The organism is Nostoc sp. DedQUE07, assembly GCF_034530975.2.
Taxonomy (GTDB): domain Bacteria; phylum Cyanobacteriota; class Cyanobacteriia; order Cyanobacteriales; family Nostocaceae; genus Nostoc.
Map to the genome: position 1 here is coordinate 1 of NZ_JAVRCC020000022.1, position 57,671 is coordinate 57,671.

General features: G+C 42.7%; 14 protein-coding genes and 2 pseudogenes (1 of these 16 running past the window's edge). 9 read left to right on the top strand and 7 right to left on the bottom strand.

What is annotated here, in order from left to right:
* Positions 1–114: 114 nt before the first annotated feature.
* Positions 115–666 (top strand): annotated as a pseudogene (locus RMZ95_RS17870) (sensor histidine kinase); the annotation flags it as partial.
* Between the two features lie 254 nt (positions 667–920).
* Positions 921–1,016: pseudogene (locus RMZ95_RS17875) on the top strand (ATP-binding protein); the annotation flags it as partial.
* A 214-nt stretch (positions 1,017–1,230) separates the two neighbouring features.
* Here the strand turns inward: RMZ95_RS17875 and RMZ95_RS17880 are convergent.
* The 7 genes from RMZ95_RS17880 to RMZ95_RS17910 all read right to left on the bottom strand — a co-directional run bounded on the left by RMZ95_RS17880 (position 1,231) and on the right by RMZ95_RS17910 (position 45,175).
* Positions 1,231–3,267: an ABC transporter ATP-binding protein/permease gene (locus RMZ95_RS17880; RefSeq protein WP_322685011.1), complete on the bottom strand. Its 2,037-nt coding sequence runs from the start codon at positions 3,265–3,267 to the stop codon at positions 1,231–1,233.
* Positions 3,268–3,442: 175 nt separating this feature from the next.
* The gene (locus RMZ95_RS17885; protein WP_322685012.1) at positions 3,443–4,288 is read right to left on the bottom strand and encodes a phytanoyl-CoA dioxygenase family protein; all 846 of its coding nucleotides are present in this window, start codon (positions 4,286–4,288) and stop codon (positions 3,443–3,445) included.
* A 66-nt stretch (positions 4,289–4,354) separates the two neighbouring features.
* Positions 4,355–13,087, bottom strand: coding sequence for a non-ribosomal peptide synthetase (locus tag RMZ95_RS17890; RefSeq protein WP_322685013.1), 8,733 nt, complete (start codon positions 13,085–13,087; stop codon positions 4,355–4,357).
* Positions 13,084–23,100, bottom strand: a complete 10,017-nt coding sequence (locus RMZ95_RS17895) for a non-ribosomal peptide synthetase (protein ID WP_322685014.1) — start codon at positions 23,098–23,100, stop codon at positions 13,084–13,086. Before RMZ95_RS17895 ends, RMZ95_RS17890 begins: the two co-directional genes overlap by 4 nt.
* A gap of 54 nt (positions 23,101–23,154) precedes the next feature.
* The gene (locus RMZ95_RS17900) at positions 23,155–27,405 is read right to left on the bottom strand and encodes a beta-ketoacyl synthase N-terminal-like domain-containing protein (RefSeq protein ID WP_322685015.1); all 4,251 of its coding nucleotides are present in this window, start codon (positions 27,403–27,405) and stop codon (positions 23,155–23,157) included.
* Between the two features lie 2 nt (positions 27,406–27,407).
* Entirely contained in the window at positions 27,408–38,450 is an 11,043-nt protein-coding gene (locus RMZ95_RS17905) for a non-ribosomal peptide synthetase (protein ID WP_322685016.1), read from the bottom strand.
* Positions 38,447–45,175 carry a type I polyketide synthase gene (locus RMZ95_RS17910; RefSeq protein WP_322685017.1) on the bottom strand — a complete coding sequence of 2,243 codons (6,729 nt, stop codon included), beginning with the start codon at positions 45,173–45,175 and terminating at the stop codon, positions 38,447–38,449. The genes RMZ95_RS17905 and RMZ95_RS17910 overlap by 4 nt, the downstream gene beginning before the upstream one ends.
* An 890-nt stretch (positions 45,176–46,065) precedes the next feature.
* On the opposite strand from RMZ95_RS17910, the gene RMZ95_RS17915 reads away from it, so the two are divergent.
* The 7 genes from RMZ95_RS17915 to cheB form a co-directional block, all read left to right on the top strand.
* Positions 46,066–47,784 (top strand): CheR family methyltransferase, encoded by a 1,719-nt coding sequence (locus RMZ95_RS17915; protein ID WP_322685018.1) that lies wholly within the window; start codon positions 46,066–46,068, stop codon positions 47,782–47,784.
* Positions 47,774–48,859, top strand: coding sequence for a chemotaxis protein CheW (locus RMZ95_RS17920; RefSeq protein WP_322685019.1), 1,086 nt, complete (start codon positions 47,774–47,776; stop codon positions 48,857–48,859). The genes RMZ95_RS17915 and RMZ95_RS17920 overlap by 11 nt, the downstream gene beginning before the upstream one ends.
* A gap of 530 nt (positions 48,860–49,389) precedes the next feature.
* Positions 49,390–50,847, top strand: coding sequence for a methyl-accepting chemotaxis protein (locus RMZ95_RS17925; RefSeq protein WP_322685020.1), 1,458 nt, complete (start codon positions 49,390–49,392; stop codon positions 50,845–50,847).
* 259 nt (positions 50,848–51,106) lie between these two features.
* Positions 51,107–52,513 (top strand): methyl-accepting chemotaxis protein, encoded by a 1,407-nt coding sequence (locus tag RMZ95_RS17930; RefSeq protein WP_322685021.1) that lies wholly within the window; start codon positions 51,107–51,109, stop codon positions 52,511–52,513.
* A 21-nt stretch (positions 52,514–52,534) separates the two neighbouring features.
* Complete coding sequence (locus RMZ95_RS17935) at positions 52,535–54,115, top strand: methyl-accepting chemotaxis protein (RefSeq protein ID WP_322685022.1); 1,581 nt, start codon at positions 52,535–52,537, stop codon at positions 54,113–54,115.
* Positions 54,116–54,300: 185 nt separating this feature from the next.
* On the top strand, positions 54,301–56,658 hold the full coding sequence (locus RMZ95_RS17940; RefSeq protein WP_322685023.1) for a hybrid sensor histidine kinase/response regulator: 2,358 nt from the start codon (positions 54,301–54,303) through the stop codon (positions 56,656–56,658).
* A gap of 186 nt (positions 56,659–56,844) precedes the next feature.
* A protein-coding gene (cheB, locus tag RMZ95_RS17945; protein ID WP_322685024.1) for a chemotaxis-specific protein-glutamate methyltransferase CheB crosses the window boundary here: on the top strand, positions 56,845–57,671 show its 5' portion. 301 nt of this gene lie beyond the right edge of the window; only the first 827 of its 1,128 coding nucleotides appear in the window; the start codon lies at positions 56,845–56,847; the stop codon falls past the right edge of the window.

Sequence of the window (57,671 nt, forward strand, 5' to 3'; positions counted from 1 at the left end):
CCAGAAAAACTCTGGTGAAGAATAACGATAAAAACCTAATAGGTTTCGCCAGAGAATTCTAAGGATTTTAAAGGCAGGGATTAACATCGGAGCTTAATCGTAAGTGATTTACCGGACATGATATTACTGTCTCGATTGGAACAGCAAACGCAGGCGACACAACAAATACATTGCTGTTTGAATATTTTGATTAATGACCTCTTGGAAGAATTTTCAGCGTTAGCGGCTGCGGCTTCTTTGCAGCTAACATCTTTGGTGTTATGTCAAGAGCTTTTATACGTAATGGGAGATGAAGACCAACTGTTACGTGTACTTTCTAATCTAATTGCCAATGCTATTCAATACACCCCTGCTGGCGGTTATGTAACTGTCATCCTCAAACGCACCAACGGTCATGCTGTAATTGAAGTTCAAGATACAGGTATTGGCATTGCATCGCACGAGCAAAAGTGTATTTTTGACCGTTTTTATCGAGTGAACAGCGATCGCTCACGTCGTACTGGTGGATCTGGATTGGGATTAGCGATCGCGCAAGCAATTGTTCAGGCTCATGGAGGTAGTATACAGGTGCAAAGCCAAGTTGGTAAAGGTAGCTCCTTTATCGTTCACTTACCCTTGACAGAAAAACAGAAGCAACTGACCTGTCTATCAACAGATGAAAATTGAATACCCTCCTAAAAAAAGTTAAGTTTGACAACTTGTCTTTTGACGTAGGCTATAGCTTGTGTGAAAGTTCCAAATAAAATGCCATATCTATTAAAAATCTTTAATATTTAGATGTGTTCGCCCTGTAATGATAGCAGACACTAATTTTATCCTTAGTGATGCTAAATTTTCATCATCTTATTAATCCTTCAGACTTAAATTATTAGATTTCTCGTTACTTAAATCGCAGTTTTTTTCAGGCTTGGTTACTTAATGCTGTAATTAAAGTTCAAGATACAGGTATTGAAATTCCAGAACACGAACTTAAGCGAATTTTCGATCGTTTTTATCGGGTGAGTAGTGTCAGGAGCGATCGCCTCATACCAACCACAAGATTTTCTCTGGGCTGGGTGTTGGGGGTAGGGTGTCGGGTGTCGGGAAAAATCAAGAAAAGTAAATATGAGTGGGGATACAAATAAATTTCTGACTCACTACACCCACTCAGCCACACCCCACACCTAAAAGCCTGATATATAATGGGTTTGCCGTTAACAAGCGTGCCATTCGACTCTTATCCAGTCCGCTTTATAACTTTTTTGTCACCCCTTCAACCCATTTCCACACCTTTAAGTCTTTGTCATAGTGGCAGGTCAAGCCGTCCCTAGTAGTGATAGACTCACCTTTACTTGCCTTACTTCTAATCGTCTTAATGGAATAGAAGGTTAAGTCAGTCATTTCTTTATGAGAAAGTCCTATACTTTTAGCTTTTTGAGTCAATATTTCTGATTGATTTTGGGATTCATTGTTAGGCAAACTGTCTATAGTAATCCGAGTATTTTCAGTAGAGTTCTGGATAATTGTTTTTTGATTTTGATAATCTTGCACCGTCAAAAGTTGCCAACTGGAATCTTGTGAAAGTTCCAGAACCCAATGATGATAATTAAATAGACTTTCTCTATGCCCAACGCTAATAAACGTTGTTTTTGTTGCTTGTAATTGTTGATATAAACTTCCTTCATTTTTTAAATCCAAAGCACTTGTTGCTTCATCTAATATGGTGAACCTTGGATGAGTCACTAACAGGCGTGCGAAAGCGAGGCGTTGTTGCTCTCCCAGCGATAATATATTTTCCCAAGGAACTTCAGTATCAAAACCTTCAACTCGACTTAACAAGTTTTGCAGGTTTACTTGTTGCAAAACTTCTTTGAGTTCTGCGTCGGTCATTTGACGATTAGTTTTAGGATAGAGTAACTGTTGGCGCAAAGTTCCCAAAATGATATAAGGACGCTGGGGTAGGAATAAGACTTCTTTAAGGGAAGGACGCACTAGACGACCAGTTCCTGCGTTCCATAAACCTGCGATCGCTCTCAACAGAGAACTCTTTCCTCGACCACTCGGCCCTACAATTAATAAACCTTCTCCAGGCTGAACGTTTAATGACAAGTCTTCGACGATTACCTGCTCATAATTTGGTGTTTGTAAGGTGACATGCTCAAAAGCGAAATGATTCTCTTCTATTGTTTTAATAGTACTGACATTCTCTGGTTCTTTAGTTACTGCTTCTAAGGCATCTGAAAACTCAGATAAACGCTCAACATAACTAGAAAATCGCCCAGAAACGCCAAATTCAGCGATTAATTCTTCCACAGCACTAGCAAACATATAGCAAGCTGTAGTAGCTTGTCCAATTTCTCCAAAATCCATATCACCTCTAATAAATAAAGGTGCGAGTACTAAAAGCGTAAAAAATTCAATTCCAGCACGGTATCCTCTGTTAAAAATTGCTTGATTTCTCTCCCAATTAATTTTTTGTTTAGCATTTTTTATCAGATTAATAAATCGGCGTTGAATTATATTCAGTTCCTGTTCTTCTCCTTGAAAAAAAGCTATCGACTCAGCATGATTGCGCACATGAGTTAGACAATAATTATAATTAGCTTTAGATTCGATTTCTGCTTGATTAATATTAATCAATTCTTGATTTAAGTAAACAGCAATTAAATTGCCTATAACTGTATAGATAATTAAAACAACAGCTATTTGTTGAGAAATTGTCCAGACAATTATTATAAAAGTCATCATTTCCAGTATTTTTTCTAGAAAAATAGCTGAAAAACTGAGGGCACTACTGGTAATTGGTTCAATTTCTTGAGCTAAACGTTGATCTGGATTATCAATATCGACTTTAAAGTTAATTTTGTAATAAGCACGATTGTGCAAATATTTATTTAAAATATGCTTATTAAGCCATTGATACCAATCAATAGCAATTTGGTTTCTAATAAATTTAGAAAATCCTATTGAAAGCGTTATCAATACAAGTCCAACACCATATATTAAGAGAATATCAATAAATTTAGAATAGTCTTTTTCTTGAATAATAACATCAACTAAATAGCGGTGAACAAAACTATTAAAAGTATTTGCACCTACAACGGCAATTATTAGTAATATTAGGAGAATGAGCATTGCCCAGGCACGAATAACATCTGAAAAAGCTCTTTCTCCTGGCTTTGTTGGATACCAGTAAGGGCCAGCGATCGCTTTTACATCTTCCCAAAATTGAATAAAATCTGAGAAAGCATTTTTTGAGGGTTTAGCTTGAATAACTTGGGGTGCCATATTTTATAAATAAGCTGCAATCTTTAAGTTAACTTTAATGCTTTTTAGTGTTGAATAATCAGTAATCACTACCGTAGAAAATCTCCTTCATAAATATTTGAGTAGTTTCCCCCCTTTGGGGGCTAGAGGGGATCGTAACACTTTGAAAACATCCTCTAGCCTCTCGTCTTGTAGGTTAAATCAGAACTTTGTCGCATAGAAGCTTTAGTGGTGTGTGGTCGCGGCTTACTAAAAATTCTGGTCTGGGTTGCCCTTTGAAGGTTGGTATATTATTGATACTGTTATAAGTAATAATCAACAGCCTGCGATCGTAGGGAGAAATATTAGGTGCTGAACCGTGGACTAAATTACAGTGAAAGAAGAGGACAGAACCTGAAGGGCCTTTTGGTGCGATGATACCTTTTTCATCAGCTAGCTTGGCGATCGTTTCTTTATCGAGGGAATACTTGAGAGCCGCACTCACATTAGATTTCCAGTCTTTTTCTTGACCATTAACTCCAGATGATTTTATTTGTCCCAAGTGGAAAAGGCTCTCTTTATGAGAACCTGGAATGAAATAGATAGGGCCATTAAACTCATTACATTCATCTAAGAAAACTGCAACATTCAAGGCTTTTGGAGATGGCATTCCATCTTCTTCATCCCAAAATACAAAGTCTTGATGCCACGGCCATAAATCTCCGCCAAAAGCTGCTTTAAAGTTGATTTTAAATTGGTAAACATATACATCGTTATTGAGAATTTCACAAGCAGATTTTAAAAGGCTAGGGTGACGAGTTAAGGCATTAAAAGTCTCTGAATCGAGGTGACATCCATGAAGGGCACGCACTGTTGTGTTGTCTTTTTCTAACATCCGCCCTGGCGTATCTTTTACTATCAAATCTTCAACAGCAGCGTGCATTGCCTCAACTTGTTTTTGAGAGAAAAGCTCTGGGATAAATAGTAGCCCATTCTCTCTATAATCCTTTATTTGCTCTGCTGTTAATGTTACGGTTTTTTCGATTGGATTGGTGTATAACATAACTATTGTTTTGATGGTGTAAATTAACTAAGTAAATTGAATTAATATTGCCAAGCTTGGGCAGGCTTATACCTCATCATCTGTAGCTTTCTGTGCTTGTTCAATACAAGCTTGCAAACGTTCTGCTAATATCTGAACGTGGGGCTGATTTATCATCGTTACATGATTGCCTGGAACAAAATGGACATCTACTGGTTTGTCAGAAAAATTTCCCCAACCCCAAGTTAAATCCTGCAAAATTTCAGCAGGTACTTCACTATTAGACTCATCAACAGTAGCAGTTTCACTAGCACGTAAGAGGGTAATTCGGCTGGAATAAAACTGTTGTGGTACATAACTAACTAAGCAGTTATTTTTGAGAAATTGCACCTTATTATTAAGCTGCGTAATTTCATCATCGGGGGGCAGAAGATCGGCATCTTTTAGTCGTTCTAGAACGTATTTCAGCTGATCTTCCCAAACCAAAGATTCAAGAGTATCGGTAGAAATATTCAAGTTCTTGGCGTAAACAACTTCGATCGCACGCGCAAATTCAAACAACCATTTACCGTTATCCCAATCAAAACCCATTGGATTTTCCTGATAAAACGGTGCTTTGGTATCAAGAATAGCAACTAAAGCAACCTTATGACCTTTGTCAAGTAACTGCTGCGCTATTTCAAAAGCTAATTTACCGCCAAAAGAATGCCCTGCCAAAAAATACGGCCCCTGCGGTTGGATAGCCAAGAGTGCTTGAATATACTGGGTGGCTACATCCTCAACGGAGGTAATTGGTTCATCTCCTTTACAAAGAGCATCTGCTTGAAAACTGTAAAATGGTTGGTCTGAACCCAGACAACGGGCTAAGTTGTACAGGTAAAAGGGATCGCCAGCCGCCCCTGGAAGACAAAACAGAGGTGGTTTAGAACCGTGGGACTGAATTGCTACTAAGGGAGATTTAGTTAAGAAGTTGGAATCCGCTTGTATAACAGTCGCCAATTGTTCAACAGTGGGATTTTGGTATAAGCTAGCGATCGCAATATCCTTACCAAACTGCTGTTTAATTTGCGCCATTAAGTAAGGCGTTAAAAGCGAGTGACCACCAAGGTCAAAGAAGTTATCTTGTACTCCTACCCTGTCAACTTTTAAAATCCTTGACCAGATTTGTGTTAGTTGGAGTTCTACTTGGCTACGTGGCGCAACAAATTTGTCTGCGTCACTGCTGTCAGAAGGTGCTTGCAATGCACGCCGATCTACTTTACCGTTGGGTGTTAGGGGCAAGGAATCCAGAATAACTATTACTGGGATCGTGTAAGCTGGCAGTTTTGCTTTTAAGAACTGACGCAGTTGGCTAAGTGTCGGTACACATTGTTCATGGGGTACTACATAGGCGACTAAACGTTTACTTCGGCTTACCTCGGCTCCGCTCGGCACAAGTCGCTCAGTACAAGTATCACCTGGGGTATCTTCCCGGACAATGGCGACAGTTGTTTGAATTTCTGGATGTTGATTGAGTACAGTTTCAATTTCTCCGGGTTCAACCCGAAATCCCCGAATTTTCACCTGATGGTCAATACGACCCAAAAATTCAATATTGCCATCTGGTAAATAACGGGCTAAATCCCCAGTTTTATACAAGAATTCAGAATGAGACAATTGGCCTTTTCTATCTCCTCTGCTTCGACGAAAGGGATTGGGGATAAATTTTTGCTTCGTTAATTCAGGACGGTTAAAGTAACCGTTAGCCAACCCAACGCCGCCTATGTACAGTTCACCAGTAACACCAATGGGGACAGGTTGGAAATTACTATCGACAATGTACATTTGTGTATTGTCAATAGGTTTTCCTATAGGCGGATAAGCAGGCCAAGTATTTGGTGTACCTGAGAAAGTAAAAGCTGTTACCACATGGGTTTCCGAAGGGCCGTAATGGTTATGAAGCGAACAATTTTCTAAATTATTAAATAAATTAACAATTGGTCGATTTACTTGCAGTTGTTCGCCAGTAGTGATAATTTCTGTGAGATTTTTGAACAAATGTTTTTGCTGTCCGTATACCTCTGCCAATTGCTGAAGCACAACAACTGGAAGAATCACCTTCTGTATAGGTTTGCTTGCCAGGAAGTGAATTAAACTGTCCAAATCCAAACGCACAGCTTCGGAAACTATAAATAGCGTTCCACCAGAACACCAAGTGGCGAACATTTCGTGAATGCTGGCATCAAAACTTAATGATGCAAATTGAAGAACTCCTACTCCTGTTTGTAGAGAAGCTAAATGCCATTGAATCAAATTAGTGATTGCTCGATTGGGCAAAGCTACACCTTTTGGTTTACCTGTAGAACCAGAGGTAAATATTACGTAAACTAAGTTACTAGCTTCTACATCAGTAACGAGATTTTCTTGGCTCCATTGAGAAATTACTGCCCAGTCAGTATCTAAACAAACAAGCTCTCCTTGATGTTCAGGTAGTTTGCTAATAAGTTGCTTTTGGGTAAGCAGTACCTTTACCTGGGTATCTTCGAGCATAAAGTGCAAACGCTCAATCGGATAGTCTGGGTCAAGTGGCACATAAGCACCACCAGCCTTCAGAATCCCCAAAAGCCCCACGACCATTTCTAATGAGCGTTCAACACACAATCCAACTAGCACATCTGGTTTTACGCCCAAGGATTTCAGGTAGTGTGCTAACTGATTTGCCCGACAATTCAATTCGTAGTAGGTAAGTTGTTGATTCTCAAACTCTACCGCTACTGCATATGGGGTACGCTGTACTTGTTCCTCAAACAACTGATGGATACATTTATCAATTGGGTCATCCGTCTGAGTATCGTTCCATTCAGCTAATAACTGATGCTTTTCCTTTGGTGTTATCAGTGGCAATTGGGCGATTTGTTGCTGTGGGTTAGCTATAATTCCCTCAAGCAATGTTTGGAAATGACATAACAAACGAGCGATCGCACCATCATCAAATCGGCTCGTATCATAGTTAATCTTCACCAACAATTGCTTACCAGGAGCAGCAATTACAGTTAGAGGATAATTGGTTTGTTCAATGCTGTGAATACTTTCAATAGAGAAACTGTGATTGTGCGATTGTACTGCCTCATCCACAGGATAATTCTCGAAGACAACAATGCTCTCAAACAAAGGCGTTCCTCTAGAAACTTCGCTCCACCCTTGAATATCTACCAATGAATTATATGAGTATTGCTCAGACTCTACTTGTTGTGTTTGTAAATCCTTCAACAAAGTCAAGACTTGGGTATCATCTCCAACTTGAACTCGCACTGGCAAGGTGTTAATAAATATTCCTACCATTGACTCAATGCCGACAAGAGACGGCGGACGACCAGAAACAGTAGCACCAAAAACTACATCTTTTTCTTGGTTGTAGCGACTTAGTAGTAATGCCCAAGTCGCTTGCACTAAATTATTTATCGTTAGTTGATGCTGCCGTGCAAAAGTCTGTAGGGCAGCTGTCGCTTGTTCTGTCAGTTGGATTTGTTGTTCGCTGTAACTAGAATTTAACTGCTGTCGTTTTGACGATGGTTTATCAACTGTCAAAGAAGTAGGTGAGGTAAAACCTTGAAGTTTTTCTCTCCAGAATTGTTCAGCTTGGGTTAAATCTTGTTTCTGTAGCCAAGCAATATAGTTGCGGTAGTTTTGGGCTGGTTGAACGGCTACAGTTTCACCCTGAGAAATTGCTTGATAAAAATACAATAAGTCTTTGAAAACCAAAGGCATTGACCAGCCATCAAGCAATAAATGATGAGAACTCCAAACGAATTGATAACTATCTGCACTCAATTGAATCAGACCCAGGTACATCAGTGGTGCTTGATTCAGTTGGAAACCCTGTTGTCGCTGTGACTGTAAGAAAAGCTCTAATTGCTGTTGTTGCTCTTGGGTAGATAGCTGTTGCCAATCATGCCTGTTAAGGTTAATCTCCACCTGCCGATACACTACTTGAAGTGGCTGGGCTAATTGCTGCCAAACAAAAGCAGTCCGCAAGATGGAATGCCGTGCTACCACTTGCTGCCAAGCTTGCTCAAAAGCTGCTACGTTCAACTCACTTTTTAAAGTGAAACTTAACTGCTCAAAATATACTCCTGTATTTGGAGCATACAAACTTTCAAATAGCATCCCCTGTTGCATAGGAGAAAGCGGGTAAATATCTTCAATATTTTTGGAGTTAGTCTTGCCTAAACTTGCTAACAGTTGGTCAAGTTCTAGCTGTTTGAGCTTGGTTAACGGGAAATCTGAAGGTGTATAACCTCCACTCTCACTAGATGAACAATGAGCAATTAACCCTTGCAATGTCTCGACAAATTCTTGCGCCAGACTTGCGATCGTGGTTTGCTGGTGAACATTCGTACTATAAATCCACTCAATTTGCAACCGATCTCCAGTAATAATGCTGTTAATGTCTAATAAATGAGCGCGGTTGTTCTGCAAACTTTGGCTGTGTCCCGCAGCTTCGCTAGCTGGCTGTATCCAAGAAGATGTATTGAGAAGTTGATCGAATTGACCTAAATAATTGAAACTGATTTCTGCGTGCGGTAATGCCTGTAGTTGAGCAGCAATTTCTACATCTTGACTTAGATAGCGTAATAAGCCATAGCCAATTCCTTTGTTGAAAATAACCCGTAGTTGTTCTTTGACAGACTTTAAGGCATCGGCAAGATTTTCTGTAGCTCCCAGTTCTAAAACTACAGGGAAAATGGTTGTAAACCAGCCAATAGTGCGTGATAAATCTACACCATCAATAATATCTTCCCGCCCATGACCTTCTAAGTTGAACAGCACACAGTTAGAGTTAGTCCACCTGCTCAAAACCAGCACTAAGGCAGTTAATAACACATCGTTAATCTGAGTGTTGTAAGCCTTCGGTACATCTTGCAGTAAAGCACGAGTTTGTGCCTCACTTAACGAAACCGATACTGTACTGGCTCCTTCAACAGTGTTTGCTCTTTGTGTATAGTCTACTGGGATGGAAGGAACTGCGACACGAGATTCATTCAGCCAATAAGCCACTTCAGATTTGAGGACTTGTGACTGTGCATATTCGGTTAATTTATTAGACCAATCTTTGAAAGAAGTTGTTTTAGTAGGAAGTTTAATGGCTTTACCTTGAGCAAGTTGCTGGTAAGCTGTTTGCAAATCCTCTAACAAAATTCGCCAGGAAACGCCGTCAACTACCAAGTGGTGGATGACTATAAGTAATCGCGCTCTTTTGTCAATACCCAGATAGAAAAAGGCGACTTGCACTAGATTTTCTGACAGATTCAAACTCGCCTGGAAGGAAGCCGCTTTAGCTTCAATAGTCGTTTGTTGCTCGCTCTCTGGGAGTGCCGATAAGTCTATTTGAGAGAAAGCAACGCTATCAGTCACAGCAGAGTGAATTTGCTGCCAAGTAGAGTCAGACTGTATAAAACGTAAGCGCAAAGCATCATGATGTACTAGCAATTGCTGTAATACTTGCTTTAATAACTCTGGCTTGAGGTCAGATGGTACTGAAAGCAGAAATGCTTGATTAAAGTGGTGCGGCTGTGAGAGATTTTGCTCAAAGAAATAGTGTTGAATTGGCGTTAGAGGTAATGTCCCCGTGACTAATCCTTGTTCTATTTGAATAACACTCTCTACGTTTGCCACTGTTGCTAACTGGGCAATTGTTTGATGTGCAAATAATTGCTTGAGACTCAGTTGCAATCCTGCTTGCTTTGCTCTACTGATGATTTGAATACTAAGAATAGAATCTCCGCCAAGTTCAAAGAAGTTATCATGAATGCCTACTCGTTCTACTCTCAGGACTTCTGCCCAAATCTGCGCTAGTATTTCTTCAATTTGATTGCGTGGGGCTACAAAACTGACTTCCAGTTCTCCACGAGAGTCTGGTGCAGGTAAAGCACGGCGGTTTACCTTACCATTTGGCAAAAGCGGTAGGGACTCCAGCATCACAAAAGCATGAGGAACCATGTAAGCAGGTAATTGCCCAGAGAGGAAGGAGCGCAACTGGTTAACTGTAGGTATCTGTTCTTGATGCGGTACTACATAAGCGATTAGGCGTTTATCACCTGGGGTATCTTCACGGGCAATGACACAACAAGCCTGTACATCATCATATTGGCTCAACCGTGCTTCGATTTCTCCTAACTCAATGCGGAAACCACGTACTTTTACTTGATTGTCAATTCGTCCTAAGTATTCGATATTACCGTTTGGTAAATAACGTCCTAAGTCTCCAGTTTTATATAATCTATTCCCTTCTGCCTCCTGCCTCCTGCCTCCTACCTTCTCAAACGGATTGGGAATGAATTTTTCTTTTGTCAACTCAGGGCGGTTGAGGTAGCCTCTTGCTAACCCAGCACCACTAATGTGCAGTTCTCCTGCTACACTAACGGGTACTGGTTGGAGATACTCGTCTAAGATGTAGATTTGCGTATTGGCTATTGGACAACCGATGGGAACAACTTGCCGCTCAATTCCTTGCTTGCAAGTCCAGAAGGTTGCATCAATACAAGCTTCCGTCGGCCCATAGAGATTATATAAGTTGACATCGAGATTACTTAACACTTTCGCTTGCAAAGCAACAGGTAAAGCTTCACCCCCGCAGAAGATTTGTTTGAGAGAGTGACAAGTTTCGAGTCCTCCTTGTTCTATGAGAATTTGTAACAAGGATGGTACAAATTGAACAGTAGTGACCTGCTCTTGGGCAATTAATTCTAATAGGTAAGAAGCGTCAGCATGACCTCCTGGTTGAGCTAATATCAGCTTTGCGCCTACTAACAAAGGAGCGTAAAATTCCCAAACTGAGGCATCAAAGCTAAAGGGAGTTTTCTGTAGCACTTTGTCTTCTTTAGCCAGGGGGAATGTTGTTTGCATCCAGAACATATGATTGCAAAGGTTGCGGTGCGAAAGCATCACTCCCTTGGGCTTTCCGGTAGAACCAGAAGTGTAAATCACATAAGCTAAGTTAGTTGCTTGCACAGAGGCGATATCTACGGTAAGCTGCGCGATCGCATTATCTTGACTTGATTGTGAAATAAATTCCCACTCAGTATCTAAACATACAACCTGCGCTTGATGCTGGGGCAACTTTTCAACGAGTTGCTGTTGCGTTAGCAGTACCTTAACTTGAGCATCTTCTAGCATAAAGCTCAAGCGTTCTTGGGGATAGTCTGGGTCAAGTGGCACATAAGCCCCTCCCGCTTTGAGAATACCCAGTAGTCCCACGACCATTTCTAAAGAACGCTCTACACAAATACCCACCAGTGTATCTGCTGTTACACCCAAAGACTGCAAGTAATGTGCCAACTGGTTAGCGCGACAATTCAATTGCTGGTAAGTCAGTTGTTGATTGTCAAAGATAACTGCTACAGCATTGGGGGTACGCTCTACTTGCTCCTCAAACAACTGATGGATACACTTATCAAAAGGATAATCTACTTGAGTATCATTCCATTCAACTAATAATTGTTGTTGCTCAACTTGTGTAAGCATTGGTAATTGCGAAATTCGCTCCTTTGAATTAGCTACAATCCCTTCTAGCAAATTCACAAAATGACCAGTCATCCGCTCAATTGTGCTGGCATCAAACAAGTCAGTGCTATACTCCCAAACACCCACTAATCCAGCACCTGAGTTGTACATTGATAAACTCAAGTCAAACTTAGTAGTTGTGCTTTGTGCTGGTAAAGAACTGATAGTTAAGCCTGAAAGCTCTAGTTCTGACATTGGCGCATTTTGGAGTGCAAACATCACTTGGAACAGTGGTGTTTGACTGAGATTCCGTTCTGGCTGTAATGCCTCAACTAACATTTCAAAAGGCAAATCCTGATGATTATATGCTCCTAGAGCTATTTCCCGAACGCGTCCAAGTAATTCGCTAAAAGTGGGGTTGTCTGCCAAGCTGGTACGCATGACTAAGGTATTGACAAAAAAGCCAATTAACCCTTCTATTTCAGAGCGATCGCGGTTGGCGATCGGTGTTCCGACCAAGATATCTGATTGTCCAGTGTAGCGGTAAAGTAGGATATCAAAGGCTGTTAACAGAGTCATGAAGAGAGTACAACCTCTCTCCTGGCTGAGTTTTGCTAATCTATTAGTCAACTCAACTGAGAGTGTAAATTCTTGAGTTGTGCCTGTGAAAGTCTGCACAGCAGGTCTTGGTCGGTCTGTAGGTAACGGCAATAAAGCTGGTGCATCTTTTAGTTGTTGTTGCCAGTAATTCAGTTGAGTTTGCAGTACATCCCCTTGCAACCAATCTTTCTGCCATAAGGCGAAATCTGCGTACTGAATCGGTAGAGGTGCTAAAGGTGACGGCTGACCTTGAAAATAAGCCTTATACAGTGTTGCTAGCTCAGAGACAAACACACCCATTGACCAGCCATCAGAAACCACATGGTGCATACACACTAACAAGATGTGTTCTGTCTGGGACAAAACTACTAATGTTGCTCTGATTAATGCTCCCTTTGCTAAATCAAACGGTTGAATAGCTTGTTGTTGCACCAATTGCTGTGTAGCAATTTCTTGTTCGCTTGGTGATAGATTTTGCCACTCAAGAACTGAGACTTTCCAATTCGTTTGTGTGTGAATGATTTGTATTGGTTGTTCATCAACAGTTACGAAGTTGGTGCGTAACGCTTCATGGCGATCGATAATTTCTTGTAAGCTTTGTTCTAAGGCAGCCCGATTGAGATTTCCGACTAGACGCAAAGCTAAGGGGATGTTGTATGTAGAACTGTTCGGCTCTAACTGGTCTAAAAACCACAAACGCTGTTGAGCATAAGATAGGGGTAATTCTTCAGTAATCATCTCTTGCTCCTTGGTAGAATGCGTGGAACAGTTAAGTCTAAGTTTTGTTGCTGTAACTTCCCGATAGATTGCGCTAGTTCAGCTATGGTTGCAACATTGAACAATTCGCTTAAAGAGAGTTGGACTTTAAAGCGATCGCGGATGCGTGAAACCAGTTGAGTTGCAAGTAGCGAGTGTCCGCCAAGTTCAAAGAAGTTATCATAAATTCCTACTTGCTCTAATCCCAGCACTTGTGACCACATTTGTGCGAGTGTTTCTTCTATTGGTGTGCGCGGGGCAACATATTTATCTGAAATTTCGCTTTGTAAATCCGGTATGGGCAAAGCACGGCGATCTACCTTGCCGTTAGGAGTTAGCGGCAATGACTCCAAGATGACAACAGCATTTGGCATCATGTAGTCTGGTAATTTTGTTTTCAAGAATTGCCGCAGTTCGCTGCCTAAAGTGGGTGTACAGCCCTGATGCGCTACCACATAGGCAACTAAGCGTTTACTTCGGCTTACCTCGGCTCCGCTCGGCACAAGTCGCTCAGTACAAGTATCACCAGGGATATCTTCACGGAGGATGACGCAAGATGCTTGCACATCACCATGTTGGCTCAGGACTGTTTCGATTTCTCCCAATTCAATGCGGAAACCGCGCATTTTTACTTGGTTGTCAATACGTCCCAAGTATTCAATATTGCCATCAGGTAAATAGCGTGCTTTATCGCCAGTTTTGTAGAGGCACGAATAGGAGTCAGAACTAAAAGGGTTGGGAATAAATTTCTGTTGTGTTAACTCTGGTCGGTTAAGATATTCCCTTGCTTGACCATCACCTCCAATATAAATTTCTCCTGGTACACCAACGCCCACGGGCTGTAGTTGGGAATTTAACAAATAGATTTGCGTGTTGGAAATTGGTTGACCGATGGGAATAGTTTTAGCGTTTTCGGGTACATCCTGCACCAAATACCAGGAAGTAAATGTTGTATTCTCTGTTGGCCCATAAACGTGGAGTAGTCGCTGCGGCGCACCATTTTTCAATACTTCTTTGACCCATTTCGGCTCGACAGCTTCACCGCCGAATAGAAGATGCCGCAGTGAATGGAAAGCACAAGGGACTTCTTGAGCAATTTGATTGAACAAGGCAGTTGTCAAAAATAACACGCTAATACCTTGTGCTTGAATAAAGGTTGCAAAGTCTTGTGGCGAAAGTGCCAAATCTTTGCTCACCCCCACCAATCGCGCTCCGTTAAGTAGTGCGCCCCAAATTTCAAAAGTAGCAGCATCGAAGGCGTAATTTGAGGCTTGTGCAATTACATCTTGAGCAGAAATGCTCACATAGTTGGTTTGTTTGACTAATCGAACTACACCTCGATGGAGAACGCTAACACCTTTGGGTTGACCTGTAGAACCGCTTGTGTACATTACATAAGCTAAGTTATCAGCTTTGACGTTGTTAGTTGGGTTCTGTTGTGTTTGTTGACTGATGATATCCCAGTGTGAGTCTAAGCAAACTACATTAGCTTGGCTGCCTAGCTTATCAACTAGCTTTTCTTGAGTTAATACGACTGATAGCTGAGTGTCTTCGAGCATGAAGTTTAATCGCTCTTGGGGATATTCTGGATCGAGTGGCACATAAGCACCACCCGCCTTGAGAATTCCCAACATTGACACTACCATTTCTAATGAACGTTCAACGCACAAGCCAACCAATACTTCTGGTTTGATCCCAAGGGTTTGGAGATAATGGGCAAGTTGATTTGCTCTGGTGTTTAACTCGGCATAAGTCAGCTGTCGATCCCCAAATACCACCGCCGTTGCATTGGGTGTCTGTTCTACTTGTGCTTCAAACAATTGGTGAATACATTTATCTTGGGGATACTCTACTGCTGTGTTGTTCCACTCTACTAAAAGTTGATGACGCTCCTCACAAGACACAAGAGAGTACAACTCATAGCGTCCTTGTGGCTCCTTCGCCATTACCGCTAGAACTCTCAGATAATAATCACTAATCCTGTTAATTTGTTCGGTGGATAACTCGCAGGAATCGTACTTTAAATTCAGTGTTATGTCAGAAGAATTAGGACTGACGCTGAATTGAGCTAAGAAAGTAAAGTTTGTTTGTTCAAAAAACTTTCCACCTAGCAACTGTAAATTATCGAGTTCCAGTAGCTGTTCGTAGACATGGAAATGAGTGAAATTAAACGCCGTCTCAAACAAAGGTTCACCGCCCAAACTCCTCTGTATTTCCGCCAAAGGATAGCGACGGTGTGGCAACATTTCTCGTTCTGCTGCAAACACTTGTTGCACCAAGTCTATCCAAGTGCCTCCAGCAAATTGCAGGCGGAAGGGCAATGTATTCAGGAATAGTCCCAGAACTCGCTCACCATCATTTTGTTCAGGTCGTCCGTTAGCGGCTACCCCCGTTATTACATCTTCTTCACCACTGAGGAAATTTAATACTCGCAGATGGGCAGCCAAAAGCACACTCTTGAGTGTAGCTTCTGCGGAGTGAGCCAGCTGTTTTAAGCCAGCAAAAATCTCAGGAGCTAGATTTACCTCTTGCACACCAAGTTCTCTAGCATTGGTATGTTTTGGTACAGAAGACCAGCGAGGTAATTTAGTGAAAGTGCTGTCATTTAACTTTTCACTCCAGTATCGCTGAGTTTCTGGTGAAGCGATCGCTTGTTGCTCTAAAGCTACAAAATCCCGGAACGCAATACTAAATGGCGATACATAATCTACTGATTCGCCTAAAAGTGACAAGTAACGTTTAAAAAACTCACTCATCATTGAAGCAACACTCCACCCATCAAGAATGGCATGGTGAAAGCTCAAAGACAAATTAAATGTTTCCGGTGTGCGCTGATGCACAAAGAAACGCAATAGAGGAGGATGAGTCCAATCAAAATGACGTTTCTTTTCAGCTTCAAACCAAGCAGTTAAGCCTTCTTCTTGCTGAGAACGATCCAAATGACACCAATCTTCTACCTGCAAGGGAATCTCAACTTGCTGATGAACCAGTTGCAACGGAATACTAAATTTACTAAGCTCAAACGAAGTCCGCAGTACAGGGTGATGATTGACTAAATCTTGAATAGCAACTTGTAAAAGTTGAACATCAAACGGGGTTTTGAGATGGAAACTGAAAATGTCGTGATATGTACTATCTTGGCTGTACTCACTGTGGTAAACCATTCCTATTTGCAGTATAGCCAGAGGATAGGCATCCTCTACACCGTCGGGTAAATGTTCTTTGTCTGTTTCAGAAATGAGACTGAATGGTTGAGTTAATTCTAATTTTGTAGCGTCATTCTTTTGTGTTTTTAGTTCTTGAACTAGCTCGTGAATCGTCTGATATTGGAATAGCTGTTGCACAGAGAGATTCAAACCTTGTTCTTTAGCTTGAGATAGCACTTGAATGCTACGGATAGAATCTCCACCTAAAGCAAAGAAGTTATCATGAATACCCACCTGCTCAACACCAAGAACATTAGCCCAGATAGTGGCTAATATTTTTTCTTCTCTTGTGCTAGGCGTAACAAAAACATCTTCTAATTCTGGTCTTGCAGTGTCAGGTACAGGTAAAGCGCGACGGTCTATCTTACCATTTGCTGTCAGTGGGAGAGCTTCTAACTGTACAAAAGCACTTGGAACCATGTAGCTTGGCAGTTGCTTGCTGAGGAAGCGACGCAGTTCTTGGATTGTCAGAGATTGCCCCACCTGCGGCACTACGTAAGCCACTAAACGTTTGTTACCCGGTTCATCCTCTTGCACCACCACCACACTTTCCCAAACATCTGGGTGAGCAGCTAATAATGCTTCAATTTCTCCCAACTCAATGCGGAAACCACGAATCTTGACTTGATTATCAATTCGCCCCAAATATTCTAAATCGCCATTGGGCAAATACCGTGCCAAGTCCCCTGTTTTATATAGTCGCGCTTTGTCGTAGTTGCTAAAAGGATGAGAAATAAAGCGTTCTGCTGTCAGTTCTGGACGATTCAGATAACCGCGCGCCACCCCAGCACCACCAACGTACATCTCACCAGGAACGCCAATTGGTACTGGCTGTTTATATTCGTCCAGCACATACACCTTGAGGTCAGGTATCGGACGACCTATAATACTGGCTGTGTGATTTAAATCTTCCTTGCTCAATGGACGATAAGTGACGTGTACAGTAGTTTCCGTAATCCCGTACATATTCACTAATTGGGGTGAGGTGTCGCCATGTCGCTCAAACCAAGGCTGTAAGCTCTTGATTTCTAAGGCTTCTCCACCGAAAATTACCAAGCGTAAGTTTAAATCACTAGTGGTTAAACCTGACTGTTCAGCTTGAATTAATTGGCGGAAGGCGGAAGGTGTTTGATTGAGAATTGTGACTTGCTCTTGAGCTAATAACTGATAGAAGGATTCGGGCGATCGCGTCACTAAATACGGAACTACTACCAGTCGTCCACCATACAGCAATGCGCCCCAAATTTCCCACACCGAAAAGTCGAATGCATAAGAGTGAAACATTGTCCACACATCATCTTGACTAAAGTGATACCAAGAATCCGTGGCTGCAAACAGACGAACTACATTTGAGTGGTTGACTAAAGTGCCTTTTGGTTGACCTGTTGAGCCTGATGTGTAGATGACATAAGCTAAGTTATCAGTTGTAGAGCCACTAACTGGATTGTCTTCACTTTCTGTAGATATGTCTTCCCAGTCTCGATCTAAGCAGAATACACGGGCGGTATGTTCCGGTAAGCTAGTGAGTAATTTCTCTTGAGTCAACAGTATCTGCACCTGTGAATCATTGAGCATATATGCCAAACGGTCAGTAGGATAGTCTGGGTCAAGTGGCACATAAGCCCCACCTGCCTTAAGAATCCCTAACAGCCCTACCACCATTTCTAAAGAGCGTTCTACACACAACCCAACCAGCGTATCTGCTTCCACACCCAATGAGCGCAAGTAATGAGCCAACTGGTTAGCGCGACAATTCAACTGGTGATAGGTGAGTTGTTGATTTTCAAATACAACTGCTACTGCATTTGGGGTACGCCCAACCTGTTCTTCAAACAATTCATAGATACACTTATCTTGAGAATAATCCGCCTGAGTATCGTTCCACTCTACTAATAACTGTTGTTGCTCAGGTTGTGTCAGCAGTGATAATTGAGAAATGTGCTTCTCTGGGTTAGAAACAATACTTTCCAGCAATGTTACAAAATGCCCACTCATCCGCTCAATTGTGCTGGCATCAAATAAGTCAGTACTATACTCCCATACACCCACCATTCCAGTACTTGTACTGAGCGTAGTCGAAGTAGGAGTGTTCTGCATTAATAAAGACAAATCAAACTTAGCTGTTACGCTTTCTGCAATCAATGGGGTGACACTTAACCCAGTTAACTCGACTTCAGACATAGGTGCATTCTGGAGTGCAAACATCACTTGGAACAGTGGTGTATAGCTGAGGTCTCTTTGTGGCTGCAATGCCTCAACTAGCATTTCAAAAGGCAAATTCTGATGAGCATAAGCATCCATTGCCATTTCTCGAACACGAGTGAGCAATTCGCTAAAGCTGGGATTATCTGCCAAATTACTACGCATCACTAAAGTGTTGACAAAAAAGCCAATTAACCCTTCTGTCTCACTGCGATCGCGGTTTGCAATAGGAGACCCTACTAAAATGTCTGCTACACCTGTGTAGCGATAAAGTAAAGTATCATAAGCTGCCAAGAGCGTCATGAACAAAGTTACTCCTTGCTCCTGGCTCAGTTTTGTTAGCCGATTAGTTAACTCAACTGACAGTGCAAACTCTTGATATGTGCCAGTGAAAGTCTGCACCGCAGGTCTAGGGCGGTCTGTAGGTAGGGACAATAAAGCTGGTGCATCTTTGAGTTGTTGTTGCCAGTAACTTAGTTGGCTTTGCAGTACATCTCCTTGTAACCAGTTTCTTTGCCATAAGGCAAAATCTGCATACTGAATCGGCAGTGGTGTTAAAGGTGACGGCTGACCTTGAGAATAAGCACTGTACAGTGCTGCTAATTCTTGGATAAACACACCTATTGACCAAGCATCAGACACCACATGGTGCATACACACTAACAAAATGTGTTCTGTCTCGGACAGCACTACTAATGTCGCCCAGAGTAATGCAACACTTGCCAGTTCAAAAGGCTGAATAGCCTGTTGTTGTATTAATTGCTGTGTGGCTATTTCTTGTTCGCCTGGTGGCAGATATTGCCACTCAAGAACTGAGAGCGTCCAATTCGTTTGTGTTTGAATGATTTGAGAAGGTTTTCCATTAACAGTGACGAAATTGGTGCGTAAGGCTTCGTGACGATGAATAATTTCTTGTAAGCTTTGTTCTAAGGCTGCTTGATTGACATTTCCCACTAGACGCAAAGCTATAGGCAAGTTGTATAAGGCACTATTCGGCTCTAATTGGTCTAAAAACCATAGACGCTGTTGAGCATAAGACAGTGGTAAGTCTGAATTATTTGCTCTTGGCAAGATAGGCGGCGCAGAGAGTTCTATCTCTTGTACTGAGCGACTTGTACCGAGCATCTCGACTTCGCTCGATGGAGCCGGAGTCGAGGTAAGTCGAAGTATTTGTTGCTGTAACTGCTCAATTGCCTGTGCTAATTCGGCAACTGTTGTTTTAGCAAACAACTCACGCAATGGTAGTTCTACTTTGAAAATGTTACGAATGCGTGAAACTAGTTGCGTTGCTAGTAGCGAGTGTCCCCCAAGTTCAAAGAAGTTATCATAAACTCCTACTTGCTCCACTTTCAGCACTTGCGCCCAAATTTGTGCCAGTAGTTCTTCAATCGGAGTGCGTGGGGCTACGAATTTGTCTGAATTACTGCTGTCTACATCAGGTGCAGGTAAAGCACGGCGATCTACTTTACCACTAGGAGTCAGTGGCAAGGAATCCAACATCACAAAAGCATTAGGTACCATGTACTCTGGCAGCTTTGCTTTCAGGAATTGCCGCAGTTCGCTGATTGCCAATGTACAGTTCTGATGTGCTACCACGTAGGCAACTAAGCGTTTACTTCGGCTTCGCTCAGTACAAGTATCACCTGGGGTATCTTCGCGGACGATCGCACAAGATGCTTGCACATCACCATATTGGCTCAGTACTGCTTCAACCTCGCCTAACTCAATGCGGAAGCCTCGGATCTTAACCTGATTATCAATGCGTCCCAGATATTCGATGTTGCCATCTGGTAAATAGCGTGCTAAGTCCCCAGTTTTATATAATCTACTCCCTACTGCCTTCTCAAAGGGATTGGAGATAAATTTTTCTTGTGTTAACTCCCTTCGATTAAGGTAGCCCCGCGCCAAAGAGACACCACCAATGTACAATTCTCCCGGTATACCAACGGGTACAGGCTGTAGACACTTATCTAAAATGTAAATTTGTGTATTCGCGATCGGTCGTCCAATCGGAGGAAGTAACGGCCAATTCTCTATTGAATTAGCCAAAGTAAAAGTGCTGATTACATGGCTCTCTGATGGCCCGTAATGATTGTGCAAAGTACAATCGGTTAGTTTGCCCAACCACCCAGAAATAGCGGGAGTAATCTGCAACTGCTCCCCAGCAGTAATAATTTCCCTTAGATGACTATTAACTAATTCACTATCAACAGCGACTTCAGCTAATTGCTGTAAAGCAACAAAGGGAACAAACAGTCTCTCAACAGATTTTTGTTGGAGAAAACCTAACAAAGCTACTGGATCTCGGCGCAACTCCTCCGTAATTAAGAACAATTTGCCTCCCGAAAACCAGGTAGTGAATATTTCTTGGAAAGAGACATCAAAGCTAATAGGAGCAAATTGCAGCGTTTTTGCTCCAGTAGAAATTGTAGTATTTTGCAGTTGCCACAGAATCAAATTGCAAAGAGCAAGCTGATTCAGAGCTACACCTTTAGGTTGACCTGTAGAACCAGAGGTATAAATTACATATGCTAAATTAGTTGCTTGTACGCCAGGGATGAAATTATCCTGACCAGACTGGGAAATTTGTTGCCAGTCAGTATCTAAGCAGACAAGTTTTGCTTGATGCTGAGGTAGTCTCTCCTGGAGTGATTGCTGGGTCAACAACACTGAAACTTGAGCATCTTCAAGCATGAAACTCAGGCGTTCAGTTGGATACTCTGGATCAAGTGGCACATAAGCCCCACCTGCCTTAAGAATCCCTAATAGTCCCACGACCATTTCTAAGGAACGCTCGACACACAACCCAACCAATACATCGGCTTCAACTCCCAAAGACTTCAGGTAGTGCGCCAACTGATTTGCACGGTAATTCAACTGCTGGTAAGTCAGTTGTTGATTGCCAAACTCCACCGCTACAGCATTGGGTGTGCGCTTAACCTGCTCCTCAAACAACTGATGGATAGATTTATCTTTGGGATATTCAGTTTGAGTATCGTTCCATTCGACAAGTAACTGTCGTTGTTGTGCTTGTGTCAGTAGAGGCAATTGGGAAATTTGCTGTTGTGGATTAGTAACAATGCTTTCGAGCAAGGTCACAAAATGACCTGCCATCCGCTCTATAGTGGGCGCATCAAACAAGTCTGTGTTGTATTGCCACACAGTTGCCAGCCCAGAGGTAGTATTTTTAATGAATAAAGTCAAATCAAACTTGGCAATTGTTCTTTCTGTCGCTAACGGACTGACACTTAACCCAGTAAACTCTACTTCAGACATGGGAGCATTTTCGAGAACAAACATCACCTGAAACAATGGTGTATGGCTGAGGTCTCGTTGTGGCTGTAATGCTTTTACCAACTCCTCAAAGGGCAGGTCTGGGTGAGCAGAAGTTAAGAGTGTCAGTTGCCGCACTCGGTTCAGTAACTGTTGAAAAGTGGGGTTGCCTGACAAATCGGTACGTAATACTAAAGTGTTGACAAGAAAGCCAATTAACCCTTCAAGTTCTAAGCGATCGCGTTTAGCAATGGGTGTGCCTACTAAAATGTCATCGGAGCCTGTATACCGATAAAGCAAGGTAGCAAATGCTGCGAACAGCGTCATGAACAGAGTAGCTCCCTCTTGCCTGGTGAAATTAGCAACTGCTTGACTCAGTTGATTTGAAAGTTCAACACTGTAGAGTGCGCCTCGGAAAGTTTGAATGGCTGGTCTTGGTCTGTCTGTGGGTAATTCTAGTAAGGTGGGAGCGTTTTTGAGTAGTTGTTTCCAATAGTCAAGCTGTGTTTCGAGTATTTCTGCTTGTAACCACTGCCGTTGCCAAATAGCAAAGTCGGCATACTGAATTGGTAGCTCAGGTAACTCTGGAGATAAGTTATTGCTAAGGGCTGAGTAAATGGTTGCTAATTCCCGCATTATCACACCCATTGACCAACCATCAAAAACAATGTGGTGTATTGTGATTAGCAAGACGTGTTCTACCTCTGTGAGTTTAAGCACAGAAGCTCGAATTAAAGGAGAATTAGCAAGGGCAAAGGGTCGAGTTGTTTCTGCTGTGGCTAATTGCTGACAAGCGATCGCTTTTTCACTTTCAGGTAAATCTGTTAAATCTATGATTGGCAGACTTAAGATTAAGCTGTCAGCAATTACTTGGACTGGCTGCTCATTGATGGTGTCGAAGTTGGTACGTAATGCTTCGTGGCGAGAGATAATTTTGTTGAGACTTTGCTCTAGTGCTACGACGTTCAACTGACCGTGCAGTTTTAGAGCTGCTTGTTCGTTGTAGAAGGGGTTATCTGGTTCCAACTGGTTTAATAACCAGATTTGTTCTTGGCCAAAAGACAGAGGTAAGTTCTGAGGACGATCGACTTTGATCGGGGATAAATCTGTGTTGGTAGCGATACCTCCAGTGAACTTTACTAACTCATTTTTCTGGTGCAGCAACGAAACAAGTTCTGCTTTACGGTTAATTAGTAAATTACGAGTGTCTGGTGTCAATACTCCTTTGGGGGCATTAACACGCAACTGCTCGCTCTCAACCCACAACTTCACACCCTGCTTAGTCAGATCGGCTACCAATTCTTCGATATTCACAGAAACTTACCTCCACGTCACTTAATTGGTAATTCTTAATTAAAATTCATTTAATCAAATTGTTATTTCTTCTCTATCAATTGCACCTAAATTAATATCTGATTCTGCTTGTTTCTCCAATTTTGGTGCTATTTCAGCTATAGTAGGAAATTCAAACAGATTTGTTACAGTTAATTGAATAGAAAAAGTATTTCGTAATCTAGATACAACTTGAACCGCTATTAAAGAATCTCCTCCTAATTGAAAAAAGTTATCATGGATTCCTATCTGTTTAATTCCCAAAAATTCTTGCCAAGCAATGGCAATTTTTTGCTCAATTTCATTACGAGGAGCTACATAAGCATTGGGTAAATCAGGTCTTGAATGGAGCGTAGATAATTCTTGCTGAAAAACATTCGGATTTCTTTGTAATGAAATCTCTGCTTCAAAGCCAGTTTCTTTTTGCTTATAAATTTGGCTAAATGCAGCTGATGCAGAAGCTTGAGCCATAATAATTTTATGCTCAAATGCTTCATTTTCAGGAAAAGCGGCAACTTGAACAAAATCTTGAGCGTGTAATGCGTCAAACCATTGGTCTTTAATGATAAAAGGCTGACCTGGGCTGCGTCTTGTATCATTTAAAGGTTTTAATAGCAGACCCCAACTAATATCAAAATCTATTTTCGCTTGAGTAATTTCCCACAGTAAGAGGAAGCCGCCAGGAGCTAATAAAGACCGGACATGGTGGAGTGTTTGATCTATGTTTTGAGTTGCGTGCAGAACATTAGAAGCTATGACTATATCAAAACTATGCTTCTCAAATCCCTGCTCAGTTGGTGACTTATCTATATCTAATAACTTATATTCAACAAATGAATATTCCTTAAACTTCTGTTGCGCTTGAGTCAGAAAGGCACTACCAATATCAGTAAAAGTATAGTTGGTTTGTTGGAATGGCAACACAGGTAATAAAGCTTGTGTAGACATACCAGTACCTGCACCGATTTCTAGCACTCTCAGATGAATCGATGGTGGCAATAATTTGACTACCTGTTCTAAGCTTGAGCGCAAGATAGAGTTGTAGTAATTAATTAAGGAAGATTCTGTCTGTGAACCTTTATTTTCTTTTTGGTAAACCAGTTCATTGAAAATTTCTAATGGTTCTTGTTCCCCAACAACAATAGCAGCTAAATTTTCACCACAGCGTTGCACTAAATCTAAATCTACTAAAGATGAATCAGAAAACCTCACTCTGACTTCTTCTAAATATTCATCAATATCATCTTGTAAACATGGCACTAGCCCAAAAAATAATTCCTCTTGTTGCTGTAGTTGTCCTTGTTCTACTAATATTTGTAACCATCTACAGAACAATTGTTGATAGCGCGGAGAAATATGGTAGTGCGTTAACAAATTCTCCAAAAAATACTTTTCTTCGGGATTACTAAAAGCCCGTAATTGCTGCAATGCATAATTTATGTAGGCTGTACATAAACTATCTAAGAACTGTTTGTTTCCTTGATAGGTTAACTCGTTAAATTCTGCATTGTTTTCACTTGCTTGTTTTTGACCCGCTTGTGTAAGCGACGTCCACAATTGTGATGTTGTGGGTATTTGCAACTTTCCCCAAGCTGCTTTTTGTGGAGGGTCAATCCAATAACGTTGGCGTTCAAAGGGATAAGTTGGTAAGGGAAGACGATAATATTCATCATGACTATAAAATCCAAACCAATCTACTTTGACACCAGTCAACCAGAGTTGACCTAATGTGGTCAATAAAACATGACTATCAGATTGCTTTTCTTGGGGATGACGTACCGAAGTTAAGACCGTTTGTGTGTCTGCTTTGTCTGGATGTCTTTTAACTAATGTAGTTAGTGTGTGTCCTGGCCCTACCTCTAGTAAGACCTGCTCTGATGTTGCTAATAATTTCTCTACGCCAGAGGCAAACAATACTGTAGAACGCAGATGTTGAGCGTAGTAGTCGGGATTTGTGGCTTGACTGACTTTAATCCAAGTACCAGTCAGGTTAGAGATATAAGGAAGTTTTGGTGGATTTAAAGTAACTTTTTTGACTCGCTCTGCAAATGCCTCTAAGATTGGTTCCATCATTTGCGAATGGAAGGCATGGGAAGTATGCAGACGACGGCATTCAATCCCTTGAGTAGCAAGCTGACTTTGTAGTGCTTCGATTTCTGGTATGGAACCGGAAACTACACATTGCAAGGGTTGATTAATTGCTGCTAGAGAAAGTTCTGTCCCCAGTAAAGATTTTACCTTCTCTGCGGGCAGGGGAATTGAAAGCATTGCTCCAGTGGGTAGTTGCTGCATCATCTGTCCGCGTGCTGCTACCAAAGATAAAGCATCTTCTAGGGAAAAAACTTCTGCTAGAGTGGCTGCTACATATTCGCCAATACTATGACCGATCGCAGCTTGTGGTTCCACTCCATAAGACTGCCATAATTTAGCTAGGGCGTATTCAATTACAAAAATAGCGGGTTGAGCAATTCCTGTCTGTTGAAGTTGCTTTGATGCCTCATCAATATTTGATTCACTAGGATAAATAATATGACGTAAATCCAGCCCTAGTAAAGGTTTAATAATTTCTGAGCAATAATCAACTTGTTCTCTAAATACTGTCTCAGTTTCATAAATTTCCCGCGCCATGTTGACGTATTGAGAACCTTGACCGGGAAACATAAAAGCAACAGGTCGTTCTGTAATTTCTGTGTAATTAGTAAAAACTTGTTTTGGATCTAAACTACTGAGAGCTTTAACAGCATCTTCTAAGTCCTGACAAACTAACATCCGTCGATAATTAAAACCCCGGCGACCGCTATTGAGGGTATAAGCAACATCACTTAAGTTAACTTCTGGATGCTCTTTTAAATGCTCAATTAAATTAGCTGTCGTCTTCTCAAGTGCACTCGCAGTATTAGCCGATAAACACAACAATAAATATTTATTTTTGAATTTTGAATTTTGAATTTTGAATTGAGTTGCTTCTTCTAAAATCACATGAGCATTAGTCCCTCCCATACCAAAAGAACTAACCCCAGCACGGCGAGGAGTGTTATTTGTTTTCCATTCAGTCAGGGTTGTATTGACATAAAAAGGACTGTTGGCAAAATCAATTTTGGGATTAGGTGTCTGGTAGTGCAAACTAGGAGGCAGCATTTTATGTTGCAGTGCTAATACAGTTTTAATTAAACCTGCGACACCTGCTGCTGTATCCAAATGTCCAAAGTTAGTTTTTACCGAACCAATAGCACAGAAGCCTTTTTTATCTGTAGTTTGATTAAAAGCTTGAGTTAAAGCGGCAATTTCTATCGGATCTCCTAAAGGTGTAGCTGTACCATGAGCTTCGATGTAGGAAATTGTTTCGGCATCTACATCTGCTATAGCTTGAGCTTCTCCAATGACTGCTGCTTGACCACTGGCACTAGGCGCAGTGTAGCCGACTTTCATTGCACCATCATTATTGATGGCTGAACCTTTAATGATTGCATGGATGTGGTCACGGTCAGCGATCGCATCCTTTAATCTTTTCAATACCACAATACCAGCACCGCTACCAGCAATTGTCCCTTGTGCCTTAGCATCAAAAGCACGGCAGTGTCCATCGGGAGAGAGAATCATCTCCGGTTGATGCAAATAACCTGTTTTTTGAGGAATGCTGATAGAAACTCCACCAGCTAAAGCTATGTCACATTCACCATTTAAGAGACTTTGACAAGCTACATGAACAGCAACCAAAGAAGTAGAACAGGCTGTTTGCACATTTACTGCGGGGCCAGTCAAGTTGAGTTTATATGCAACTCGTGTCGGTACAAAATCTTTATCGTTAGAGATTCCTAGTTGTAGAGGGTCAATTGTTTCTAATAATTGATGATGAGGAATGAGATTATTGAGCAAATACCTACTCATCCCCACACCACCATAAACCCCTATTAAACCGTTGTAAGTTTCCGGGTCATAACCAGCTTTTTCTACAGCTTCCCAAGCTAATTCTAAAAATAGGCGTTGTTGTGGGTCTATTAACTCAGCTTCTTTTGCACTATAAGTAAAGAAATTTGCATCAAACAAATCAATGTCTGATAGAACAGCACTAGCTTTTACATAATTTGGGTTATTCAGTAAATCGAGGCAAACGCCGGAATTTATTAATTCTTCATCCGTTAGCGAGGAGATAGACTCTACTCCATCACGTAGATTCTGCCAAAATGACTCGATATCTTTTGCGCCTGGGAATCTACCAGCAACAGCAATTATAGCTATTTCAGAATTATTAAACTCATTATTTTTATGAACTGAATTTATTGTCATTTTTACCTTTTTCTCTGAGAGCGATATTGTTGTCTGGATTCCAATTGTTGTTTTCTTAAAGATTTAACTTCGTTATCAGATTGAATCCGATAATTATTTTGCTTTGTGGGTTCTTCTTTGTAAGACTTAGTATTTAAGTATTGGCTCAAACTATGTATGGTTGGGTAATTAAACATATCAACTATTGACAGTTCCAGCCCCAATTCTTCTTGCAATTCGTGATTAATTTTTACCAGTAGTAACGAATGACCTCCTAGCTCAAAGAAATTATTGTAGATTCCTACTTTTTCTACTGCTAATGCTTTTTCCCAAATGCCAGCAATGATGCTTTCTACTTCTGTATTTGGCATTACATAATCTGATAGTTCCTGTTGTAAATCTGGAGCAGGCAAAGCGCGACGGTCTACTTTGCCGTTGGGTGTCAGAGGTAAAGACTCCAGCATCACAAAAACATTTGGAATCATATACCCAGGCAGTTTATTAGAAAGGAATTGCCGCAATTCGCTTGTTGTGAGTGTACTTCGACTTACCTCGGCTTCGCTCGGCACAAGTCGCTCAGTACAAGTTATGTCTTTTTGCGGCACTACGTAAGCGACTAAACGCTTACTTCGACCTCTCTGCGAGACGCTACGCGAACGCTCAGTACAAGTATTATCTGGAGTTTCTTCACGAGCAATGATACAACATATCTGCACATCACTATGTTGGCTCAGTGCTGCTTCAATTTCTCCTATCTCGATGCGGAAGCCCCGAATTTTTACCTGATTGTCAATGCGTCCTATGTATTCGATATTACCATCTGGTAGATAACGCGCTAAATCCCCAGTTTTGTAGAGACGACCAGTACCAAAGGGGTTAGTAATGAATTTTTCCTGGGTTAGTTCGGGACGGTTGAGGTAGCCTCTTGCCAACCCGACACCACCAATGTGTAGTTCCCCTGGTACACCCACAGGTACGGGTTGCAAATACTCGTCTAAAATATGAATCTGTGTGTTAGCGATCGCTTTACCAATAGATATTTTCTCATCTTCATTAGTACATTTTGCGTTGGTCTCTGACCGACCGGAGGTCATCGCCTTCGGCGTAGCTTTGCAAATCGTGGCGCAGACACTAGCTTCCGTCGGGCCGTAGGCGTTGAAGAAGTTTCTACCTACAGACCATTGCTTAATTAATTCCGCAGGACAAGCTTCTCCAGCTACGATGATTGTTTGCAATGTCGGCAGTTCTTCACTAGGCATTACTGCTAACGCCGATGGTGGTAGGGTGATATGGGTAATGCCATGATTGCGTAATTGCTCAATTAATGGCTTTCCTGGCAATAGAGAGTCTTTTGTTCCCAGATACAGCGTTGCACCCGATCCCAAAGCCATCACTACTTCCCAGATAGAAGCATCAAAACTGAAGGAAGCAAACTGGAGAATGCGGCTATGACAGTCTACGCTAAAAGTCTGAATCTGAGCTTGAGTTAAGTTGCACAGTCCTTTATGCTCAACCATCACACCTTTAGGTTTACCTGTTGAGCCAGAAGTATAGATAACATTAGCTAAATGAAAGGCTTTAACTCCACTCGTTGGGTTATCTTGATTGTTTTGCTCAATTTTTTCCCATACCTCATCCAAACAGACAAGGTTTGCTTGATGCTCAGGGAGTCTATCAATAACTTGCTGTTGAGTCAGCAGCACCGAAACTTGAGCATCTTCCAACATGAAACGCAAACGCTCAGTCGGATAATCTGGGTCAAGTGGTAGGTATGCTCCGCCTGCCTTGAGAATCCCCAACAGTCCTATCAGCATCTCTAAAGAACGCTCTACACAAATACCCACCAACACATCTGGCTTCACACCCAATGAACGCAGGTAATGAGCCAATTGATTAGCACGACAATTCAACTGCTTATAAGTCAGTTGTTCACTACCAAACACCACAGCCACAGCATCGGGGGTACGCTGAACTTGCTCTTCAAACAACTGATGGATACACTTATCTTGAGCATAGTCCGCCTGAGTGGAATTCCATTCAACTAATAATTGATGTTGCTCAACTCCTGTAAGCAAAGGTAATTGAGAAATTTGTTGCTGTGGATTAGCAACAATACTTTCGAGCAAGGTTACAAAATGACCCGTCATTCGCTTAATAGTGCGCTCATCAAACAAATCAGTGTTATATTGCCACCACCCAACAAATCCAGTAGTGGTATTTTCTATTAATAAAGACACATCAAACTTAGCAGTTATTCCTTCTACTATTAATGGATTGACAGTTAACCCAGCAAAATCTACTTGCTGCATCGGTGCATTCTGGAGGGAAAACGCCACTTGGAACAGTGGTGCATGACTGAGATCCCTCTCTGGTCGTAATATTTCCACTAGCATTTCAAATGGCAAGTCTTGATGAGTATAAGCTCCTAAAGCCATTTCCCGAACACGAGTGAGTAATTCGCTAAAGCTCGGATTACCTGCCAAATTGGTACGCATCACTAAGGTATTGACAAAAAAGCCAATTAACCCTTCTATTTCACTGCGATCGCGGTTCGCAATGGGAGATCCCACCAAAATATCTTCTTGCCCTGTGTAGCGGTAAAGTAGGATATCATAAGCTGCCAACAGCGTCATGAACAAGGTAGATCCTTGCTCCTGGCTCAGTTTTGTTAGTCTATTAGTCAACTCAACTGAGAGTTTAAACTGTAGATTTGCACCATTGAATGTCTGCACAGCAGGTCTTGGTCGGTCTGTAGGCAGTGATAATAAAGCTGGTGCATCTTTGAGTTGTTGTTGCCAGTACGAGAGTTGATTTTGTAGTACATCTCCTTGCAACCACTGTCTTTGCCATAAGGCAAAATCTGCATACTGAATCGGCAATGGTGTTAAGGATGACGGCTTACCTTGAGAAGAAGCATCGTACAGCATCGCTAATTCTTGAACAAACACATCCATTGACCAGCCATCAGAGACAATGTGGTGCATACACACTAATAAGGCGTGTTCTGTCTGCGACAGCACAAGTAACTTCGCCCTAACTAATAGTTCAGTTGCTAGGTTAAAAGGTTGAATAGCTTGTTGTTGCGCTAATTGCTGTAAAGAACTTTCTTGCTCGATTGTAGGTAAATGCGTTAAATCAACAACTGATACTATTCCCTGTTCCCTAATAACTTGAGTTGGTTGCCCATCAACAATGACGAAGTTGGTGCGTAAAGCTTCGTGGCGATGAATAATTTCTTGCAAACTTTGTTCCAAAGCAACCCAATTGAGATTTCCCGTTAGACGCAAAGCTAAGGGTATGTTGTATAAAGCACTATTCGGCTCTAACTGGTCTAAAAACCATAGCCTTGTTTGGGCATAAGACAGAGGTAATTCTGCGTTACTTGCTCTTGGTAAGATGGGTGATGCTGTTAGTTCTAAGTCTTGTACTGAGCGACTTGTGCCGAGCGGAGCCGAGGTAAGTCGAAGTATTTGTTGCTGCAACGGTTGAATGTTTTGGGACAACTCTGCAACTGTTGGTGCAGCAAATAAGCTACGCAATGGTAATTCTACTTTAAAAATGTTGCGGATGCGTGAAAGCAATTGCGTTACTAGTAGTGAGTGTCCCCCAAGTTCAAAGAAGTTGTCATGTATGCCGACTTTCTGTACTTTCAGCACTTGCACCCACATTTGTGTCAGTATTTCTTCAATTGGCGTGCGTGGAGCTACATATTTTTCTAGTAGTGTGCTGTTGAAGTCTGGTTTTGGTAAAGCACGGCGGTCTACTTTGCCGTTGACAGTCAAGGGTAAGGATTCCAGCAGCACAAAAGCACTTGGCACCATGTACTCTGGTAGCTTCTTTTGTAGAAAGCGGCGAACCTCACTGACTAATAAACTCGAATTGCTCCAGGTCGGCTGTATAAGATTGCAGACTAATTTGCTTCTCTGCTCCTCTGGTTGGTATTGCTTTAGAGATGGTCGTCTGGCATAGATATTGTAGAGTCCAGTATCTTCTAGTAAAGCATCCTGCTCAATAATTAGGTCGTATCCATGTTCTTTTAGCAGGGCTACAATCTCCTCCAACCTACCATTCATGTTATGAACTTCCACAACTATCTGCTGGATCTTTTGCCAATCTTCTTGCTGGATGCCAGAAAGCACATCCTGCTCACTTTTCTCCACGTCAATTTTCAGCAAATCGATCCTTTCAACGCCATGTTCAGCAATCACATCAGAAATTGTTCTTAACTGACAAATGAATTGCTGACTCTGCAATCTTTCTGCTAACAGTTCATCAATTGCCCCATCGGAGATTTGTATATCATTTACTACATTTTTTTGTTGTTTAAGCAAAAAGGATTTGATCGTCTCTCGCTCTTGAGTAGCATCAGCAAAGCGCCCGGAAATCACAGAAACCTGGGGATAATATGTAAACGTGTCAGTCTTTGTCTCGCTGGAAAGACCAAGATTAAACAGTTTGACATTTAAGCCATAGCTCTGGGCATTTATGCGTAGCACGTCAAAAACAGGCGGAATTGGCTCAAATGCATAAATAGAAACATCTTTATATATTTGACCCGCGAAGAGTGCGAACAGACCGATATTGGCACCTACATCAAAGATGCAATCTCCTTCATTGATAGTGATGTCATGTTTTAAATAAGCCTGTTCTTCCCAAACTTCTTTGTAGACGAATTCTGTCTCGTTTTTATTGAGATGGGCAATCATCATGCCATTCGGCAATTCATAGAGTAACCCGTCACTAAGCAGACCTTTATTTTTAAAACGAAGTAGTTGTAAAATGGGAAAAGCATTCTCCTGGTCAGGCACAATATAGGCTACCAGACGTTGATCGCCAGGAGTGTCAACTCTGGCAACGACGATACTCTCCTGTACTAAAGAATGTTGGCTTAAAACCGCTTCAATTTCGCCTAATTCGATCCGAAAACCGCGAATTTTAACTTGATTGTCTATGCGCCCCAAATATTCAATATTACCGTCACTTAAGTAACGTGCTTGATCCCCAGTTTTGTAAAGCCGGGAATGCGGGTCATCACTAAATGGGTTAGAAATAAATTTCTCGTTGGTCAAGTCGGGGCGGTTGAGGTAGCCTCGTGCCAACCCCACACCACCGATGTGCAACTCTCCCGGTACACCAATCGGCACTGGTTGTAAGTGCGAGTCTAAAATATAAATTTGTGTGTTGGCGATCGCTCGCCCAATAGGTATCGTTTTTAGATTGCTATGTGGTTTGCATTGCCAGAAGGTGACATCAATTGCAGCTTCTGTTGGCCCATAGAGATTGTGCAATTCACACTCTAGATGCTCAAAAAAGCGTTCCTGGAGTTTTAAAGGCAGGGCTTCACCACTACAGATAACTCGTTTCAAACTACTGCAATTTTTGCAACTTTCTGCTTCTATGAAAACCTGGAGCATGGAAGGGACAAAATGCAGCGTAGTAACCTGCTGCTCTATAATTAGGTTGACCAAGTAGGCACTATCTTTATGCCCATCTGGTTTAGCCAGAACTAAACGTGCTCCAGTTAATAATGGCCAGAAGAACTCCCAAACTGAAACGTCAAAACTGAAAGGAGTTTTTTGTAAAACACAATCGTCTGCTGTTAACTGATAGGCTTGTTGCATCCACAGCAGACGATTGCAAATCCCCATGTGGGTATTCATTGCTCCTTTAGGTTGACCTGTTGAGCCAGAGGTGTAGATGACATAAGCTAATTTGTCAAATGTAGAGCTACTGATGGGATTATCTTCACGAACTGCACGTATTTTTATCCAGTCTGTATCTAAGCAAATAATACACGTCTCATGTTGCGGTAAATTAGCGACCAATTTTTCTTGAGTCAACAGTACCCGCACCTGTGAATCGTTGAGCATATCAAACAATCGCTCAGAAGGATATGTTGGCTCAAGCGGCACATAAGCACCACCTGCCTTGAGAATCCCAAGCAGTCCTACCACCATCTCTAAAGAGCGTTCTACACACAACCCCACCAGTACATCTGCTCCTACACCCAATGATTTAAGATAGTGCGCTAACTGGTTTGCACGACAATTCAACTGGTAATAAGTGAGTTGTTGATTTTCAAACACCACTGCTACGGCATCTGGAGTACGTTCTACCTGCTCCTCAAATAATTGATGGATACACTTATCTATTGGATAATCAACCTGTGTATCATTCCACTCAACGAGTAACTGCCGTTGTTCAGGTTGTGTCAACAATGGTAATTGTGAAATTCGCTCCTCTGGATTTGCCACAATTCCTGCAAGCAACGTCACAAAATGACCCGTTATTCGCTCAATGGTGCGCTCATCAAACAAATCAGTGTTGTACTCCCACAACCCTACCAGTCCAGTGCTTGTACTGAGCGTAGTCGTTCGCGCAGCGTCTCGTAGAGAAGTAGCAGTATTCTGGATGATTAAAGTTAAATCAACCCTTGCTGTTGTGCCTTTTATGGGCAATGGAGTGACTGTTAGCCCAGCCAGCTCTACTCCAGACATGACCGCATTCTCAAGTGTAAACATCACTTGGAACAGTGGTGTATGGCTAAGATTCCGTTCTGGCTGCAATGCTTCAACTAGCATTTCAAATGGCAAATCTTGATGAGCGTAGGCATCCATTGCCATTTCGCGGACACGACTAAGTAATTCGCTAAAGCTCGGATTGCCTGCCAGATTAGTACGCATCACTAAAGGGTTGACAAAAAAGCCAATTAACCCTTCAATTTCAGAGCGATCGCGGTTCGCAATGGGAGAACCCACCAAAATATCTTCTTGCCCTGTGTAGCGGTAAAGTAAGGTATCATAAGCTGCCAACAGTGTCATAAACAAAGTACAACCTTGCTCTTGGCTCAGTTTTATCAGCCTATGACTTAACTCTACTGAGAGTGTAAATTCTTGAGTTGCGCCAGCGAAAGTCTGCACCGCAGGTCTTGGTCGGTCTGTTGGTAGGGACAATAAAGCTGGTGCTGAAGCTAGTTGCTGTTGCCAATAATTCAGTTGGCGTTGCAGTACATTCCCTTGCAGCCACTGTCTCTGCCAAATTGCGAAATCTGCATACTGTAACGTCAGTGGTACTAATGGAGAAGGCCGACCTTGAGCATAAGCATTGTACAGCGTTGCTAATTCAGAGACAAACATACTCATTGACCAGCCATCAGAGACAACATGGTGCATACACATTAACAATATGTGTTCTGTCTCGGACAGCACTACTAATGTTGCCCTAATTAATGCTCCCTGGCTCAAGTCAAACGGTTCAATAGTGTTTTGTTGAACTAACTTTTGTGTGGCTATTGCTTGTTCTGTTGCAGATAAATGCTGACACTCAACAACTGAAACTTTCCAATTCGTTTCTGTTTGAATAATTTGAGTTGGTTGTTCGTTAACTGTAATGAAGTTGGTGCGTAAGGCTTCGTGGCGATGAATAATCTCTTGTAAGCTTTGTTCTAGACCAGCTCGATTGAGATTTCCCACTAGGCGCAAAGCTATAGGAATATTATAGAAGGGGCTGTTTGGCTCGAACTGGTCTAAAAACCACAGACGCTGTTGAGCATAAGACAGTGGTAATTCTGCATCCTTTGTCCTTGGTAAAATAGGCGGCGAAGTTAGTTCTAAGTCTTGTACTGAGCGACTTGTGCCGAGCGGAGTCGAGGTAAGTCGAAGTATTTGTTGCTGTAACTGCCCAATTGATTGGGCTAATTCAGCTACTGTCGCTTTTGCAAATAACTCACGTAATGCCAGTTCTACTTTAAAGCTGGTACGAATGCGTGAAAGCAGTTGAGTTGCTAGTAGCGAGTGTCCTCCCAGTTCAAAGAAGTTATCATGTATCCCTACCTGCTCTACTTTTAGGACTTCTGCCCAAATCTGTGCCAGCATTTCTTCCATTGGAGTGCGCGGGGCGACAAATTTTTCTAGCAGTGTGCTGTCTAATTCTGGTTTTGGCAGGGCGCGACGGTCTACTTTACCGTTAGACGTGAGAGGTAAGGATTCTAACAGCACAAAAGCACTGGGTACCATGTACTCTGGGAGCTTTGCCTTTAAAAACTGACGCAGTTCTGAGACTGTGGGAGATTGTTCTACCTGCGGCACTACATAAGCAACTAAACGTTTACTTCGACTCCGGCTCCATCGAGCGAAGTCGAGATGCTCAGTACAAGTGTCGCCCGGTTCATCCTCTTGCACCAACACCGCACTTTCCCAAATGGCAGGGTGAGAAGCCAGTAATGTCTCAATTTCTCCCAACTCAATGCGGAAACCGCGAATCTTGACTTGGTTATCAATGCGTCCTAAATATTCTAAATCGCCATTAGGCAAATACCGTGCTAAGTCCCCGGTTTTATATAATTTTGACTGATTAAATACGTTAGAAATAAACCTTTGTTTCGTCAATTCTGGACGATTGAGATAACCACGCGTCACTCCAGCGCCACCCACATACATTTCACCCCTGACACCAATTGGCACTGGCTGAAAATATTCATCTAATATATACACCTGAAGATCGGGTATCGGACGACCAATAACACTAGCACTGTGATTTAAATCAGCTTTGCTCAGTGGGCGATAAGTGACGTGTACAGTCGTCTCCGTAATCCCGTACATATTCACTAATTGCGGTAAAGTGTCGCCGTGTCTGTCAAACCAAGGCTGTAAGCTCTTGATTTCTAAAGCTTCACCACCGAAAATCACTAAGCGTAGGTTCAATTCCCCAGCAGTTATTCCTGACTGTTCAGCTTGAATTAATTGGCGGAAGGCGGAAGGCGTTTGATTGAGAACTGTAACTTTTTCTTGACACAATAACTTGTAGAAAGATTCGGGCGATCGCGTCACCAAGTAAGGCACAACTACCAGTCGTCCACCATACAGCAATGCGCCCCAAATTTCCCACACGGAAAAGTCGAATGCATAAGAGTGGAACATTGTCCACACATCATCTTGACTAAAGTGATACCAAGAATCCGTGGCTGCAAACAGACGCACTACATTTGAGTGGTTGACTAAAACGCCCTTGGGCTTACCTGTGGAACCAGAAGTGTAGATGATGTATGCTAGGTTCTCGCCTGTTGCGGTGTTATCCAGATTTGATTCGCACTCTTGAGCAACTTTTTCCCAGTCGCTGTCTAAGCAAACAAGATGCGCCTGATGTTGAGGAATAGAGTCTACTAATTGCTGTTGAGTTAATATCACCTTAACTTGAGCGTCTTCTAACATAAAGCTTAAACGCTCAGTTGGATACTCTGGGTCAAGTGGTAGGTATGCACCACCTGCCTTGAGAATACCTAGTATTCCCACAATGGTGTAGAGCGTTCGCTCCACACACAAACCAACCAAGGTATCTGATTTTACACCTAATGAGTGCAAGTAATGTGCCAACTGGTTAGCGCGACAGTTCAACTGGTGATAGGTGAGTTGTTGATTTTCAAATACAACTGCTACTGCATCAGGGGTACGCGCTACCTGTTCTTCAAACAACTGATGGATACATTTATTCTGGTGATACTCCACCTGTGTGTTGTTCCATTCGGCGAGTAACTGTTGCTGCTCAGGTTGTGTCAACAGGGGTAATTGCGAAATATTTTGCTGTGGATTTGCTACAATCCCTTCAAGCAATGTCACAAAATGCCCCGCCATTCGCTCGATAGTACTGGCATCAAAAAGGTCAGTGTTGTACTTGAAAATCCCAGCTAAAGAAGAATTTCCTTCTGCGAGCGTCAGATTTAGATCGAACTGACCATCCATCTGGGCTATTTCAAAAGGTTTGAGTTTTAATACTTCTTTATCTACTTCACCTCCTAACCAAAGTTGTTGCGTATGCTCAAACTGCCGCAAGTTCTGGAGAAGGAAGTTAAATACAGCCTGAAAAATAGGAGAGCGGCTCAGATCGCGCTGTGGCTGCAATCGCTCTACCAGTAGAGCAAAAGGAAAATCTTGATGCGCTATAGCTTCTGATACTGTTCTTCCAACTTGAATCAGAAACTCTTGAAAACTGGGATTTCCTGACAAACTCGCCCTTATGACCACAGGATCGACAAAATAGCCAACTAGCGGCATAAATTCAGGTTGAGTTCTACCTGAAGTGGGAGCGCCGACCAGAATATCCTCTTGTCCCGTATAACGATACAAGAGAACCTGAAATGCAGCTAGCAAAACTATGTATTGAGATATGCCTTCTGTTTGAGCTAGCCCTTTCAGTTCTTCTGTGAGTTTTTGAGGTATTTTGAAATTATAAGAAGCGCCGTTGTAGGTTTGTATGGGTGGTCTTGGTCTATCTATTGGCAAGTTAAGTACAGGTAATTCTCCTGCCAGTTTTTGCTGCCAATAGTTCCAAAGTTTTTCTCCTTGAACACTGGTTAATAATTCTCTTTGCCAACGAACGTAATTTATATAAGAGTGATCTAAAGGAATAAGAGTTGGCTGAACACCTGACTCTAATGCAAGATAGACCGTTATCAACTCTTCTATTATTAATAGAATAGACCAAGCATCAACAGCAATATGATGTACGGTCATTAACAATATATGTTCTTGCTGTGAGCGAGTGAACAAACGCACTCGCATCATTGAGTCGTTTTCGATGTTGAAGGGTTGTTGGTGTTCTTGAAGAACTCCTTCCTCCAAATCCTGTTCTCTCCAGTCACAGGAATTTATCTGTTGAAAGTCTGTGAACTGAGTTTGATGAATCTGCTGAACAACATTATTACCTTGCTTAAAAAATTTACTACGCAACTGCGGATGGCGGTCAAAAATAACTTGGAAACTTTTTTGTAAAGTCCTAACATTTACAGGAGAACATATACGGCACGCAAAGGATACGTTATAGGCGGAACTTTCAGGTGCTAGTTGCCACAAAAACCACAGTGCTTGTTGACCGTAGGACAGAGGATAAATATTTAAAATATCTGGGCGATCGCGCAGTAAATATAAAATTTCAGTTTTATGTTGTTGGAGTTGAGCAATTACATCAGGAGTCAACAAACTTTCAGAACCATCTATTAGTAATTTTTCTCCATCATGGATCAACTCAAGTCCTTGAAAAGAAAGGTTTTGTAAAAATTCTAATAAATTCATAACTCTATCCTAATCTTCTTGCTATTTTTGATATTGACTAGTTGAGGTAGCTCATTCTTCTGCTGAATTTCTTGAGCAGATTCGTTATCAGAATCTAAACCTAGTTCTTGTATTAAATAATCAGTTAGCAACTCTACATTAGGATACTCAAAAACTAAATTTATTGGCAAAGAACATTTTAAAGTCTTTTGTAAATGATTTTTCAAGTCTAAAGAAGTTAGCGAATCCATACCTAGCTCGAAAAACTTTTTGTGTAAATCTATTGGTTCTGATTGCCAACCGAGGACTTTGGCTACTGCTGAACAAATACGATCCTGCAAAAGGTTTCGACGTTTGGTAATATTTGTTTTCTTTAATTCTTCAACCAAATCATGTTGCACAACCACATTTTTTACTGAAGTTTCGAGAAAGTTAGCAAACAACGGCGAAACTGAAGTTGATTTTTCCAAAAACTGCACCCAATTAATGGGCATAACTGCAACTTGGGTTGAGGATTGATACAGTAATTTATCGAGAGCAGCTAATCCCTGTTCTGGGGTAAATGTTCCAATACCCCGCGTTTTTGTTTGCTCATCTAGCTGACGCTGTGCAAAGGCTCCTATTTGCGACCAAGCTCCCCAATTGATACTCAAACCTGGTAGTCCCTGAGCCTGGCGATGATACGCTAAAGCATCAAGAAAAGCATTAGCTGCTGCATGATTGGATTGACCTGGATTACCAATTAAAGAAGCTATAGAAGAAAACATCACAAAGAAGTCTAAATCCTGCTTCTGAGTTAAAGTATGCAGATGCCAAGCTCCTTGTACCTTTGGAGCCAAAACTTTTGCAAAGCGTTGCCAGTTCTGTTGTTGTATAACGCCATCATCCAAAACACCAACAGAATGAATAATTCCTCGCAGTGGTGGTAAAGTTTGCTCAATTTCTCTTAGTAATTTTGCGATTTGTTCGATATCAGACACATCTGCCTGAACAACTTTTACTTGAGCGCCAGCTTGTTCTAATTCTTGAAATTGTTCATTAACAGCAAGACTTGCAGGACTACGCCCAACTAGCACCAAATGTCTTGCTCCCTGCTGTACCATCCAATGAGCTACCAATAAACCCAAACCACCCATACCGCCAGTTATCAGGTAGGTACTATCCTCACGGAACCTTAGCGGCTTGTGTGCTGCTGTTTCTATGTCGTCTTTAGACTGGTAACGAACTAATCTGGCGACATAACGTAGCGGATCTCTGAAGGCAACGTGGTCTTCTTTTATGGGAAACCACATTTCTTCAAATAAGGCTTGCATCACTTCAGCATCTGCTTTTGGAGACAAATCTACTTGCACACAGTTGAGTTCTGGATGTTCTGTAGCAATTACCCTTGCCATTCCCCACAAGCTTGATTGAGCTACTCCTTCTAGGTTGGTAATTGCCACTGCTTCTTGAGTTACTAACCAGAGACGAGGATGAGTCAAGAAATTAACCCCTGTTAATGCCTGAACTAAATGCAGAGTGCTTCCACACCCTAGCAAAGATGCCGTAGTTAAATCGGCTGTGGTGAGTTCTGCGGCTTTAACTGTATCTAAACTCCAGCAATGAACGACACCATACAAAGGCAAGGTGCTATTAATTGCCTGCAATAGCTTTTGATAATGTTGTGGATCGCTTGGGTTAATTTTGAACTGTTGTGGCGCTAATTGTTCATATTCCTCGCCGGCGAACACCAATGTACAAACTTGTGAGTGAGCATCTAGCTTTTGTGCTAACTGTTGCGCTATACCTAACCGATCTGCAAATAACAGCCAATGTTTTGGCTCAATTTGTACTGGCTCATTCGGCGGTACTACTTGTGCCAGCATCACCATTGCTGAAGACTGTTGAGATGGTGATAGATTAACTGTGCTTGTAAACCCAGTTTCTTGCAATATTTCTTGCCATTGAGCAGCACTAATCAAGGGATAGTCTGGACGTAATTGCAAATCGTTAAATCGCCACCATCCTGGAGTTAAACCAAAGATTAAGTCTAGCCAACGCTGACGTTGAGTTGTTTCCAATAAAATTAATATGCCCTGTGGTGCTAATAATTGCTTGGTGTGCTTGAGGGTTTGTTGCAAATATTGGGTAGCGTGTAAGACATTGGCAGCCACAATTACATCATATTGCTGCTTTTCAAATCCTTGATTTAAGGGGTCTTTTTCAATGTCTAATACTTGATATTTTACAAATGGAAAATCCTGGAATCTTTCTTGGGCTTTTTGGGTAAAAGAGATACTAATATCACTGAAATGATATTGGGTTTGTTCTCCGGGTAAATGTGGTAGTAGGTAAGCAGTTGTTCCACCAGTTCCGGCACCAATTTCTAATATTCTTAATCCGCGTCCAGTTGGTAAATGCTCGACAATTGAGACTAGGGTTTGTTGGGCTAAGATATTCGTCACCTTTGTCAATGGCGAATTTTCATATAACTGGGCTGTAGTTGAGTCGTTTTCAGGGAAAAGCAATTGCAATGGGTCACATTCGCCCCGTAGAACTTGGGCTAATGATGCGCCGCAACGTCCTAGTAGGATGAATTCGGCATTTGCTATTGGATATTGAGTTAATAGGGTATTTAATTTAGCTTGCAAATCGCTAACTTCTGGCTGGCGAATAACTTGCCACTCCAAAGCTTTTGCCTCTAACACCCCTACTTCGGCTAACATCTCTAACAGTCGCTTGAATAGCCTTTGGTGTTGGCTGATTATACCTAATTGGTTAGCGATCGCATCTGTAGTGAAGCATTGCCCTAGTTGCGGTTTCCACCCCATTGCTATCAAGGCTTGCAGCACATAGTCAATACTGAGTGCTTCTAGCTCTTTGACTGCTGCTTCATAAAATTTTAGCTGTGGTTCAGCCATCAATTGAGAATGTTGTGGCTGAAGTTTACGACTAATTTCTGCAATTGCTGGCAGATAATCTGGAGACAGCTGCTCATTGCTAAAGCGCACTTGAGGTTGCCACTCTACTTTATATAGCCAATTCTCTAAAGAATTTTCTTTAAAGTCTCGCTGGAGACTTTGTAATAAAGTGTTAGGAGTTGCTTTTTTAGCCTCAAAACCTTTGATGTCTGCAATCAACTGTCCGTTAGCATCAAAAAGTTTGATATCTGCTAATAGCTTGTCGCTATTAGAATTATCTAACTGCCGTTGCATTGCATGACACCATAATTGCTGATTTTGAGGACGTTGGTAAAATCGGAAACTCTCAATTGCAGAGGGTACAAAAGTGTCTTCGCTAGGAAAGAAAGTGCCGATTAGTTGCAAGCAAGAGTCCAAAAGCCCCGGATATAATTGATACTTTTCTAAACCGTCTACTACTGAAAGCCATTTGAGCTTGCCTAAAGCTTCTCCTTCTTTGCACCAGACCGAATCAAGCCACTGGAAGCTGACACCATATTCAATCTGTCGCTTTTGCCAACTTTGGTAAATTTCCCCAGCAGTGATTTGTTGAGTACAGCGTGTCTGTATCTCTTGGAGTAAGACGGTTTCTGGTGTAGTATTAACGCCTTTCGTGATTTTTCCTGTGGCATGGACTAACCACTCACTTACTTGATTACTTGCGTTGGAGACTGTATCAAAGCTGATGAGTTTGAAAGATGCGTCACTCGCCTCTGGAGAAAGTACCAGTTGTACTGTGCGGACTTCGCCTTCAGGGACGACCAATGCCTGGGGGAAAACTATATTTTCTAACAGACAGGACTCACTGGCGAAAGTCAAATCTGCTGCACCCAATAGCAAGGAGAGATGACAGGCTCCAGGTACAACAATTTGGTTATAAACTTGATGATCTAATAAAAACGGTAGGGTTTGAGTACTGAATTCCGACTCAAACACGATTTCTTTGCTTAAGGGTAACTGGAGTTTTTTGTCTAATAATGGGTGCAGTTTTGTCCAGTTTCGTTGCTGTTGATGGCGAAGCGGAGTATTCTCAATCCAATAGCGCTGCCTTTGAAATGGATAAGTGGGTAATGTAACTTTCTTGGGGGAATAGTCACGGTCAAACCCTGACCAATCTACTGCCATTCCGCCTACATATAACTCACCCAAACTAGAAAGCAGTTGTTGCCATTCTGATACTCCCGGACGCAAAGAAGGCAACCATGAACCCACGCCTTCAGGCAAGCACTCACGCCCCATACCCAACAAAATGGGTTTAGGCCCAACCTCCAAAAAGACTTCATACCCAAGCTGATGTAATGTCTGCATACTATCGGCAAACCGCACTGTTTGCCGGATGTGAGTCACCCAGTATTGAGCATTGGCGATATTCTCGTCAGCAAGTTTCCCGGTGACATTAGAGACTAATGGTATCTGGGGTTGCTTGTAGGTTATTTGACTAGCTACTTGCTCAAACTCCTTCAACATGGGTGTCATCAACGGAGAATGGAAAGCGTGGGATACTTGTAAGCGCTTCGTTTTTACCCCCTGTATTGAAAGTTGCTGACAAATAGCAGCAATGTCTTCACTGGCTCCAGATATAACTACACTTTCGGGGCCGTTGATAGCAGCGATGCCTACGGCGGGCTTCTCTACGAGACGCTGCGCGAACGCCAACGCCACTGTGTCGTTAAATGGTGCTATAACTTTCCGCACTCTCTCCTCACAAGCCATTAGTGAAACCATCTCGCCACCAGAAGGCAACTGCTGCATCAACTGTCCGCGATAGGCAATGAGTTTGAGTCCATCTTCTAAGCTAAAAACGCCAGCCACACAAGCAGCAACATATTCGCCTACACTATGACCTAGTACCACATTTGGCTCAATGCCCCAAGATTTCCATAGTTGATACAGAGCATATTCAATAGCAAACAACGCTGGTTGAGTATAGGCGGTTCGATCGAGTAAATGCTCAAAAGCTTCTTGGCTAGGATACAGTACCTCTAACAGAGAATGCTCCAGATAAGGACGGAGAATTTCATCGCACTGCTCTATAGTTTGGCGGAATATGGGTTGGCGATCGTAGAGTTGGCGACCCATGTTGATATACTGGGAGCCTTGACCAGTAAACAAGAAAGCTATTTTTGGTGGCTGTTTGCTTAGTTGATCACTAATTAAGCCTGCGGTGTCTTTCCCAGATGCGAAAGCAGTGAGTCGATCGATTAACTGCTCTCTAGAGTCGGCCACAATAGCAAGACGGTAGTTAAAATGCGATCGCCCAGTGTTGGCAGTGTAACAAATATCTGTTAGCGGTATCTTTAAATCGGAGCTTCTTAAATAAATTTGATATTCTTTTGCCAGTTCTTTTAAAGCGCGATCGGTTTTTGCCGAAAGTGTCATCAAGTGGCTTGGACGCTCAATTTTCGTAGCCAGCGTTTCTTCTAACACTGGTGACTCTTCTAGGATTACATGGGCATTAACACCCCCAAAACCAAAGGAACTTACACCTGCTCGTCTAGGAATAATTTTTCCTTCTTTTGTCTTTAAATGTTGCCAGTCTTCTGTTTCTTTAACTATATAAAATGGACTACCATCTAACTTAATTCGGGGGTTTAATTCCTGAAAATTATTTATTCCTGGCAATTTTTTATATTTCATTGCCAATAAGATTTTTATGACTCCAGCAATACCTGCTGCTGATTCTAAATGTCCAATATTTGTTTTTACCGAACCTAATCCACAATAGTTTTCTGTAGTGGGTTCAATAGCATAGTGCTGATACAGTTGTGTATATGCCCGTTTTAAACCATTAATTTCAATTGGGTCGCCTAATGGCGTACCTGTTCCATGAGCTTCTATATAAGATACAGTATCAGGTTGAATATTTGCTTTTATATATGCGGCTCTTACAACTTTTGATTGGGAATAAGCATTAGGAGAAGTTAAAGTTCGGGCATGACCACCATGATTTATGGCGCTTCCTTTAACTATTCCATAAATATAATTTTTATCTTCAACTGCTTTTTTTAAAGGTTTTAATAAAATGACACCTGCGCCTTCACCTCGCACATAACCATCTGCTTTGGCATCAAAGGCTTTGCATTTGCCTTCAGGTGATAACATCCCCAATTTGCTGAAAGATATATAGCTAGTTGGTGTACACAATACACTGACACCACCAACTAATGCCATTTCACATTCATTTTGATTAAGCGCATTTACAGCTTGATGAATTGCCACAAGTGAGCTAGAACAAGCAGTGTCTACAGGAATACTAGGGCCATGAAAGTTGAAAAAATAGGAAATTCGATTAGGGATAATACAAGTATATGTACCTGTAGAATTATATCCTTCAATGACTTCGCCCTTATCTTGTAATTCTTTATAATCGAAATTACAAACGCCAATAAAAACACCAACATTATTTCCTGATAATTCTAATGGTGAATAGCCAGCATCTTCAATGCATGACCAACTCAGTTCTAGCATCAACCTTTGTTGGGGGTCTATTCGATTAGCTTCACGAGCTGATGTCTGAAAAAAAATTGCGTCAAATTTATCTATATCTTCGATAAATCCTCCCCATTTGCTATTACTTGTATTAGGAATTTCAATATTGGAAGAATAAAAATTCTCAAGATTCCAACGCTCTTGAGGTATCTCTGTTATACTATCCGTTCCTTGTTCTAGATTTTTCCAAAACTCGTTATAATTGTTTGCTCCTGGAAACCTACACGCCATACCAACGATGGCGATCGCCTCTGTTTGAATGTTAAATGATGACAAATCACGATCAAAATTATCTATTATTTCAGTCTCATTGTTCATCTTTAAATTTTAAGAACTATTGGTTTAATTATTTAATTACTTATACTTCAAAATATCAGTTTTATAAAGGAAATGCAATGGACAATTAAGACACCTAAGTGGACAATTAAGACACCTAAGTGGACAGTTAAGACAGTTAAGTGGAAAGTTAAGACAGTTAAGACACTTAAGCGGAAAGTTAAGACAGTTAAAAATTTAATAAATAATTAGTAGCGGGCGTCGTATAATATTAAGTATGAATTGAGGCTCTCTACTTTCAGTAGTCCGATAAAAAATATCCTACATATGTGTAAGCACGGGAGACAGTGCAATCGCCACTCCTGCGCAGTGACGCTCATGCATGGCTAACGCTCAGGAGAAAGGAGAAACCCTTCCACATGGCTGGCTCGACTTGACGATCCACCAGTTACTTTCAGAGCTTCTCCGACTTTCCCTTTTTAATTCGTTCATAAAACCCAATACTGCTTGATAAATTTTATACTAACTTCTAGATTAAAATTAATTATAGATTTAATTAATACAGCGTATTAATATTTTGTTATAGATATTTTTTGAAGTAATCCTCAAACTACGCGCCCATAAACCCTTTGAAGTATCTCATCAGGGTTAATTGTCATGTTTTATCAGTACTGCTAATGTTAATAAAATAACTTTAGGCTGAAATATGTATTTTAGCGATCGCTTGTTTTTTGCCTGACCTCACAAAATCGCGTTGCTCCTGGGAGTGAGGTCAGTCACGACAACTTGCTCAAGGCAGTGAAAGTCTGTAGATGCATTCTCCGTATTTACTTATCTTTACATAGTTTGGTTTTTTCGCGCCGACTTACTAAATCCAAATCAAGAGATTGAAATGGGAAACCTAAGCGTATTGGCTCGAAAATTATATAGTGATGAATCAAACGCTCGGCGATCGCCCCATTTTATTTGAATCCAATTCTCAACACAGTGATGACTTTATTTTGTTACAGATGGTCGATCTGATTGCTGATACATTCGGCATTCACATCAAACCACAGTATCAAGATAGATTAAAGAAAAATCTTTTAACTCGCATCCGGGCGCTAGGATTATGCTCACTCAATGATTACTATCAGTTCTTGGTAGCAAATCAATTAGTTCCTGGTGCGAAAGAGTGGCAAGAACTAATCTCTTTACTCACTGTCACTGAAACTTATTTTTTTCGGGATCAGGGGCAGATGTCGCTGCTCAAAAATCAGCTGCTCCCAGAGTTAATCGAGCGCAAACGGGAGCTTAGTTTAACTCAGTACAATGCTGCTAATGGAGAATTTTCTCGGCCGACATTACGGCTTTGGAGTGCCGGGTGTTCGACTGGTGAAGAAGCTTACTCACTTGCCATTCTAGTGAAAGAACTAATCCCTGACAATCAGATATGGGACATTCTGATTTTAGGCACAGATATTAATCAACCCGCGATCGCTCAGGCTCAACAAGGAATTTACAGCGATTGGTCTTTTCGGACAACCACTGAAGAAATCAAAAATCGCTACTTTCGATCCCACAAAAAAGGTTGGAAAATCGATCCTGCTATTCAAGCAATGGTTACATTTCAACCTGGAAACCTGATGCAGGATAACTTTCTTGCTTACGCGTCTAGCATTCACGATTTCGATTTGATTATTTGCCGCAATGTGTTTATTTATTTTGACTTCGACGCGATCGCACAAATTATAAGCAAGTTTTACTGCTCTCTGACACCGGGAGGTTTTCTGCTCACAGGCCACACGGAATTATACGGACAAAAAACTGAACCGTTTCAAATCAAAAATTTTCCACAATCTGCGGTTTATCAAAGACATACCTCACTCGACGAGCAGAGCAAAGTCTTGAATACCATAACACCTGCTGCCATTGAGAGCAGGGAAACCGAAATTTCTTACCCCTCTCTCAATCCGGTTTGGTTAACAAATTTATCTGTTGAGGCGAGCAGGGAAAGAAGAGAAGCAGGGGAAGAGAAATTGTTTAATATTAATAACTCTCTTCCCTCCCCTGCCTCCCCTGCACCCCCTGCCTCCCCTGCTTATCCGAACCATCCCTCTCTCCCAAGCTTGGAGACAGGCTTCGACGTGAGCGCAAACACCCAAAGTCTTTTAGATGCAGCCAAGGAATCGCTAATTCAAGAAGCTTATGCCGATGTCATTCAAATAGCCCAACAAGTGATTGCTCTTGCCCCCCAAGACTTTCAGGCATATTGTTTGATGGCAGAAGCTTACGCGAATTTTGGCGATTACTCCCAGGCGAATCAGGCGTGTCAGCAGGCACTCCAGATCAGCCCATTGGCGATCGAACCCTATCATTTATTGGCTCAAATCGCCGAAGAGCAAGGAGATCGCGACAGTGCCAAATTATTTTTAAAACGTATTATTTATCTCGCTCCTAATTCTGTTACTGCTCACCTGGAATTGGGTTCTATATACGAACGAGAGGGAAATGAAAAACAGGCTCAAAAAACCTGGCGATCGCTTCTAGAAATTTTGCAAAATTTACCCGAAGAAGCGATCGATTCCCATAATTCCCATAACCAGCAAACCACTGCTGAACTAAAAGCACACGTTCTTAAGCACTTAAATTCAACTAGTTATGAGCCATGAATCTTATTTAATGTTTAAACTCAATCATTCACGCTATGGCATTCCGGCTACAGCCGTGCAAGAACTCTTCTTTCTGCCAGAAGTAACTGCGATCGCACAAACTCCCAGCACAATTTTAGGCGTGATTAACCTGCGAGGGAAGTTTCTCCCCGTGATGGATTTATATCAGCGTTTAGAACAAGCGCGTCCCCCTTTTCAATTGACTGACAGCATGATTGTCGTGGAGTGGCAAACTCAACGAATCGGAATCATCGTCAATCAAGTGGATAGCGTACAAGCGATCGCACCCGATCGGATCGCTGCCAATGTTTGCGATCGAGCGAAAGAGAGTTTGCCGGATAGATTGGTGGCTGGCATTGCCAATGTTGAGGAGGGCATCGTTACATTGCTCAATCCCGAACTGTTGGTGGAACACGCCTTTATAGAGACTGTTTTCAATCTAAATTCTGATTTTAACAACGGCTCAGTCAATGATGCACTAAAACATTCCTCTGATTCAGCCCTAAATCAGGGCTTATACGCTCATTTTGATTCGCAAGAGCGACAGATTTTGCAAGAGCGAACTGAAACTCTGCGGTGTTCAGTTGATGACGAAGATTCAGCGTCGCTTTTACCTCTAGCGGTTGTGGGGTTGGCGGGTGAGTACTTTGGGTTTGGCTTGGAAACGGTGCATGAGTTTACCGATATTCACAAGATTACCCCGATTCCCTGCTGTCCGCCGCACATTGTTGGCAACATCAACTTGCGGGGCGAAATTGTCACCTTAATTAACATCAATAATGTGGTCGATCTGCCCATAAATGAGGTGCGATCGCCTACGGCGGGGCGTAGCCCATCGCATCAGCAAGCGGTTGTCGTGCGTCTGGAGCAACGAGTGGCGGGCATTGCCGTAGATGACATTTTTGATGTGACGTATATCCATCCCTCCCAAATGATCGCGGCTCCAATTGCCCTGCATTCTGCCAAAGACGACTATCTCCAGGGTGTCGCACCTTATCGCGATCGGATGATGAGCATCATCAATTTATCTAAATTGCTCACCTCTGAGGTGTTAGTTGTCAATGAAGAAGTCTAAGAGGATGTTTGAAAAGTCCTCTTGTTGGTATCGAAAAGTTATAGATCCCCCTAAATCCCCCGATAAATTGGGGGACTTTGATTCCAGTTCCCCCCTTTTTAAGGCTACCGTGTACACACAAGTTATCGAATTACTACCAGTTCTCGAATTACCCCACCCTAACCCTCCCCGTATGTATTGGGGAGGGAACCGGATTTTTCTTGTTTCCCCCCAATACATCGGGGGGACTAAGGGGGGTAATTCGACTTGTGTGTACACCGTAGCCTTTTTAAGGGGGGTTAGGGGGGATCTAAACGTGCTTAAAATCACAGCAAAACACTTTTCAAACAACCTCTAACGCTTATAAATCTAGGGTTAGGTTTTGTTCCACAGATTATCAATGAGATTCGCAGCAAACTCGCAGAGATAACGCAGTCGATATACAGAATGTTGTGCAATCTTCCGTTGATTCAAAAGTCCGATCGCAAAGATTACAAATGATAGAAATATTGGGAAATCCTTGAACTCATTCATTCACAACAGATAACAAGATGCAAAGTAAGCGAAATTGGAAACTGAGATACTGGATTATGGGCAGCTATGGAGTTCCCATTCTGGCGTTGATAATTTCTGCGGGGCTGATATTTATTAATATCAACCTGGTGAGTCAGCGATCGCAAGATTTAGTTTCTTCCTATAACGTTAATTCAGCGATTAATGCCCTTGCCACGAATGTGCAGAGCGGTTCTAAGTCAGTTCGGGGCTATTTGTTAGAAAAAAATCAGACATCCTTTGACGAATACCAAAAATCTCAAAGAAGCTTCAACGAGCTTTTGTCAAAGCTAATGTCGCTTGCCAGAACAGAGCAAGAGCAACAGTCATTAACCAGGCTAGAGGGACTGCTGAATAATTTAATGCTTGTCGAGGATGATTTGATTGGCAAAGTGAATCAAGGTAAGGTTCAGGAAGCTGTTGAAACCTGGAGTCACGAAAATGCTCGCAGTATGGTCGATCGCCTGACAAGTGCGATCGATGAAGTTCAGCGCCGAGAAGACCAGAATGTAATTTTGGCTGCCAAGCAACAGCAAGCAGCGCTCGATACGCTCAAGCTCACAATTCTGTCTGCGACTGGACTTTCCTTGCTGTTGTCGGTTTTGACTGGCATCTGGGTAATTAGCCGCACTGCTCGACGGATAAATGAATCAGCCAGTGCGATCGCTACCTCAACGGCTGAAATTGCCGCCACAATCGAGCAACAAGAGCGCACTGCCAATCAACAGGCAGCCTCGGTCAGCGAAACTACCACTACAATGGACGAACTCAGCGCCTCTGCTCAACAGTCTGCCCAGCAAGCATCCACTGCCTCAACCAGCGCTCAACAAGTCTTAAATTTGGCAGATCAAGGCAATCAATCACTGAACCGCACCCTGGAAGGAATGGCAGCCTTGAGCCACAGAGTCAGTGCGGTAGCAGACCAAATGCTGCGCCTGAACGAACAAACCAAGCAAATTGGCAATATTTCCGGGTTGGTGAGCGACTTAGCAAATCAAACCAATATGCTAGCGCTAAATGCGGCAGTAGAGGCAGTCCGGGCGGGGGAACAAGGCAAGGGCTTTGCAATCGTCGCCGCCGAAATTCGCAAACTGGCAGATCGGAGTAAGCGATCGGCTGAAAAAATTAATGTGCTGGTGAATGATATTCAATCCGCCATTAACTCAACCGTTGTGATGACAGATGAAAGTACAAAAACTGCTCAACAGGGGGCGGCAATAACTAAGCAGACAGTGGAAGTCTTTATCAGTGTCACCGATGCCGTCAACCGGATGGTGTTGAATATTCAGCAAATCTCGCTAAACGCTAGCCAGCAATCTATTGCGGTTCAGCAAATTTTACAAGCAATGAATGCACTTAATAACTCTGCTAGAGAGACAGCGATCGGCATCAGTCAGACTCGCGTTAGCACTCACCAACTCAATGATGCAGCTTACAAACTACAGAGTGTTGTGTAATCTTCCCTTGATGCAATGAAGAGGCAGGGGGCAGGGGGAAATGACCTCTTCCTCCTACTGTGAAGCCTACTAGTTTTTTTAAAGTTACTGCGTAACGACGCAATCAAAGGTGCGGGTTGATGTAACAAAGGTGCAGATCGAGAGACTTGTGTGTACACCGTAGCTTTATGGGGTCAATTTAAAATCTAAAATCCAAAATTGTGTGATGGCAATATCTGGAAATTCTTGAACTCATTCACTCACAAAAGATAACAACAAGATGGAAAGCAAGCAAAACTGGAAACTAAGATACTGGATTATTGGCGGGTATGCCGTTCCCGTGCTGGCATTGTTAATTTCTGCCGGAGCGACGGTCATCAATATCAACACGGTGAGCCAACGGTCAGAAAATTTACTGTCTTCTTATGAGATTAATTCAACAATTGATGATTTGGTTGTTAGCGTGCAAAGTAGTTCTAAATCAACTCGGGGCTATTTATTAGAAAAAACTCAGCAATCACTTGAGAACTACCAAGAGACACAAAAGAACTCCAGGGACTTTTTAGCAAAACTGAGCGCACTTGCCAGATCGGAACAGGAGCGACAATCTTTAACCAAACTGGAAGAACTGGTGAATAAACAGCTTGTTTTTGAAGAGATCCTGATTGAAAAGGTGAATCAGGGCAAAGTCAAAGAAGCCATTGAAACCTGGAGCAAGGGGAATGCCCGCACTCTGGTTCAGGATGTCGTAGACATGATTGAACAAATGCAGGAGCGAGAAGATCGGACTTTTGCAACCGCCGCGAAACAGCAGCAAGAGGCGCTCAATGCCCTCAAGTTCACGGTGATATTAGCTAGTGGACTCTCCCTCGTGGTATCTGTTTTGATTGGCATCTGGGTCATTAGCCGCACTTCCCGCCAGATGAACGCCTCTGCTGGCGCGATCGCAACTTCTACAACCGAAATTGCCACGACGATCGAGCAGCAAGAACGCGCTACCATCCAACAAGCCACTTCTGTCAACCAAACTACCACAACAATGGATGAATTGGCGGCTTCCTCGCGCCAGTCTGCCGAACAAGCAGAAGCCTCAGCCGCAGGGGCGCGGCAGGTGTTGTTGCTGGTAGATGGTCGCACTCAAGAGGGTCAGTTCAGCCAATCGAGTCTACGCGAGAAAGTAGGCGACATTGCCACCCAAATTCTTCATCTAAGCGAACAAACCAATCAAATCGGCACGATCTCCACCCTGGTTAGTGATTTAGCAAGTCAAACTAATATGCTGGCGCTCAACGCGGCAGTAGAAGCCGTGCGAGCCGGGGAACATGGCAAAGGCTTTGCGGTTGTTGCTGCCGAAATTCGCAAACTGGCAGACCAGAGTAAGCGATCGGCTGAAAAAATTAATCTACTGGTTTTAGACATTCAAAAATCGACCAATTCCACCGTTATGGTGACAGATGAAGGCACGAAAACCGTAGAAAAGATTGTGGATGCCATCAAAACGATCGCGCTAAATGGTCAACAAATTTCCCTTACTTCCAATCAACAGGCGATCGCGGTGCAACAGGTGGTAGAAGCCATGAACTCGCTGAATATTTCCGCTAGGGAAACCGCCTCTGGTATTAGTCAAATTAAAGTCGGTACCCAACGACTGAATGATGCCGCCCAAGAACTAAAAGCCGTTGTCTAAAAATGTATTTGAGTTACAGCTATGTTAAAAAATATGTCTTTGCATGGACGATTGATGGGTTCGTTTTTGCTGATGGGCGGTGTTGTTTTGGTCGTTGGGTTTTTCGGCTGGCGGGGTACTCATCAATTAAGCAGCCATATCGACACCCTCAGTAATAACAGCCTCCCCAGCATCGACGGATTGTGGAGAGTTAATGAAGGGCAGACCCAGATCCAGTCGGCAGAGCGAGCGATTATCAACCCCGAACTCCCCGCAGCAGCCAAACAGTCTGAGTTAAATCGAATGCAGGCAGCCTGGAAGCAGATTGACGCAGGTCTTGAGGAATATGAAACCACACCCCGCAGCCCCGACGAGGACAAACTCTATCAGACGTTTAAGCAACAGTGGCAGGCGTGGAAGCAAGATCATGCTGCCTACCTTCAGGCTTACCAGGATTTTGCCCGGTTAGGTGTTGTAAACCCCACTGCCAGACAGCTGGAATTGACCAGCCAGAAGCGAGAAAATTCTCCAGAAATGAAGGTGGCGATCGCTGCTGCCGATCGACTGACAAAACTCAGACAAAACGCTGTTGTCAAAAATGATGTTTCCTTTGCGGCTGCAACTAACTCATTGTTGCAACTGATCAAAATTAATCAGGATACTGCTGAAGATGCAAATAAAGCCGCCAGTGACGATACCCGCTTGACCACAGGTTGGGTGGTTACTGGGATTATTGCTGGGCCTCTAGGGGCAATCTTACTAGGATTTTTTCTGAGCAACAAAATTGCTAAACCGTTGACAGGCAAAATTGCTCAAATTGTTCAAACAATGGCTGCTTCCACCAATGAAATCGCCGCTACGGTTGAGCAACAAGAACGGACTGCGACTCGGCAGGCAAGTTCTGTCAATCAAACCACTATCACCATCGATGAATTGGGAGCCTCATCGCAGCAGTCAGCCGAACAAGCAGAATCGGCGGTAGCAGGCGCACGGCAGGCGTTGATCCTTGCAGGTAACGGTGCTGATGCTGTAAAACGCACCCTCAAGGGCATGGAAACCCTACAGCAGAAAGTCGCAGCGATCGCCGACCATATCGCACGCTTAAATGAACAAACCAAGCAGATTGGCAGTATCTCTGGTCTGGTGGGCGAGTTGGCAAGTCAGACTAATATGCTGGCGTTAAATGCGGCTGTAGAAGCAGTCCGGGCAGGGGAGCATGGGAAAGGCTTTGCTGTTGTCGCTGCTGAAATTCGCAAACTAGCAGACCAGAGCAAAAAATCAACCGAAAAGATTAACACCTTGGTAGGCGACATTCAATCTGCCATCAGCATCACTGTCATTGTCACCCATGAAGGCACTAAAACTGTGGAAGAAGGGACGCGAATTGCCCAGGAAACGTCAGAATCCTTTGCTGGTGTAGAAGTTGCAGTGAATAATATTGTCATTAACAGTCAACAGATTTCACTCAATATCAACCAGCAAGCGATCGCCATTCAGCAAATTGTCTCTGCCATGAATGACTTGAATATTGCTGCGCGTGAAACTGCCAGTGGCATTAGCCAGATCCGCTCTGGTACTCAACAAATAAACGAGTCAGCGCAAGCACTTAAGGCAACCATTTAGTCGCTCAATTTTGGATTTTAGATTTTAGATTTTAGATTGAAACCAGCAATCAAGTCAGGCGCTTGTCACTTAATTTGAGATTTTGGACTTAAACAAGCTCAGTCGAACCGCTTTTAAATCTTCAATCCAAAATCCAAAATCCAAAATCTAAAATTCCCTCGCTTAACCCTTAACTACTTAAAACTATGATGATCGATGATGAAGAACTGAGAGACGTTTTCAAAGTAGCCAGCGAAGAACATCTGCAAAACCTGGATGATGGATTACTGCATCTGGAAAACCATCCCAACGATCTGGCTGTCCTGGAAGCCTTGATGCGAGAGGCGCATTCCCTCAAAGGCGATGCCAATATGCTGGGAGTCAAAGATGTAGGCACTCTAGCACATCAAATTGAGCATATTTTGACTCAACTCAAGCAACAAGAAAACCCTGCGTCCTCGTTGGGCAATGATACAACAGAATCACCCTATGAACGTCTCGCTCATGCGATCGCTGCTATCCGCAAACTCGTTCATGAAGCTGTTACCGGAGAACCTGCCAAGGTTGATACCTTTTCTGTTCTGGCCGAATTGATGGGAGCGCAGCCAGTAAAAAGGGAAGATAATCCGACTCAAGAGCTAGAAGTCAACAGTACTAAAGTAATAAACACAGTAAAAAACAATACTTTTGATAAAGAGCGAGAGTCAAAGGAAAACGGAGCGATCCAAAATCCAAAACTTGTACTGAGCGAAGTCGAAGTATCCAAAATCGTTCGACTGAGCGAAGCCGAAGTCCAAAATCCAAAATCCCCCACCAATAGCTACCGCATCGAAACCATCCGCGTTGGTACTCGCCACCTGGATACGTTGATGACGCAAGCAGGGGAGTTAACTGTCACCAAAATTCGGATTGCTCATCGGCTGGGAGAAATTGAGGCGATCGCTAATTTGTGGGAAGAATGGAATCGAGATTTATTCACTAATCGGTTTGCCTTCAGCCGAGAGCAACAAGGTGATGTCGCCCTGCAACGTCTAGAAACTTTTCATCATCACTCGGAAAAACGATTAGAGCAATTGGGTCATTTGGTGAAAACCTTGCAGAGTTCCCTTTCGGAAGACACAACCCGACTGGAACAACTCAGTAGCGATTTAGAAGAAGGTATTCGTACCCTGCGATTGCTGCCCTTTGCAACGATTTTCAACCTCTTTCCCCGGATGGTGCGCGATCTGGCACAGCAGCAGGGAAAATTGGTGGAGTTGATCGCAGAAGGCAAAGACACCCTTGCCGACAAACGCCTGTTGGAAGAAATGAAAGATCCGCTAATGCACATTCTGCGAAATGCGATCGATCACGGGATTGAGCCACCACAGGAACGGGAACGGCTAGGAAAACCAACAACGGCAACGATTCGGCTCAAAGCTTACCAGACTCCCACTAACATTGTGCTGGAAATCAGTGATGATGGGCGGGGGCTTGACCTGGATAGAATCAAACAAATAGCGGTGAAACGGGGCATTTGCGGGGAGGAAGAATCAGCAGCAATGACTCCCAGCCAGATCCAGGCGTTGATCTTCGCACCGGGATTTTCAACAGCCCCCCTAGTGACAGAAGTATCAGGGCGGGGTGTGGGGCTGGATGTGGTGCAAACCAATGTCGAGAAATTGAAAGGTACAATTCAGGTAGAATCGGTTCCCGGACTGGGATGTACGCTGCGCGTCAATCTCGGTATCACCTTGGCAACCGCCCATGTCTTGATTGTGCAAGTGAACCAAATGCCCTATGCCATCCCAGTGGAGTTTGTACAAACCGCTTGCTTGATAAAATCAGAAGAGATTTTTCCCTTGGAGGGACGGGACACAATAATTCGGGATAGTCAACCCATTTCGATTGTGCAGTTGGCCGATCTATTAGAACTGCCCCCGATGCCATCTGGGTTAACTCAAGAAACAGCACTTTCCTGTATTATTCTTCAGGTTGGGCAAGCACAACTGGGTGTAGTGGTGGATGCCTTAGTCGATGAGCAAGATGTATTGATTAAACCCCAAAGTCATTTACTTAAACGAGTCCGCAATGTTTCCGGGGCAACAATTTTAGGCACTGGAGATGTGTGTATGGTGCTGAATCCCCAGGATTTGGTGAAGTCAGCCCGATCGCGATCGCAGTCCATTTCTTCTACCCAAACTCGTCAACTTGCGCCTACAAAACCAACCGTTTTATTAGTGGAAGATTCTATTGCCACACGCACGCAAGAAAAGCGAATTTTAGAAACCGCAGGTTATCAAGTGATTACTGCTGTGGATGGTTTGGATGGATTGAACAAGCTGCGATCGCACACCGTTGATGCTGTTGTTAGCGATGTGCAAATGCCAAATCTCGATGGCTTGGGGTTAACTGCTAAAATCCGCCAATATCAAGAATATAGCGAACTTCCAATTATCCTGGTTACTTCCCTTGCCAGCGATGAAGATAAACGTCGGGGTGCGGAAGCCGGAGCCAATGCCTACATTATCAAAGGCAGCTTTAATCAAGAAGCCTTGCTGTCAGCCCTCAAACGGTTAGTGTAGAGGTTTTCAGATGAATGAAGAATAATTTTCTCGTATAGCCGTAGTCACATAAGTTAGGACATTTTGAAAATGTGAATGCTAGGAATAGTAATAGTTTTACCTTCTGCCTCACTTCGACTACGCTCAGTGACCACCTGCCTCCTGCCTTCTGCCTCCTGCTATAAAATCTCAACTTACTGTCAATTCATGAAAAACTCTGCCCCGATTCGCGTCTTTCTGGTGGAGGATTCGCTCGTCGCCTTAACCATCCTCAAGCGAATTCTGGCGAGTTCCCCGGAAGTGGATGTGGTGGGAACTGCTCCCAATGGCGTGGAAGCATTGGAGCGAATTCCAGCCGCACAGCCGCAGGTAATCTGCACCGATTTACACATGCCCAAAATGGATGGACTGGAACTCACCCGCCGAATTATGACAGACTATCCCCGTCCCATTCTGGTAATCAGCACCTCCGTCAACACTCAAGAAGATTCTCGCAATGTTTTTAAACTGCTGCAAGCGGGTGCTTTGGATGTTTTTCCCAAACCCAATATTGACTCACTTTCAGACTATGAACACATCAAGCACGAATTAATCAACCGGATCAAAGTTCTGGCAGGGGTTACAGTCTTTACTCGCCACACTTCCCGTGCGGCGGTAGAACCCAGAATGCATTCTGTTAGCCCCAAAAGTAAGCCAGAATTATTCAGCCCAAAACCTGTCAGTAACTCACAGTTCCCCATTCGTAATTCCCCGTTTTCCCTGCCCAAAGTCGTGGCGATCGGAGCCTCCACAGGCGGCCCCCAGGCATTGTACGCGATCCTAAAACAACTGCCTGCAAACTTTCCCGTACCCATTCTGTGCGTCCAACATATCAGCGAAGGATTTCTGCAAGGACTGGTAGATTGGCTAGCAGCAGAATGTTTCCTGCGGGTGACGATCGCCCAACCGGGAGAATTTCCCAAACCGGGTACTGTCTACTTTGCTCCCGAACGACAACACCTGCAACTCGACACTCAAGGGCGATTTATCACCAT

Excerpts from the sequence above, each read along its gene's own strand:
- RMZ95_RS17915 (WP_322685018.1), top strand. The coding sequence starts at position 46,066 with ATGAATCAAACGCTCGGCGATCGCCCCATTTTATTTGAATCCAATTCT.
- RMZ95_RS17905 (WP_322685016.1), bottom strand. The coding sequence starts at position 38,450 with ATGAATTTATTAGAATTTTTACAAAACCTTTCTTTTCAAGGACTTGAG.
- RMZ95_RS17930 (WP_322685021.1), top strand. The coding sequence starts at position 51,107 with ATGGAAAGCAAGCAAAACTGGAAACTAAGATACTGGATTATTGGCGGG.
- RMZ95_RS17890 (WP_322685013.1), bottom strand. The coding sequence starts at position 13,087 with ATGATTACTGAAGAATTACCCCTATCTTATGCTCAACAGCGTTTGTGG.
- RMZ95_RS17880 (WP_322685011.1), bottom strand. The coding sequence starts at position 3,267 with ATGGCACCCCAAGTTATTCAAGCTAAACCCTCAAAAAATGCTTTCTCA.
- RMZ95_RS17940 (WP_322685023.1), top strand. The coding sequence starts at position 54,301 with ATGATGATCGATGATGAAGAACTGAGAGACGTTTTCAAAGTAGCCAGC.
- RMZ95_RS17920 (WP_322685019.1), top strand. The coding sequence starts at position 47,774 with ATGAGCCATGAATCTTATTTAATGTTTAAACTCAATCATTCACGCTAT.
- RMZ95_RS17910 (WP_322685017.1), bottom strand. The coding sequence starts at position 45,175 with ATGAACAATGAGACTGAAATAATAGATAATTTTGATCGTGATTTGTCA.
- RMZ95_RS17900 (WP_322685015.1), bottom strand. The coding sequence starts at position 27,405 with ATGACAATAAATTCAGTTCATAAAAATAATGAGTTTAATAATTCTGAA.
- RMZ95_RS17935 (WP_322685022.1), top strand. The coding sequence starts at position 52,535 with ATGTTAAAAAATATGTCTTTGCATGGACGATTGATGGGTTCGTTTTTG.
- RMZ95_RS17925 (WP_322685020.1), top strand. The coding sequence starts at position 49,390 with ATGCAAAGTAAGCGAAATTGGAAACTGAGATACTGGATTATGGGCAGC.
- RMZ95_RS17885 (WP_322685012.1), bottom strand. The coding sequence starts at position 4,288 with ATGTTATACACCAATCCAATCGAAAAAACCGTAACATTAACAGCAGAG.